We start from the raw sequence: 56608 nt of genomic DNA, 5'->3' as shown, positions 1-56608 counted from the left end.
TCTCCTGGTTGGAGCCCGTGCCGCGTACGACGCGCAGGGCGGCCACGACGGGAACGGCGTCCCCCGTGGGGCTCAGGACGAGGGATCCGGCCTCGCCGCGCGTCACGTCACCGAGGTCGACGGTGGTCGTCATCCCCGACTTGACGTGCAGGCTCTCGTGTCCGGCCGGGGTGATGCGGCCGTTCGCGGAGGCCAGCTGGAGCTTCAGGTCGGCGTCGTTGTCGCCGGGCGCGAAGACGACGAGGCGCACGCTCGTGGCGTCCTTGGGGATGCCGGGCAGGACGACGGTGCCCGCGGGGTCGGCGGAGGGGGACAGCCAGTCGCCGCCGAGCTTGTCGTCGGCGGCGAGGACGGCGGCCGCGACCCGGCCGCTGCGGGCGGTCACATGGAGGGTGAGGTTGGTCTGGGGCTTGTCGGTGAGGGTGGACAGCAGGACCGGCACGCTGGAGTGCGGTCCGACCTGGATGCCCTCGCCCACGTCGGACTTGATGGCGCCGTCGGGCCCGTAGAGCTGGACGTCGACGACGGCGGCCGAATCGTCGGGGTTGGTGAGGTGGATGTAGTCGCTGCGCTCCTTGGCGGTGCTGGCGCCCGGGAACCAGAAGTCGGTGTCGGGCGCCGAGCAGTTCACCCCGAGGAGGCCGCGGCCGGTGCCCGCGCTCACGGACGTCGTCTGCTGAACGGTCCAGCCGGGCGCGAGGTTCCCCTCGGCGGTCCCGACGAGGGCGGGCGAGTCGGCGCCGGACGCGTCCCCGGCGACCGGCTGCCCCGGCTTGCCCGGGGACAGCACGGGCTTCGCGGCCTTGCCCTTGCCGGTGCCGCCCGCGCTGCCGTCCGCCAGCTCGCGCGTGGCGGGCGACAGATCGGCCTTGCCGGAACTTCCCGACCCCGTCGTCACGGGTGTGTACGACGTGTACGAGGTCTCGGCGAGGTCGGACGCGCTGGGCGCGGGGCACAGCAGGCTGGAGCGCTCGACGGGCAGCCGGGCGGCGGCCTTCGCGGTGTCGTCCCCGCCGGTGCCGGGCGCGGTGGCCGCCGCGAATCCGGTGACGGCGGCGAGGGTCGTGGCCGCGGCGATCAGGGACAGGGTGGTGCGGTTCACTGCTGGCTCCCGTCGGGGCGCTCACTGTCGGTGCCGTGCGGCGGCTGCGGCTGCTGCGACGGGTCGTACGCGGTGTCAGCCGGGTCGTACGGGGTGCCGTACGTCTGCTGCTGCCCGTTCCCGTACTGCTGCCCGCCGTCGTACGTGCCGCCGTAGGCGTACGGGTCGTACTGGCCGGCCTGGTACGGGTCCGCCTGGTAGGGGTCCGCCTGCCCGGCCGGGTCGTACGTGGCCTGCGGGTAGGCCGCGCCCTGGTACGGCTGTTGCTGCTCGCCCGCGGCGTACTGGCCGTGGTCGGCGGCGGCGTACGAGGGGGTGTCCCATTCGCCGTAGGACTGCTGCTGCGGGACGCTCGCCCCGGCTTCCTCGGCGGGCGCGGCCTGTTCGGCTTCCGCTTCCGCCTGGGCGCGCAGGCGGCGGGCCCTGCGGCCCTCGCCCTCGACGGCCTGCGCGGGGACGACGGGCTCCTCCGGAAGGTCGTCGTCCACGTCCCGGCGGCGGCCCGGCAGGGCGAGCACCACGAGGACGAGGGCGAGCGCTCCCTGGGCCCACAGCCAGGCCGTGTGCGAGGCGGGTGCGTCGAAGGTGACGTCGAGACGGCCGCCGTTCGCGGGCAGTTGGAAGCCCTGGGCCCAGCCGTCGACGGTCGTCTTGGTCAGGGGCGTTCCGTCGAGGGTCGCCGTCCAGCCCGCGTCGGCCGTGTCGGCGATGCGCAGGACGCGGCCGGGCTTGCCCGCCGGGATCTTCGTGTGGAGTTCGACGGGTCCGGCGGCGACGGCCTGCGGTTCGTCGGAACCGGAAACGATCGACGCACGGGAGACCTGCCGGTCGACGCGCCACAGGGCGGTGCCGTCCTGCTGGCTGAGCCGGGACAGGCCGGGGGTGGCGTCGAGGACGCGGCTCATCTGGCGGGGCGCGCCGTCGCGTACGAGGACGTAGCGCACGGCGAATCCGCCGAGCTGGTCGGCCTGGTCGGCGCCGGAACCGGCGACGAGGTTGGCGACGACCTTGTCGAGCCGGGCGTTGCTGCCGCCCGCCTCGGTCAGTTCGGCGTCCCCGAGCCGGGCGCCGGCGCCGCGCACCAGGGTGTACGTCACCTTGGCCGTGGAGTCGCCGCCCATGACGAGGGTGCGGGCCTGGTCCTGGGTGTCGCTCTCCTCGGCGACGAAGGCGGGCACCTGGACCGGGTCGCGCCGCTCCAGGGGGCCGTCGGCGCCGCGGATCATCCAGCCGCCCGCGGCGAGCAGCGGTCCCGCCGCCGCGGCGAACGCGATGAGCGCGGCGACCGGCTGCTTCCAGCCGAAGCTCTGCTCGGCCACACGCGAGCGGGCCCCTTCGGCGCCGAGCACGGCGGCGCCGAGAAGGGCGATGCCGTAGACGAGGGTCGCGGGTCCGGCCCAGGCCGAGGCGTTCGACAGGGCCGCGAAGACCAGGGCCACGAGGGCGATGGCCCAGGCGGTGAGGATCGCGGGCCGGCGCTCGTCGCGCAGGAGCGCGGCGAGTCCGGCGAGGACGATGCCGATGAGGAGCAGGGAGCCGAGGGTGCCGGAGCCGCCGGGCGAGGCGCCGAGCAGGCCGAGCGCGGACGCCGACCCCTTGCCGTACGGGAGACCGGCCTCGTGGAAGAAGCCGAACGGGAGCAGCGTCAGCGACCAGGGCGCGAGCATCAGGAGCGGGGTCCCGAGCGCGGCCAGGAAGCGGAGGACGTACGCCGTGATGTCGCCGCGTCGGACGGCGAGGAGGGCGATGCCGAGGACGACGGCGATGGGCCACACGATCGGCGTGAAGGCCGTGGTGATCGTGAGCAGCAGGGCGTACGCCCAGGTGGCGCGCCAGCTGCCGCGCGCCCCCTCGTTCATCAGGCCGCCGGCGGAGAGCCCGGCGCGCGCGATGAGCGGCAGCAGGATCGCGAGGACCGCCGTGCCGATGCGGCCGCCGGCGAGGGCGCCGGTGGCGGCGGGCAGGAACGCGTACGCGACCGAGGCCCACGCGCGCAGGAGGCGCGAGGTGACCAGGGGGCGTGAGGCGAAGTAGGCGGTGAAGCCCGCGAGCGGTACCGAGCAGACGAGGAGCACGGTGACGGCGAGTCCGGTGGAGCCGAACAGGAGGGTGGCGAAGGCCGCGACGATCGCGAGGTACGGCGGCGCCGATTGGGTGCCGCCGGTGCCGGTCGGGTGCCAGCCGTCGAGATAGCGCGACCACAGGTCGGACGCGCCGCCGGGCGCGGGCAGGAGTGCGCCGCCCGCGAGCGCCCCGCCGCCGAGCAGTGCGCGGCAGGCGATGAGGGAGACGAAGAGGAGGACGACGAAGAGCATCGGTCCGGGCTTGCGGGCGATGCGCTTGAGCCGGGCGAACTGCTCGACCTGGAGGAAGTCCGCGTCGTCTCCGCCGGGTCCGGACTCGACGGCTCCGCCGTGTCGTCCGGCGGCGTTGATCTCGGGGTCGGAGGCGCCGAACATGTCGCCGGCGACCTGCTCGACCGTCAGTCGGACGGTGGCTCCGGGCGGCGGGAAGAGGGGCTTGAGTTCCTTGGGATCGACGACGCCCTTGCCGCGCCGCCTGCGGGCGGCGAGGATCCTCTCGGGCCGCAGGAGGACGCCGAGCAGGCCGGTGATCTCGTCGAACGCCTGGCCGGGCACCTTGCCGACGAGGTAGGCGACGGTCCGCAGGAGTGTGCCGAGGACGAGCCGGATCAGCACCCACGGCAGCACGGCCCCGCGGGTGTTGACGAGCAGCGTGTAGACGGCGCCGGCCTTGTCGACCTTGTGCGGGGACGTCGCGGTGCGGCCGACGCAGTCGACGGTGCGGCGCTCGCGCGAGGCGGCCTCGGCGTGCCGGACGACGGCGTCGGGCGCGATGACGACGCGGTGTCCGGCGGCGTGCGCGCGCCAGCACAGGTCGACGTCGTCTCGCATCAGGGGCAGCCTGCGGTCGAACCCGCCGAGCTGCTCGAAGACATCACGCCGGATCAGCATTCCGGCGGTGGACACGGAGAGGACGGGCTGGACCTGGTCGTGCTGGCCCTGGTCCTGTTCGCGGCGGTCGAGGCCGGTCCAGCGGCGCCCGGAGTGGGCGATGGAGACGCCGACCTCCAGGAGCTGCCTGCGGTCGTACCAGCCGCGCAGCTTGGGGCCGACGACGGCGACCTCGTTGCCCAGCTCGCGTTCGTTCTCGACGACGCGCAGGAGTTCGGCGAGGGCGTCGGGGTCGGGCGCGCAGTCGTCGTGCAGGAGCCACAGCCACTGCTCGGGCTCGCCGTACGGCAGGTCGGGGAGGTCGTACGCGTCGTCGCGCCAGGTGCGGCTGACGGGGTCCCAGCCGCTGGGGCGCTTGAGGTACGGGAGCTCCTCGGGCGTCAGGACGCCCGCGGAGCGCTCGGCCTCGTCGACGGCCTGGCCGAAGCCGGTGCGGCGGGCGAGGTGGAGGACGCGCTCGTCACCGATCGCGGCGGCGATCAGCGCGGCGGAGTCGTCGGCGCTGCCGGTGTCGGCGGCGACGGCGTTCTGTACGGGGCGTTCCTGGCCGAGCAGTCCTGACAGGACGTCGGGCAGCCAGCGCGCTCCGTCGTGGGAGACGAGCACGGCGGTGACGACATGCCGGGGGAACTCGGGTGGCGTGGCCGGGTCTTGCGCTGCGGCGTGCCCCGGATTGAACGCGGCTGCGGCAGTGTCGGATCGGCCTGCCGGATGGCTGTGCACGGACATCGAGGTACGGGCCCCGGTTCGTTGGACTGCGGTGGACGCCTGTGCCCCACGGGGGCGCCGGGGCGTCTCGGACGGGGCCCCACACTAACGGCTGGCAACAATCGCGGCCCGCCCCCTGTGGACAACTCAGGGCGACGGGCCGGAGGTCAAGCGGAATTGAGGCTTCGGACAGCGTTTCCTGACGCGTCCCTGATGTCGCGAATGCCGGTATGCCGCGAACACCGGTCGGACCGGTCAGACGGCTGCCTTCTTCAGGCGCCGGCGCTCCCGCTCGGAGAGCCCTCCCCAGATACCGAACCGCTCGTCGTTCGCGAGCGCGTATTCGAGGCACTCGGACCGGACCTCGCAGGCGAGGCAGACCTTCTTGGCCTCGCGGGTCGAGCCGCCCTTCTCCGGGAAGAAGGACTCGGGGTCGGTCTGGGCGCAGAGCGCGCGCTCCTGCCAGCCGAGTTCCTCTTCCGCGTCCTCGACCAGCAGATCCTGAAACGACTCGGTCATAGTGCGCCCCTCGTCCGTCTGTGCGTCCCCGTGATGCTGTCGTCACCGTTTTCGGCTGAACGACACGAGTGAAATTACAAGTGTGCCGATCCGGGCCAGTCAAGCCGAGATCTGCTATTGGGCCCCTTATTCACTCTGCGGAACCAAGGGTATACGGAAAGTGTTCAAATCGGCATAAACCTTGACACTTGCCAGTGGCCCATCCCGGGCCGTCACTCCCTGTCAGGCACCCCGCGAACCTTGCGCGGACCTGTACGAAGAAGGACGCCTCGGGTATTGACCCCGTTCCGGGAGCGCCGCCGGAGCGTTCCGGATCACAGTGCGGATCACGGGAGTGCGACGGCGTTTACGCGCCCGGTTGAAGCGCCATGTGTCCTGGCCCGAGAGTGAACAAACCTTTCGCCTGGCAGGACAACCGGATGAGGTGAAACATATCCCACAATCCGGACAACAAGTTGACACAGAAGGAATGAACCGGTGTCCTGTTGGGCATGTTCGCGAACTTGGCGCTTTCGATGACCCGCCCCGGGTCCCTCGGTGCTGCCCACGCGAGCTGTCGCTGTTGCTGTACCAGCTGTTGAGCCTTCCGCGCTCCGGCTGAATCTCCCCACGCTCCACACCGCCCGTCGGCCGTCTGCCGACGCGCGCGACGTCCGGCGTCACCCCAGCATCCGCACACCCCCACTCCGCCGAGGAACCACCACACCCATGAACAGCGACAGCGACCTCCAGATCGCCGGCGACCTGCTCGAAGTGACCCACCTCCTCCAGCCCCCGCGCGAGCACCCGGCCACCGTGGCCGAGTTCGCCGGCCTCGCCCGCTCCATCGCCGCCGACCGCTCCCAGTGGGAACACCTCGTCGAGTACGACGCGACCACCCGCTGGTACCACCGCCTGCGCACCGGCCCCGGCTACGAGGTGTGGCTGCTCTCGTGGGTGCCCGGTCAGGGCAGCGGGGCGCACGACCACGGCCCGTCCTCCGGGATACTGACCGTCCTCCAGGGCGAGTTGACGGAGCGTACGGAGCGCGCCGACCGCACCCTCACCGAGGGCGCCCAGCGCGTCTTCGCACCCGGTTACGTCCACGAGGTGGTCAACGACGCGCTGGAGCCGGCCGTCAGCCTGCACGTGTACTACCCCGGTCTGACCGAGATGCCGATGCACGCGCCGCGCTGCGTCAGCGGCGAGGCCCGGGACGCGCGGGATGCCGTGACCGCCTGACGCACCGTCGTACCCGCCTGCGATGCTGGGCACATGCGCATTGTGGTTCTTGCAGGCGGCATCGGTGGTGCCCGGTTCCTTCGCGGTCTCAAGCAGGCCGCCCCCGACGCGGACATCACCGTCATCGGCAACACCGGTGACGACATCCACCTCTTCGGTCTCAAGGTCTGTCCCGACCTCGACACGGTGATGTACACGCTCGGCGGCGGCATCAACGAGGAGCAGGGCTGGGGGCGTACGGACGAGACGTTCGCGGTCAAGGACGAGCTCGCGGCGTACGGGGTGGGGCCCGGGTGGTTCGGGCTCGGCGACCGTGACTTCGCGACCCACATCGTCCGTACGCAGATGCTGGGCGCCGGTTATCCGCTCAGCGCGGTGACCGAGGCGCTGTGCGAGCGCTGGCAGCCCGGCGTACGCCTCATCCCGATGTCCGACGACCGCGTCGAGACGCACGTCGCGGTGACCGTCGACGGGGAGCGCAAGGCCGTTCACTTCCAGGAGTACTGGGTGAAGATGCGGGCCTCCGTGGACGCCCACGCCGTGGTGCCCGTCGGTGCCGACCAGGCCAAGCCCGCGCCGGGTGTCCTCGAAGCGATCGCCGCGGCGGACGTCGTTCTCTTCCCGCCGTCCAACCCCGTCGTCAGTGTCGGCACGATCCTCGCCGTGCCCGGCATCCGTGAGGCCATCGCCGAGGCCGGTGTGCCGGTCGTCGGCCTCTCCCCCATCGTCGGCGACGCGCCCGTGCGCGGGATGGCGGACAAGGTGCTGGCCGCCGTGGGCGTCGAGTCGACGGCGGCCGCGGTCGCCGAGCACTACGGATCGGGGCTGCTCGACGGGTGGCTCGTCGACACCGTGGACGCGGGCACCGTGGAGCGGGTCGAGGCGGCGGGCATCCGCTGCCGGGCCGTGCCGCTGATGATGTCCGACCTCGACGCCACCGCGCAGATGGCGCGTGAGGCGCTCGCGCTCGCGGAGGAGGTCCGCGCGTGAGCGACGCCCCGTCCTTCCGCGCCTGGGCGCTCCCCGGGATCCCCGAGATCCGTGAGGGCGACGACCTGGCCAAGCTGATCGCCGCCGCCGAGCCGGGGCTCGCCGACGGGGACGTCCTGCTCGTCACGTCGAAGATCGTCAGCAAGGCCGAGGGCCGGATCGTCGAGGCCACCGACCGTGAGGCCGCGATCGACGCGGAGACGGTGCGCGTCGTGGCCCGGCGCGGGCCGCTGCGCATCGTCGAGAACAAGCTGGGCCTGGTCATGGCCGCCGCCGGCGTCGACGCGTCGAACACGCCGGCGGGCACGGTGCTGCTGCTGCCCGAGGACCCGGACGCGTCCGCCGCGGCGATCCGGGACGGGCTGCGGGACGCGCTCGGCGTGGACGTCGGCGTCGTCGTCACCGACACGTTCGGCCGCCCCTGGCGCAACGGCCTGACCGACGTCGCCATCGGCGCGGCGGGCGTACGCGTCCTGGACGACCTGCGCGGCGGCACGGACGCGTACGGGAATCCGCTCAGCGCGACCGTCGTCGCCACGGCGGACGAGCTGGCCGCCGCCGGTGACCTGGTCAAGGGCAAGGCGGACGGGCTGCCGGTCGCCGTCGTGCGCGGCCTGCCGCACGTGGTGGGCGAGAGCGCGGGGGCGCGGGAGCTTGTGCGCGTCGCGCGGGACGACATGTTCCGGCTCGGCACGTCGGAGGCGGTCCGGGAGGCGGTGACGCAGCGGCGTACGGTGCGGGCCTTCACGGACGAGCCCGTGGACCCGGGAGCGGTACGGCGTGCGGTCGCCGCGGCCGTGACGGCGCCCGCGCCGCACCACACGACACCGTGGCGCTTCGTGCTCCTGGAATCGCCGGAGTCGCGCACACGGCTCCTGGACGCGATGCGGGACGCGTGGATCGAGGACCTGCGGCGCGACGGCAAGAGCGAGGAGTCCATCGCCAAGCGGATCCGCCGCGGCGACGTGCTCCGCCAGGCGCCCTACCTGGTCGTGCCCTGCATGGTCATGGACGGCTCCCACACGTACGGCCACGCCCGCCGCGACGCCGCCGAACGCGAGATGTTCGTGGTCGCGGCCGGCGCGGGCGTCCAGAATTTCCTGGTAGCCCTCGCCGGCGAACGCCTCGGCTCGGCGTGGGTGTCGTCGACGATGTTCTGCCGCGACGTCGTACGCGACGTGCTGGACCTGCCGGAGAACTGGGACCCGATGGGCGCTGTGGCGGTGGGCCACGCGGCGACGGAGCCTGCGGCGCGGCCGGTGCGGGAGGCGGGGGAGTTCTTGGTGGTGCGGTAGTCGCGGGGCTGCCGCTTGGCGATGTGGGCGCGGGAGCGCTTGGGCTTTCGGCGGGGTGGGGCCCGACGCGGACCCTGACCGCGGGAGCGCTGGCTTCCAGCGCGGTGAAGCCCGGCGCGGGCTCTGACCGCCAGCCGCGCGGCGGTTCCCGCTGGTGTGGCTCGCCGGGCTGACGGCGGTGTGGGGGCCGTGGCCGTGGGGCACGCGGCAGCGGTCGCCCCCGTCACAACCGGCACTACCACTCCGCGATGTTCGTGCGGCGCATCTTTGGTTGTCTGCGTGGGGGTGTGTGGCCGGTCAGGAGGATGAGGCGGGCCGCTCGGTGGCGTTGGCCCTGGTCCTCGTACGGGGCCAGGAGGCGGAGCATCTCGGTGTCGTCCGCGTCGCGGTTGCCCGTGAGGGCGTAGCCGACGATGCCGGGCAGGTGGAGGTCGCCGGTCGTCACCGCGTCGGGGGCGCCGTTGCTGCGCTGGACCGTCTCGGCGGAGGTCCAGGGGCCGATGCCGGGGACGAGTTCCAGGCGGGCCCTCGCCTCGGACGGTTCCATGGCCGCGGCCTCTTCCAGGCGCCGGGCCACCTTCACCGCTCGCAGGATCGTCGACGCGCGCTTGTTGTCGACGCCCGCGCGGTGCCACTCCCAGGACGGGATGAGGGACCAGGTGCGGGGGTCCGGCATGACGTGCAGGCGCAGCGGACCCGTCGGGCCGGGGGCCGGGGTGCCGTACTTGTGGATCAGGAGGCGCCAGGCGCGGTACGCCTCGTCCGTCGTGACCTTCTGCTCCAGGATCGACGGGATCAGCGACTCCAGGACCAGCCCCGTACGCAGCAGGCGCAGCCCCGGCCGGTAGTGGTGGGCGTGGGCGAGGATCCGGTGGCGGGGTTCGAACGCGGACGGGTCGTCCAACTCACCCAGGAGCGCGGGGAGTTGGGCCAGGAGCCAGTCGGCGCCGGGCCCCCACGCGGCCGCCTCGACCTCGCCGCCGCGCAGGGCCATCCGGAGCGTTCCGGGGCCCTCGGGGGTGCGGGTGGCCCGCCACACCGAGCCGTCACGCAATACACGGAACGTGGGGTCGGCGGGCCCCCGCCTCAGCGGCCCGATGGTCAGGCCCAGGTCGAACGGACCCTTGGGCGTCCAGCGACGCGTACGTGCGGCGGTCGCCGGACCCGGGACGACGGCCCCGGGCGCACCGGCCTCGCCACCGCGCACCGTGGTGCGCGTGGGTCGGGGTGCGAATCGGCCGGCCACAGGTTCCTCGTCGGTTGGAGTGCTCCTCGCAGCGTAGAGGGTCGGGCTCCGCGAGCCCTACTGCTCGGAGGCGAAGCCCGTAACGGGGAGAAGCACGCAATGGCCGGGCCGGCAGAGACCGCCACCGACCATGGTCGGAGGCAAAGCCGGTGGTGGCCGGGCCGACCGAGACCGCGTCCACCAGCCCGGGTCGGGGGCGAAGCCCGTAACGGCCGGCCGAGGGCCCGTAACGGCCGGCCGGCCGAGACCCCCCGACCGGCCGCCCCAGAACCACAACCCCCTACTGATCCGAAGAGAACCGGATCGCCCCCGCCGGGATCCGCGCGTCGCACCACACCCGTACGCCCGACTGGAGCTCGTTGTCCGGGCCCACGTGTGCGCCGTCGCCGATCACCGCTCCCGTGAGGATCGTGCGGGCGCCGACGTGGGCGCCGTGGCCGACGAAGGAGTCGGTGACGATCGCGCCCGGCTCGATGGTCGCGCCGGAGAGGATCGTGCTGCCCGAGATGCGCGCGCCCTCGCCCACCGTCGCGTTCTCGCAGACGACCGTGCCGCCGGTGAGCTTCGCGCCGGACGCGACGGAGGCGGTCGGCAGCGTGAGGCTGTCGCCGCGGCGCCCGGGGACGGCCGGGGACGGGGCGCGGCCGAGGACGAGGTCGGCGGATCCGCGGACGAAGGCCTGCGGGGTGCCGAGGTCCAGCCAGTACGTGGAGTCGACCATCCCGTGGAGGTGGGCGCCGGCCGCGAGCAGTTCGGGGAACGTCTCGCGTTCCACGGAGACCGGCCGCCCGGTGGGGATCCTGTCGATGACCGAGCGCCGGAACACGTACGCGCCCGCGTTGATCTGGTCGGTGACGATCTCCTCGGGCGTCTGGGGCTTCTCCAGGAACGCCTGCACGCGGCCCGTGCCGTCCGTGGGGACGAGCCCGAACGCCCGCGGGTCCTCGACCCGGGAGAGGTGCAGGGAGACGTCCGCGCCGCTGCTCTCGTGCTCGCTCACGAGCGCGCGGATGTCGAGGCCGGTGAGGATATCGCCGTTGAAGATCAGGACCGGGTCGTCGGGCGCCGAGTGGAGCCGGGACGCGACGTTGCGGATCGCGCCGCCGGTGCCGAGCGGTTCCTCCTCGGTGACGTACTCGATGTGCAGTCCGAGGCGTGAACCGTCGCCGAAGTACGGCTCGAAGACCTCGGCGAGATACGACGTGGCGAGCACGATGTGCTCGACGCCGGCGGCTCTCGCCCGGGCCAGCTGGTGCGTGAGAAACGGGACGCCTGCCGCCGGGACCATCGGCTTGGGGGTGTTCACGGTGAGCGGTCGCAGTCGGGTGCCCTTGCCGCCGACCAGGAGGATCGCTTCTTTCACCTGTCGTCTCTGCTTCCTGCTGGGGCCGGTCGAACTGCCTTTCGGCCGGCCAGTTTATGCAGACTGGGGGGTCCGGCCGGGTCAGCGGCCCTGGAGGCGGGCCGATGTGGTCCGGGCGGTGCCGAGCTTGTCGTACAGGAGGCGTCCGGGGCATTCGGTCGCGAAGCCGTCCCGGTGGCCTGAGATCACGTTCAGTCGTACGTTCGTTCCCTTGCGGTACAGATTGCCACCGGCCGACGTGAGATATGTCTTACCGCTCGGATTCACGCCGTAGAGGCCGAGCTTCCAGGCCGTCAGATCGGCGATGCCCTTCACGGCGGCGGCCGGTGGGGCGGTGGAGGCGAACGTGCCGAGGACCGCGATTCCCATGCTGTTCGTGTTGAACCCGAGCGTGTGGGCGCCCATGACCGGCTTCGCGACTCCGCCCGCGCGGCCCTCGTAGATCGTGCCGCACTTGTCGACGAGGAAGTTGTAGCCGATGTCGCGCCAACCCATGCTCTTCACGTGGTAGCGGTAGATACCGCGAATGACCGAAGGGGCCTGCGCGCACGTGTAGTTGTTGCCGGTCGCGCTGTGGTGCACGAAGGCCGCCTTGACCTTCGACGTGTAGACGAAGTCGCGCTCGCGGATGCTCTCGTCGGCGCCCCAGCCCTTGCGGGTGACGATGCCCGGGCGCGCGCCGATGTACGGGCGGACCTTGGCGTCGGCCTCGCCGCCGCGGGCCACGAGGAGTTCGGCCTCGGTCTCCTTCTTGCTGAGGGCGGGGATGGTGGTGGCGCCCTGCGGGGCGAGGTCCGCGTTGACGGCGGAGGCGGCCGCGGACTCGGCGGCCTTCGCGGCGGCACCGCGTGAGGCGTCGGCCTGTGCGCCACCGGGCGGGGGCTCGACTCCGGGGTCTACGAGTTCCAGGCGCATCCCCTTGGGCAGCGGGGCCTGCGCCGACGCCTCTGAATTGCCGGCGCGCCGTACTCCCGTCGACTCCGGCCGCACCCGCACCTCGACCCCGTCGGACGCGCCGACCCACAGCGGAGCCGTCGCCCCGCGCAGCCGGCCCGAGTCGTGCTCGGCCGTGCCGAGGTCGGGCGCGTGTTCGTCGTTGTGGGTCTCGACGTCCTGCCAGTCGGACCAGCCGGCGCCGCGCGTAGCCCGCGTACGTACCTGGACCCTGCCCTCCAGCGCGGCCGACGGGTCGTCCCAGACGACGCCCACGAGCGAGAAGGGGCGGACCTCACGCCGCGTCAGACCCTGCTCGCCCGGGGCGCGCAGGGCACGGTCGTGCGGCAGGGCGGACAGGCGGAGCGACTGGGTGCTGCCGGGGACGGCCTCGGCGGCCCCCAGGCCTGGGACGGCCGCGGCGGCACGGGTTCCGGGGGCCGGGGACGCGGTGGCCGCGCCCGCTCCGGTGGGCAGGGCGAGCGGAAGGGCGAGGGCGGCCGCGCAGGTGACGCCGACCGAGGAAGCAAGAAGTCCACGCATGACCACGATCTTGGACATAGCCGTACATATATGTCCATCGGGAAGTGCCATTGGTGGGCACGGGAACTGACGGCCCGTCGGACGTTTACGGCGCCCACCTCACCCACCCGGCCGCACGCCACCCCCACCCGGCCGCACCCCGCTCACGCACGCCTCACCCACCCTCAACCGCACCCCGCCCACACCCGCCTCACCCCCACAGGCCGCACCCCACCCACACGCCCCTCCCCCGCCCAGCCGCGCCGCCGCACGCGCCCCGCGTACCCTTGCGCCCGTGAACGCCACCGACCGCACCCCCGCCGACCTGCTGCGATCCGCGCTCGCCGCCGATCCAGGACGCCCACTGGTGACTTTCTACGACGACGCCACCGGCGAACGCGTGGAACTGTCCGTGGCCACCTTCGCCAACTGGGTGGCCAAGACCGCCAACCTCCTCCAGGGCGACCTCGCCGCCCAGCCCGGTGACCGGCTCGCCCTGCTGCTGCCCGCTCACTGGCAGACCGCCGTCTGGCTGCTCGCGTGCTCGTCCGTCGGCGTGGTCGCCGACGTCGGCGGCGACCCGGCGGCGGCCGACCTCGTCGTCAGCGGCCCCGACTCGCTGGACGCGGCGCGCGCCTGCTCCGGCGAGCGGCTGGCGCTCGCGCTGCGCCCGCTCGGCGGCCGCTTCCCGCAGACCCCGGACGGCTTCGCCGACTACGCGGTCGAGGTGCCGGGCCAGGGCGACCGCTTCGCCCCGTTCGCGCCCGTGGACCCGGACGAGCCGGCGCTCGTCGTCGCGGGTGCCGAGTTCACCGGCGCCGAGGTCGTCGAGAAGGCGCGCGCGGACGCCTCCGACCTGGGCATCACGGGCCCCGGCTCGCGCCTGCTGTCCGGACTGCCGTACGACACGTGGCGCGGCCTGAGCGCGGGTCTGTACGCACCGCTGGCGACCGGCGGGTCCGTCGTCCTGTGCCGCCATCTGGCCGATCTCGGCGAGGAATCCCTGGCCAGGCGGGTGGAGGACGAGCGGGTCTCGGCGACCGCACGCTGAGACACCCGGGGGCCCTGTCCCCCGTATGGCCCAATCCACCCCCGTTCCCGCAGGCCAGGGGCCGCGTGGGGGTTCATGGTCGAAGGAGCGCAGCAGCGCACCGTCGTCACATGAGGGGTGGACGCGTACGTGAGCGATACCGCTGGCACGCCTGGGAACCCGCGGCGCCCGGACGAGGAGGACGCGCGGGAGCAGGTCACGTACGGACCGGCGGCGGGTTCGTCGCCCACCGGCGCGTGGCGGGCCAGGCGGCGCAGGCGCTGGCTGCGGTACACGGCGCTCGGCGCGGCCGTCGTCATACTCGGCGCGGCCGGCGCCGGCTTCGCCCTGTACGAGAAGCTTCAGGGCAACATCACCGCGGACACGGCGGCGGCCCGGGAGCTCGCCCGTTACGAGAAGGAGCGCCCGACCGCGCTCGTGCGGGGCGCGCAGAACATCCTGCTGATCGGCTCGGACTCACGCGCGGGCGCCGGCAACAGCGAGTACGGCCGTGACTCGGGCACCCAGCGCTCCGACACGACGATCCTGCTGCACATATCCGCCGACCACAGAAGCGCGACCGCCGTCTCGCTGCCCCGCGACCTGATGGTCGCCGTGCCCGGCTGCCGCAGGCCCGACGGCACCCGCACCGACCCGGCGTTCGCGATGTTCAACTCCGCCTTCGAGAGGGGCGGTTCGGCCTGCACGATAAGGACCGTCGAGAAGCTGACCGGCATAAGGGTCAGCCACCACATGGTCGTCGACTTCAGCGGGTTCAAGGAGATGGTCGACGCCGTCGACGGCGTACAGGTCTGCCTGAAGAAGCCCGTGGACGACCCCGACGCGCACCTGAAGCTGCCCGCGGGCAAGAAGACGCTCGACGGCGAGCAGGCCCTCGGCTTCGTACGCGCCCGCAAGAGCATCGGTGACGGCAGCGACACCGAGCGGATGGACCGCCAGCAGCGGTTCCTCGGCGCCCTCGTGCACAAGGTGCAGAGCAACCAGGTGCTGCTCAACCCGACGAAGCTGTACCCCGTGCTCGACGCGGCGACCTCGTCCCTGACCACGGACCCCGGCCTCGCCAGCCTGCGCGGCCTCTACAACCTGGTGCGCGGTGTACGCGACATTCCGACGGACCGCGTCCAGTTCCTGACGGTTCCGCGCCGCCCGTACGTGTACGACCCGAACCGCGACCAGCTCGTGCAGCCGGCGGCCGGTCAGCTCTTCGACCGGCTGCGGACGGACGGCCCCCTGGTGGTCGCCCGTCAGATGCCGGTGGGCACCACTCCGCAGAACATGCCGACCCCGGCCGTGGGCTCCGACGACTCGGCGTACGAGCACGACGGGTACGACGACGGCGCCGGAAACTCGGGGGACAACGGAAAACCCGGCGGACACGCGGCGTCCGAGGGCTCTCCCGAGCCGAGTCCGACCCCCACGTTCCGCGGCAACACGGCGGCTCAGGATGCCTGTGGGTAAAGCGATGCCCAAGGGGCGGGCGCTGCTTTCCAAGATATGAGGCGGATTGCCCGGTTGTAGGAACGTGGAATTTGTCACCGTCGTCGCCTGCCGCTGAACTGGGCGGATAGTGTGAGCGATCCGGTGCCCCCGGCCGACGCCGGCCGCGCACCGCTTACCGACTTATTGGGCGCCTTCTTGAGGGGGAAAGGCGCCGCGTGGCCCCGACGGAGGATGCAGACAACCGTGGACGCGCAAGGCCGTGGGCGGGCGGACGACATCGACCCCGCAGACCAGTGGGTACTCAACCCGCACACCGGGGATTACGAACTGCGACTGGGCCCTTCCGCTGCGCAGTCGCCCGTACCCGGCCCGCGAAGGACCGACCGGCGTGCTTCGGGCCGACGGGGACAGCCGGTACAGGACGGGCCGAGGAGCAGGTCCCGCGAATCCCGCGAGGAGCAGGACAGCCGTGAGGTCCCCGGGCAGCGCAGGCGCCGGGCCCCGCAGCCCGAGCCGCCCGGCAGGCGCCGTTCCCGCAGCGCCAAGCCCAAGAAGTCCAAGGCCAAGAAGGCGCTCCTGTGGACGGGCGGCGTCATGGCCTTCGTCCTGGTCGCCGGTGTCGGTGGCGCGTATCTGTATCTGCAGCACCTCGACAACAACATCAACAAGGACGACGTCGTCGGCGCGAAGAACGGCTTCAGCAAGGACGAGGCGTTCAACATCCTGCTGATCGGCACGGACAAGCGCACCGGCAAGGGCAACTCGGGGTACGGCGACAAGGGCAGCATCGGCCACGCGGACACCAACATCCTGCTGCACGTGGCCAAGGACCGGTCGAACGCGACGGCGCTGAGCATCCCGCGCGACCTCATCACCAACATCCCGGACTGCCAGGTGCGGGTGAACGGTGAGCTGAAGACGATCTCCGGAACGCCGAACACCCGCTTCAACACGAGCCTCGGCCAGGCGGACCGCGACGCGGGCTGCACGATGGCGACGGTCAAGGAGATCACGGGCATCCAGCCCGACCACTTCATGATGGCCGACTTCAACGCCATCAAGACGCTGACGACGGCGGTCGGCGGTGTGGAGATCTGTCTCGCCAAGGATGTCGACGACCCCGACTCGCATCTCAAGCTCTCCAAGGGCAAGCACAACGTGGAGGGCGAGCAGGCCCTCGCGTTCGTGCGCACCCGGCACAGCTTCGGCAACGAGGGCGACCTCGACCGCATCAAGCAGCAGCAGCAGTTCCTCGCCTCGCTGATGCGCAAGATGAGCTCCAGCGACACGCTGACCAGCCCGAGCAAGCTGACGGACCTGGCCGACGCGGCGACCAAGGCGCTGACCGTGGACACCGGCCTCGGGCACATCTCCACGCTCAAGGACGTGGCCATGGAGCTGAAGAAGGTGCCGCCGAAGAACATCACGTTCACGACGCTGCCGGTGGTCGACAACCCTGCCGAGAAGGTCCACGCGACAGTCGTCGTCAACCCGGCCCAGGCGGACCCGCTGTTCGCGATGATGCGCGACGACGTGTCCCTGACCGAGGTGGCGAAGGACAAGAAGGCGGCGAAGTCGAAGGAGGCGGCGAAGCAGGCGGCGCTGCTCAAGGGCACCCGCGCCGACGCGTCCCAGGTCCGGGTCGACATCTACAACGGCAGCCAGACCGTGGGCGCCGCGCAGACGACGCTGACGTGGCTGCAGAACACCGAGGGCGTCCTCAAGTCGAGCCAGCTGGGCAACGCGCCGAAGACGCAGGCGAAGACGACGCTCGAGTACGCGCCGGACCAGGCCGACCAGGCCCGCAAGCTCGCCGACATCATGGGGCTGCCCGCGTCCGCGATGAAGCCCGGCCACAGCGAGAAGAACGACCAGGGTCTGCCGGCGATGATCCTGACGCTCGGCGGCGACTTCAAGGCGGCGGGCACGCCCATCGCCGCGCCGGCGAAGGCGCCGGAGAACATCCAGAAGGCGACCGCCGACAAATCCGTGTGCGCCAAGTGACAACCCCGGCCGCCTCATGACTGTCTGACAGGCAGGACCGGGGCGGCCGCGGCGTATGCCGGGGCGGGAGGGTGGGGCATGAGGCAGGGCGATGTGCGTGACGGTCGGCGCACGGCCGGTGGGCCGGGGTCGATACCGGGCCAGCGGCAGGACGACGGTGACGGTGACGGCGGTTCACCGCGCGCGAGGAGGCGTGCCGGTAAGCCACCGCGCCGTCGGAGACACCGGATACTGCGCTGGTTCGCGATCCTCCTCGCCGTGGCGCTGATCGGCACCGCGGCGGCGGGCTATCTCTGGTACCAGCACCTGAACCACAACATCAGGACCGACAAGCTCAACATCGGCGAGCACCACGCGGCGCGGCCGACGCCGAACGCGGCGGGCCAGACACCGCTGAACATCCTGCTGATCGGCTCGGACGCGCGGGACAGCAAGGAGAACCAGGCACTCGGTGGCGCCAAGGACACCTTCGGCGGCACGCCTCTCGCGGATGTGCAGATGCTGGTCCACGTGTCGGCGGACCGCAGCAACATGTCGGTGGTGAGTATGCCGCGCGACACCCTCCTCAAGCTCCCCGCGTGCACCGACCCCAAGACGGGCAAGACGTATCCGGCCACGGTGGGGCGGCAGATGGCGAACCAGTCGCTGGGACGCGGCGGTCCCGGCTGCACGGTGGCCACGTGGGAGATGCTCACCGGCATCCACATCGACCACTTCATGATGGTCGACTTCTCGGGCGTCGTCTCCATGGCGGACGCCATCGGCGGTGTGCCGGTGTGCGTGGACGCCAACATCTACTCCAAGGACCGCCTGGGCCACGGTTCGGGCCTGAAGCTGGCGAGGGGCACGCACTCGGTCAAGGGCGAGCAGGCCCTGCAATGGCTGCGTACGCGCTACGGCTTCGAGGACGGCAGCGACATCGCCCGCACCAAGGCCCAGCACATGTACATGAACTCGATGGTGCGTCAGATGCGGGAGAACGCCACCATCACCAACCCGGGCAAGCTGCGGGCGCTCGCCGAGGAGGCCACGAAGGCGCTGAAGGTCGACGAGGGCCTCGACACCGTCAAGAAGCTCTACGACCTGAGCAACGAGCTGAAGAAGCCGGCTCCCGACCGCATCACGATGACGACGATGCCGTACGTGTACGAGGGCCCGCGCGTGGCCCCGAAGCCGGAGGACGCCGACAAGCTGTTCCGGCTCGTGCGCGAGGACATCGCCCTGGACGGCAAGGACAAGAAGAAGAAGCCGTCGGCCGATGAGTCCGTCGCCCCGGCCGCGCCCGACGCCGAGATCGCGGTGCAGGTCCAGAACGGCACGCGGACGGCGGAGCTGCCGGCGGTGCCGGGCCGGGCGAGCGCGGTGACGGCGGTCCTGACCGGCAAGGGCTTCACGAAGGCGGTGGCCGACCAGGGTCAGGCGCCGAGCCAGGAGAGGACGGCCGTCCTCTTCCCCAGTGTCGACCTGGCGGGCGACGCGCAGCGGATCGCCAAGTCCCTTGATATTCCGCTGAGTTCGGTCAAGAAGTCGACCGACGTGTCGGCGGTGACGCTCGTCGTGGGCGCCGACTGGCGGCAGGGCGACACGTACACCGCGCCCGCGAAGGCGGCGGACGAGAACACCACCCCGGACACGGCGAACGCGCTCAACGGCGCGGACGACAAGGCCTGCATGAAGGTGAACAAGGGCTTCACCTGGTGACGTGAAAGCGCGCGCCGGAGCAGTGCTCCAGCGCGCGCTGACGTTCCCTCAGGCCTCGAACCAGACCTCGGTTCAGGCCTCGGTTCAGGCCTCGACCGAGGTATCCGTCAGGACCGCCGGCCGACGCGACGCGATGACCTTCTTCGCGAGCGCGCGCGGGCTCGTCAGGAAGCCCCAGCCCCACGACATGTGCATCGTGGCGAGCGCGACGGGGATCTGCACGCGCGCCTTCAGCGGCAGCCCCTTGCCGGCCGGTACCGAACCAGCCGCGATCGCCGCCACGTACCCGCCCGGGATCACGAAGGCCCACGGCGTCACGAACGCGCCGACGACCAGACCCGCGGCTATCGCGCACACTGCGGTCGGCGGGGCGAGGTAGCGCAGGTTGATCGAGCCGGAGTGGTAGCGCGCGACGACGTGGCGCCAGCGTCCGTAGTCCTTGTACTGCTTGGCGAGCGCCTTCACGCTCGGCCGCGGCCGGTACGAGACCTTCAGCTCGGGCGAGAACCAGATGAGGCCGCCGGCCTCACGGATGCGGAAGTTCAGCTCCCAGTCCTGGGCGCGGATGAACTCCACGTTGTAGCCGCCCTGTTGCTCCAGCGCCTCGCGCCGGAACACGCCCAGGTAGACCGTCTCGGCCTGCTGCGCCTCGCCGCCGGTGTGGAACGCCGCGTTGCCCACGCCGATCTTCGACGTCATCGCGGCGGCGACGGCCTGCTCCCAGGCGTTGGTGCCCTGGGCGTGCATGATGCCGCCCACGTTCATCGCGCCGGTCTCCTCCAGGAGGCGGACGGCGGTGGTGATGTAGCCCGGGGAGAGCGCGGCGTGGCCGTCGACGCGGACCACGACGGGGTGCCGGGACGCCTTGATGGCCGCGTTCAGCGCGGCGGGCGTGCGGCCCGTCGGGTTGGGGACGGTGACCACGCGGGGGTGTTCGGCGACGAGCTGCGCGGCGATCTCGTCCGTACGGTCGGTGGACGGGCCGAGCGCGACCACGACCTCCATCTCGCCGTCGTACTCCTGCGCAAGGATCGCCTCGACAGCTTCCCGCAGATGCCGCTCCTCGTTGAGGACGGGCATGATCACGGATACGGGCGGAAGCTGCTTGTCGGAATTCGCGTTCATCGGGCGCCACGTTACCGCTAACGGGGGACACGGGCGCGCGCCGCCGGGGTCGCTACCGCGGTCAGCAGATCGTATGGGCCTACGTTGCTCGCGATCCCACGCCCACCTTCTCGGAGGTGTCCCCCGGTGCCCACACCGCCGACTCATCCCCGCTCCCCCGTACGCCCGCCCCGCCCCCCACGGCCCGATCGCGGACGTCCCGCCGCACCGGCCGTACGGAGGAAAAAACCACGCTGGGCCATGCGGGCCGCGACGACGTTCTCGGTGACGGTCCTCGCGGCCGCCGGCATCGGGCACGCGGTCGTGTCCGGCATCGACACGGAGATCAATCGCGTCGACGCCTTCAAGGACATGAAGAACCGTCCCTCCGCCGGTCACGGCATGAACGTGCTGCTCGTCGGCACCGACGGCCGCGACAAGATCACTCCGGAGGAGAAGGAGAAGTACCGGCTCGGCGGGGCGCCCTGTCACTGCACGGACACCGTCATGATCGTGCACATCTCGGCGGACCAGCGCCGCGCCAGCATCGTCAGCCTGCCGCGCGACAGCTACGCGGAGATCCCCCCGCACATCGACCAGACGACCGGCAAGCAGCACCACCAGCACCCGGTGAAGCTCAACGCGGCGTACGCGGAGGGTGGCCCCAACCTGACCGTCAGTACCGTCGAGCACATGACCGGCGTGAAGATCGACCACTATCTGGAGGTCGACTTCACCAGCTTCATGAAGACGGTGGACGTGCTCGGCGGCGTCGACATCTGTACGGCGAAGCCGCTCAAGGACTCGTACACCGGGCTCGACCTGGCGGTCGGCAACCACAGGCTGAACGGCGGGCAGGCGCTCCAGTACGTGCGCTCCCGGCACACCGACGGGGCGAGTGACCTGGGCCGGATGCAGCGTCAGCAGCGCTTCCTCGCGGCGCTCATCGAGAAGGCCACGTCGTCCGGGGTGCTGCTGAACCCGGTGAAGTTCCGTGACGTGGCGCAGACGCTGCTCAGCGCGGTCCGCGCGGACAAGGGGTTCGGGCCGGACCAGATGGTCGGGCTCGCGCAGGCGATGAAGGGGTTCTCGCCGTCGTCGTCGGAGTTCACGACGGTGCCGATCGGCGACATGGGCTTCCCGGTCAAGGGGATCGGGTCGACGGTGAAGTGGGACCCGGTGAAGTCGAAGCAGCTGTTCGACGCTCTGCGCGACGACAAGCCGCTCGCGGTGCACCACGCGCAGAAGCAGACGCAGACGCAGACGCAGAAGGCGACGGTCGTCGGCGTCGCCCCGGACCAGATCAGCGTCCAGGTGGAGAACGGCACGATGACCCCGGGCCTGGGCAAGAAGCTGGACGCGGCGCTACGGGGTACGGGGTTCCGCACGAGCGGGGCACCGGCGAACGCGGTCCAGCGCACCGCGACGCACACGCTCGTCCAGTACGACCCCCGCTGGGACCGCTCGGCAAAGGCCCTGGCGGCAGCCCTGCCGGGCGCCCAACTCCAACCGACGCCGGGCCGGGGCCCGGTGATGAAGGTAGTAGCGGGCCCGGACTTCAAGGAGGTCCAGCCGGTACGAGCGGAAGACGCCCACCAGGGCCAATTCGGAGCGGTAACAGGCGACCAGGTGGTGTGTGGCTGAGGTCACGGGGCTCCGCCCCGGACCCCGGTCCTCAAACGCCGGACGGGCTTAAAGCAGCCCGTCCGCAGCCCTACGCTCCCGCAACTCCCGAATCGCCCGCCGCCGCGCCAGCCGATGCTGGCGCCGGATCTGAGCCTCCTGATACCGCCGCTCATCCCGCTCGGTCTCAGGAACCACCGGAGGCACCACCCGAGGCTTCCCGTCCGCATCAACAGCGGCAAAAACCAAATAGGCGGAGCCAACCTGCTGCGCCGGAGTCGACTCGTTCCACCGCTCGGCGAGCACCCGCACACCGACCTCCATAGAGGTCCGCCCAGTCCAATTCACCTGAGCCTTCACATGAACTAGGTCACCGACCCGCACCGGCTCCAGGAACACCATCTCGTCCATGGACGCGGTCACGGCGGGCCCGCCGGAGTGCCGCCCGGCCACGGCACCGGCCGCGTCGTCGACCAGTTTCATGATCACGCCACCGTGCACGGTCCCCAGAAGGTTCGTGTCGTTGTGGGTCATGATGTGCGACAACGTCGTGCGGGAAGCGGAGGTCGGCTTACCCGGAATGCCGGATTCCATGCCGCGAGCCTGGTCTGTCATGGCCTCCACCTTATGCCGGACGCGGTTTGTGTCCGTTCTGCAACAGCCCTGGTGCGATTCCCCACCCACCCTTGTCGGGCACACAGGGGCCCCCTGCACACTGGGGCACATGAACGATTGGCCTGAGGGTTGGGACGAGAGACAGGGCGGCGGCGACCGCGGATACGGTCGCGGCAGTGCCGGCGCACGTCCCGAGGGCGCCCGCGCGATGCCGCACGTACAGCGCCGCCAGGGTGGCCCGGGCCGGTCGGCGCCGCCCAGGCCGGGCGTGCCGCCGCAGCCGTCGTACGGCGGTGACGGTTACGACGACGGCCGCGGGGACCAGTACGACAGCGGCTACAACACCGGACAGGTCTACGGCGGTGGCGGCGGACGCCGCGGCGGCGGCGGTCACATACCGAACGACGACGACTACGCACCGATGCGACAGCGCCCGAACTGGGGCCGCCGCATCAAGCGCATCACGCTCACGCTCGTCGTCCTCTTCGTGGCCGTGAGTGTCGGCACGTACTTCTGGGCCGACTCCAAGCTCCACCGTGACGTGGATCTCGCCAAGGTCATCGACCGCCCCGCGGCGGGCCAGGGCACGAACTACCTGATCGTCGGCACGGACAGCCGCCAGGGCATGACGGCCGCCGACAAGCAGAGGCTCCACACCGGGTCCGCCGAGGGCAAGCGCACGGACACGATGATGATCCTGCACACGGGCAGCAACGGCAGCACGATGATCTCGCTGCCGCGTGACTCGAACGTCACGATCCCGTCGTACAAGGGCTCGACCTCCGGCAAGCTCTACCCGAACCAGGGCCGCCAGACGAAGCTCAACGCCGCGTACGCCGAGGACGGCCCCGAACTCCTCGTCCGCACGGTCGAGTTCAACACCGGACTGCACATCGACCACTACGCGGAGATCGGCTTCGGCGGCTTCGCCAAGATCGTGGACGCGGTCGGCGGCGTGGACATGGACCTGAAGCAGGGCTTCAAGGACAAGTGGTCCGGCGCCGACTTCAAGGCCGGCAAGCAGACGCTGAACGGCCAGCAGGCCCTCGCCTTCGTCCGTACGCGCCACGCGTTCGCGGCGAGCGACCTCCAGCGCACCAAGAACCAGCAGGCGTTCCTGTCGGCCCTGGCCCACCAGGTGGCCACCCCGTCGACGGTCCTGAACCCCTTCAAGCTCTACCCGACGATGGGCGCGGGCCTCGACTCCCTCGTCGTCGACAAGGACATGAGCATCTGGGACCTGGGCTCGATGTTCTGGGCCATGAAGGGCGTCACGAGCGGCGACGGCAAGTCGATGAACATGCCGATCTCCGGCTCTGTCGGCGGCAACCTCCTCTGGGACAAGGCCAAGGTCAAGACCCTGGTCGACGAACTGAAGAACGACCAGAAGGTGACGGTGTCGGGCAACTAGCCACGACGCACCCCACCGCGCACGCGAGAAGGGCCCGGACGGAATCGGATTCCGTCCGGGCCCTTCTCACATCCCGCAGTACTTACGAGTGCTTACGAGTACTTACGGCAGGTTGCGCGCCATCACGATCCGCTGAACTTGGTTCGTGCCCTCATAAATCTGGGTGATCTTCGCGTCGCGCATCATGCGCTCGACCGGGTAGTCACGGGTGTAGCCGTAGCCGCCGAGGAGCTGGACGGCGTCCGTGGTGACCTCCATGGCGACGTCCGAGGCGAAGCACTTCGCTGCGGCGCCCTGGAAGGTGAGGTTCGCGTCGCCGCGCTCGGAGGCGGCCGCGGCCTGGTAGGTCAGGGCGCGGGCGGCCTCGATCTTCATGGCCATGTCGGCGAGCATGAACTGGATGCCCTGGAAGTCGGCGATCGGCTTGCCGAACTGCTTGCGCTCCTTGACGTAGCCCTTGGCGTAGTCGAGGGCGCCCTGGGCGATGCCGAGGGCCTGGGCCGCGATGGTGATGCGGGTGTGGTCCAGGGTCTTCATCGCCGTGGCGAAGCCCGTGCCCTCCTCGCCGATCATGCGGTCGGCCGGGATGCGGACGTTGTCGAGGTAGACCTCGCGCGTCGGGGAGCCCTTGATGCCGAGCTTCTTCTCGGGGGCGCCGAAGGAGACGCCCTCGTCCGACTTCTCGACGACGAACGCCGAGATGCCCTTCGAGCGCTTCTCCGGGTCGGTCACGGCCATCACCGTGTAGTACTCGGAGACGCCCGCGTTGGTGATCCAGCGCTTCACGCCGTTGAGCACCCAGAAGTCGCCGTCGCGGACCGCGCGGGTCTTCATGCCCGCCGCGTCCGAACCGGCGTCCGGCTCGGAGAGGCAGTACGAGAACATGCCCTCCCCCTTGGCCAGGGGCGTCATGTACTTCTTCTTCAGCTCCTCGGAGCCGGAGAGTATGACGGGCAGCGAGCCCAGCTTGTTCACCGCCGGGATGAGGGAGGAGCTGGCGCAGACGCGGGCCACCTCCTCGATCACGATGACGGTCGCGAGGGCGTCGGCCCCGGCGCCGCCGTAGCTCTCGGGGACGTGCACGGCCTGGAGGTCGTTGGCGACGAGCGCGTCGAGGGCCTCCTGCGGGAACCGCGCCTCCTCGTCGACCGCCGCGGCGAACGGCGCGATCTTGGCCTCGCACAGAGCCCGGACGGACTCGCGGAGCATGTCGTGCTCTTCAGCCGGCCGGTACAGGTCGAATTCGGGCGATCCTGCCAAGGTGTCTCACGCTCCAAGGACGCTAATTACCGTTAAGTAACCAGAATTTTAGGCGCCTGCTCACGAGACGGATACGTGAGCTACACGACAAGTGGAAACCTGCCCTGTGAGGGGCCCCTCCACGCCCGCGTATGCTCAGGCACCGCACTGCCGCCGTACACCTCTGGAGACCTCCCCATGGCCCTGAAGATCACCGTGATCGGCACCGGCTACCTCGGCGCCACGCACGCCGCCGCCATGGCCGAACTCGGCTTCGAGGTCCTCGGGCTCGACGTCGTCCCCGAGAAGATCGAGATGCTCACGCGGGGCGAGGTCCCCATGTACGAGCCCGGTCTCTCGGACCTGCTGCGCAAGCACGTCGCCGGGATCGAGGGCTCCACGGGGCGGCTCCGCTTCACGATGGACTGGGCCGAGATCGCCGAGTTCGGCGACGTCCACTTCGTCTGCGTGAACACCCCGCAGAAGCACGGCGAGTACGCGTGCGACATGAGTTACGTCGACGCCGCCGTCGAGTCCCTCGCCAAGCACCTGACCAAGCCCGCGCTCGTCGTCGGCAAGTCGACCGTGCCCGTCGGCAGCGCGGAGCGCCTCGCGGCCCGCATCGTCGAGCTGGCCCCCGCCGGCGGCGAGGTCGAGCTGGCCTGGAACCCCGAGTTCCTGCGTGAGGGCTTCGCCGTGCAGGACACGCTGCACCCGGACCGGATCGTGGTCGGCGTGCGCAGCGAGCGCGCCGAGAAGATCCTGCGGGACGTGTACGCGACGCCGGTCGGCCAGGGCTCGCCGTTCGTGGTGACCGACTTCCCGACGGCCGAGCTGGTCAAGACGGCCGCCAACTCCTTCCTCGCGACGAAGATCTCCTTCATCAACGCGATGGCCGAGGTGTGCGAGGCCGCGGGCGGCGACGTCGCGAAGCTCGCGGAGGCGATCGGTTACGACGAGCGGATCGGTTCCAAGTTCCTGCGGGCCGGCATCGGCTTCGGCGGTGGCTGCCTGCCCAAGGACATCCGGGCGTTCATGGCCCGCGCCGGTGAGCTGGGCGCGGACCAGGCGCTGACGTTCCTGCGCGAGATCGACTCGATCAACATGCGCCGTCGCGGCGCGATGGTCGAGATGACGCGTGAGGCGCTGGGCGGCGGCTCGTTCCTGGGCAAGCGGGTCGCGGTGCTCGGCGCCACGTTCAAGCCCGACTCGGACGACGTGCGCGACTCTCCGGCGATGAACGTGGCGGGTCAGATCCACCTCCAGGGCGGTCAGGTCACGGTCTACGACCCCAAGGGCAACGACAACGCGCGCCGCCTCTTCCCGACGCTGGGCTTCGCCGACTCGGTCCTGGACGCGGTGCGGGGTGCGGACGTGGTCCTGCACCTGACGGAGTGGCAGGAGTTCCGCGAGCTCGACGCCGCACAGCTCGGCGAGGTCGTGGCGTCCCGGGTGATCCTGGACGGCCGCAACGCGCTGAACCCCGTGGTGTGGCGCGAGGCCGGCTGGACGTACCGCGCGATGGGCCGTCCGACGGCCTGAGCCCGAACTCCGCGGGGTAAGCGCGCTCGGCCGGGGTAGCCCCCACAGGTAACCCACCCGAGCCTCGCCCTCAAGGAGAAGTCATGGCTCTCGCCACGTTCGGCGTCGTCGTCCTGGACTGTCCCGACCCGCGCGCCCTCGCCGAGTTCTACGCGGAGGTGCTCGGCGGGACCGTGACGGGCGACGAGGGGCGGTGGGTCGACCTGGAGGTGCCGGGCGGTCACGCCCTCGCGTTCCAGGAGGCGCCCGACTTCGTGGCACCGGCCTGGCCCTCGGCCGACCGGCCCCAGCAGTTCCATCTGGACCTGAACGTCGAGGACCTGGACGCGGCCGAGAAGGAAGTGCTGGCGCTCGGCGCGACGGTCCTCGACGCGGAGGACCGCTCGCGCACGTGGCGGGTCTACGCGGACCCGGCAGGGCACCCGTTCTGCCTGTGCGCGAGCTGACTCCGCCGGCCCGCCGCCCGCGTCAGGCGTCCAACGGCTCGATACGGGCCGTGGACGGCGGGCGGCGCAGGGACGCGGCCCGCGCCGCGAACTCCGTCCCCTGCAGTACCCGCTGCACGTTCCCCCACGTGAGCAGCCCCAACTCCCGTTCCGTCCAGCCGCGTTGGATGAGTTCGGCGATCAGGTACGGGTAGCGGGACACGTCGGCGAGCCCGTCGGGGTGGACCCCACCCGTGTCGTACGTGCCCGCGAGGCCGACCGCCCCCGGGCCCGCCACCTTCCGCACATGCTCCAGATGGTCGGCAACATCGCCGATGTCAGGACCCGTGCGCTCCGCCGAGCACGGCACGAGGCACACACCCTTGGCGGCGCCCACCTCCGCGAGCAGGTCGTCGGTGACGTTGTCCGGGTGGTCGTTGAGCGCGTGCGCGCCCGAGTGCGTGAGGATCACCGGCGCCTTGGTGATGGCGAGGACCCTGCGCGCGGTGCGGGCGGAGGCGCCGGTGAGGTCGGCGAGCACGCCGAGCCGGTTCATCTCCCGTACGACCTCCTCGCCGAACCGCGTGAGTCCCGCCTCACCGGCCCATGAGGCGCCGGAGAGGGTGAGCACGCGCAGGCCGAGCGCGAAGAGGGCGCGCAGGGTGGCGAGGGAGTTCCCGGCGGCGGAGGCGGGCGCGGGGCCCATGAAGACGGCGACCCGACCGTAGGCGCGGGCGTCGCACGCCTCGGAGGCGCTGCGGGCGAGCCGTAGTCCCTCGGGGTACGCGGCGACGACGTGCCTGGCGAGGTCGAGCTGTTCGAGGACGGCGGTCACCGGGTGTTCGGGCGGGGCCGAGCCGGGCTGGCGCAGGGTCCACAGGAGGGCTCCGACGCCTCCGTCCCGCAGCCGGGGTATGTCCGTGTCGACCGACGTGTCGCCGAGTTCGAGGTCGTACCAGGGCAGGGTGCGCAGCGTCGCGGGCAGTCCGCAGTAGCCGTCGGCGACGGGGTGGGTGCTGAGGAGGGCTCGGGCGCGGGTGAGCGCGTCGTCCTCGGGTGGCTCGTGGGCCTCCTCGTTGGGTGAGGAGAGCTCGTCGAGCTCGCCTGTCTCGGCGGCGGTGATCAGTTCTTGCTGCAGTTCTGCCATGGCAAAGCTCCGGGCATCGATGGTGTCGGCAGTTCGTTCACCGTCACACGCCTGGCCGACGCCCACCTGGCGGGTGCGGCGTTCGGGCGACACCGGCCCGCTCAAACCTCCGGAGCTCAATGGAAAACCTCCGGAGCGCGGGCGCTCCGGAGGTCATCAGAGGGAAAACCGGCTGTCAGCCGTCCAGCTGTTCCAGCGTCACATTCGACGGCCCACGCCGGGTCTGCTGATCCCGCGCCACATCCTCAGCCGCGCCCAGCACTCGCACCGCGTTCCGCCACGTCAGCTTCGCGAGATCGGCGTCGGACCAGCCGCGCTCGATCAGCTCGGCGATGAGGTTCGGGTAGCCCGACACGTCGTCCAGGCCCTGCGGCACGAACGCCGTTCCGTCGTAGTCGCCGCCGATGCCGATGTGGTCGACGCCCGCGACCTCGCGCATGTGGTCGAGGTGGTCGGCGACCGTGGCCGCCGTGGCGACCGGCCGCGGGTGCGCCTCCTCGAAGGCGCGGTGCAGCTTCATCGCCTCGGGGGACGTGTCCAGGTGGTGCAGCCCGTGCGCGCGCAGGTTCTCGTCCGCGGCGGCCGTCCAGTCGACGGCGGCCTGGAGGACGAACTTCGGCACGAACGTGGCCATCGCGACGCCGCCGTTCGCGGGCAGCCGCTCCAGGACGTCGTCCGGGATGTTGCGCGGGTGGTCGCACACGGCCCGCGAGGACGAGTGGGAGAAGATCACCGGCGCGACCGACGTGTCGAGCGCGGCCCGCATCGTGGTCGCCGCCACGTGCGACAGGTCGACCAGCATCCCGGTCCGGTTCATCTCCCGTACGACCTCGTGGCCGAAGGGCGAGAGGCCGCCGACGCCCGGCTCGTCCGTCGCCGAGTCCGCCCACGCGATGTTGTCGTTGTGCGTGAGCGTCATGTAGCGCACCCCGAGCGCGTGCAGCGCCCGCAGTGTGGCCAGGGAGTTGTTGATGGAGTGGCCGCCCTCGGCGCCCATGAGCGACGCGATACGGCCCTCGGCGCGCGCCGCCTCCATGTCCGCGGCCGTCAGCGCGCGGCGCAGGTCGGCCGGGTAGCGCTCGACGAGCTGCGCGACGCAGTCGATCTGTTCCAGGGTCGCGGTGACGGCCACGTCGCCGGCCATGTCCGAGCGGACGTACACGGACCAGAACTGCGCGCCGACCCCGCCGGCCCGCAGCCGGGCCAGGTCGGTGTGCAGATGGGCGCTCTGGTCGGCGGCGATGTCCCGCGCGCCGAGGTCGTACGCGACCTGCTCACGCAGCGCCCACGGCAGGTCGTTGTGCCCGTCGGCGACGGGGAACTCGTCGAGGAGTGCGCGGGCCCGCTCCAGGGCGGACAGGGACGACGGCGTGGCCATCCGCGTCACTTCCCGAAGCCGAAGCCGTTGCTGCCCTCGACCTTGGCGCGCAGGCGCTTGCCCTTCTCGGTGGCCTGGTCGTTCAGCTCCTGCTGGAACTCCCGCATCCGGCCGAGCAGTTCCTCGTCGTGGGCGGCGAGGATGCGGGCGGCCAGCAGACCGGCGTTGCGCGCGCCGCCGACCGAGACGGTGGCGACGGGGACTCCGGCCGGCATCTGCACGATGGAGAGCAGGCTGTCCATGCCGTCGAGGTACTTCAGCGGGACAGGGACGCCGATGACGGGCAGCGGGGTCACGGAGGCGAGCATTCCCGGCAGGTGGGCCGCGCCCCCGGCGCCCGCGATGATCGCCTTGAGTCCGCGCTCGGCGGCCTGCTCGCCGTACGAGATCATCTCGTGCGGCATCCGGTGCGCGGAGACGACGTCGACCTCGTAGGGGATCTCGAACTCGTCGAGTGCCTGGGCGGCGGCTTCCATGACGGGCCAGTCGGAGTCGGATCCCATGACGATGCCGACGACGGGGGACGTGCTCATTCGGTGATCGTTCCTCTGAGGTAGCCGGCTGCGTGACGGGCGCGCTCCAGCACGTCGTCCAGGTCGTCGCCGTAGGTGTTGACGTGGCCCACCTTGCGGCCGGGCTTCACGTCCTTGCCGTACATGTGGATCTTGAGCTTGGGGTCCCGGGCCATGCAGTGCAGGTACGCGGAGTACATGTCGGGGAAGTCGCCGCCGAGGACGTTGCACATGACCGTCCAGGTGGCGCGCGGGCGCGGGTCGCCGAGCGGGAGGTCGAGCACGGCGCGCACGTGGTTCGCGAACTGCGAGGTCACGGCGCCGTCCTGGCTCCAGTGCCCGGAGTTGTGCGGGCGCATGGCCAGTTCATTGACGAGGATGCGGCCGTCGCGGGTCTCGAAGAGTTCGACCGCGAGGTGCCCGACGACACCGAGCTCCTTCGCGATCCGCAGGGCGAGCTGCTCGGCGCTGAGCGCGAGGGCCTCGTCGAGGTTCGGGGCGGGCGCGATGACCGTGTCGCACACGCCGTCGACCTGCTGGGACTCGACAACGGGGTAGGCCACGGCCTGGCCGTGCGGGGAGCGCACGACGTTCGCCGCGAGCTCGCGCACGAAGTCGACCTTCTCCTCGGCGAGGACGGGGACACCGGCCTTGAAGGGCTCTTCGGCGTCGTCGAGGGAGCGTACGAACCACACCCCCTTCCCGTCGTAGCCGCCGCGCACCGTCTTGAGGATGACGGGGAAGCCGTCGCCCTCCTCGGCGAAGGCCGCGACATCGGCGGGGTCCTTCACGAGGCGGTGGCGCGGGCAGGGAGCGCCGATCTCCGTGAGCTTCGCGCGCATCACGCCCTTGTCCTGGGCGTGCACGAGCGCCGCCGGGCCGGGGCGTACGGGGATGCCGTCCGCCTCCAGGGCCTTCAGGTGCTCGGTGGGGACGTGCTCGTGATCGAAGGTGATCACGTCACAGCCCCGCGCGAATTCACGCAGCGTGTCCAGGTCGCGGTAGTCGCCTATGACGACGTCGCTGACCACCTGGGCCGCAGAATCCTGAGGAGTGTCACTGAGGAGCTTGAACTTGATGCCGAGCGGGATGCCTGCCTCGTGTGTCATACGAGCGAGCTGTCCGCCGCCGACCATGCCAACTACCGGGAACGTCACACCCCCAGGGTATCGGCCGTCCCGGGATGCCCGGTTTACCGGCGTCCCGGACGCCGCACGGGCGGCCTCGTTAGCATGGCCGGGACCGCAGGACGAGAACGACGGGGGCTGGGACCAACACGATGAACGGACAGCGATGAACGGGCCGGGACCATGGCGGGCGCGCCTCGACCGGCTGGCCCGCGAGGTCGCCAAGTTCGGTGCCGTGGGCGCGATCGGCACGCTCGTGAACTTCGCCGTCTCGAACCTGCTGTGGCACACGACGAGCCTGGAGGCGGTGCGGGCGAACGTCATCGCGACGGTCGTCGCCATCGCCTTCAACTACGTCGGGTTCCGCTACTTCACCTACCGTGACCGCGACAAGAGCGGCCGCACGAAGGAGCTGGCGCTGTTCCTGGCGTTCAGCGCGGTCGGCCTGGTGATCGAGAACGGCGCCCTGTTCGTCACGATCAACGGCTTCGGCTGGGACAGCTCGCTCCAGCGGAACGTCGTCAAGTTCCTCGGCATGGGCATCGCGACCCTGTTCCGCTTCTGGTCGTACCGCACGTGGGTCTTCAAGGCGCTGCCGGCGCGGGAGACGGTCGCGAGCGCGGAATCGTTCCTCGAAGAAGCCGGCCAAGCCGAGCAAGCGGAAGAAGCCCCCGAGCGCCCCCAGCCGGCAAAAGCTCAGCGCACGCGCTAACGCACCGTCTCCGGCCCGTCCCCCGGCAGCGGCTTCCTGGGTGTCGTACGCGACAGGAACAGGCCGAAGACGGGCGGGTTGGTCTGGAGCATTTCGAGGCGGCCGCCGTCCGCTTCCGCGAGGTCACGCGCGACGGCGAGGCCGATGCCGGTGGAGTTCCGGCCGCTGATGGTCCGCTCGAAGATCCGCGCGCCCAGGTCCCCCGGCACGCCCGGCCCCTCGTCGGTGACCTCGATGACGGCCTGGTTGCCGGTGACGCGGGTGCGCAGGGCGACGGTGCCGCCGCCGTGCATGAGGGAGTTCTCGATCAGCGCGGCGAGGACCTGGGCGACGGCGCCGGGCGTGCCGACGGCCGACAGGTGCCGCTTGCCGGAGGAGACGATGGCGCGGCCCGCGCTGCGGTAGGCGGGGCGCCACTCCTCCAGCTGCTGCTTGATGACCTCGTCGAGGTCGAAGGCGACGGCGGACCCGGTGCGCGGGTCGCGCGAGTTCGTGAGCAGCCGCTCGACGACGTCCGTGAGCCGCTCGACCTGCGCGAGCGCGATGGTCGCCTCTTCCTTCACCGTGTCCAGGTCCTCGGTGACGGTGATCTCCTCCAGGCGCATGGAGAGCGCCGTGAGGGGCGTACGGAGCTGATGGGACGCGTCGGCCGCGAGGCGCCGCTCGGCGGTGAGCATCCGGGCGATGCGCTCGGCGCTGGAGTCGAGGACGTCGGCGACCCGGTCCAGCTCGGGCACCCCGTACCGCCGGTGCCGCGGGCGCGGGTCGCCGGACCCGAGGCGTTCGGCGGTGGAGGCGAGGTCGGTGAGCGGGGACGTGAGCCGGTTGGCCTGGCGTACGGCGAGCAGGACCGCCGCGATGACGGCGAGGAGCGCGACGCCCGCGATGATCAGCAGCGTGCGGCCGACCTCGCGGGTGACGGAGGAGCGGGGCTCCTCGACGGTGACGGTCTCGCCCTTCTCGCCCTTGGCGGTGGCGCGGATGACGTCACCCTTGGGCTGCGCGCCGATCTCGATGGGCGCCCGCCCCGGCAGCTCGATCCTGGCGTGCCGGTCGGGCCCGACCTGGTCGTTCAGGATGGCGCCGCTGACCTTCTCGTCCCCGAGGAGCCGGCTGTCGACGATGCTGACGAGCCGGACCGCCTCGGAGTCCACGCGCTCCTGGGCGCTGTTGGTGATCGTGCGGGTCTCGACCAGAACGAGCGAGACCCCGAAAACAGCGATCACGACGAGCACGACGGCGAGCGTGGAATTGATCAGACGGCGACGCATGTCACCCAGTGTCCCGGATCAGGCGCCCCGTAAGGAGCGCCCCGTAAGGGGCGCGGGGAACTGCGCGACCAGCCACAACAAACCCGCACCCGAAAACGAAAGCCTCAGCTCTTCTCGAACCGGAACCCAACCCCACGCACCGTGGCGATATACCGAGGATTAGCCGCATCATCCCCAAGCTTCTTCCGCAGCCAAGAGATATGCATGTCCAGAGTCTTGGTGGACGACCACCAGGTCGTGTCCCACACCTCACGCATGAGCTGGTCCCGGGTCACAACGCGGCCGGCGTCCCGCACAAGAACCCGCAGCAGATCGAATTCCTTCGCGGTGAGCTGAAGCTCCTCGTCCCCCATCCACGCCCGATGCGACTCGACGTCGATACGCACGCCGTGCGTGGCAGGCGGCTGTGCCGGCTCCGCGGCACCACGCCGCAACAGCGCCCGCACACGTGCGAGCAGTTCGGCGAGCCGGAACGGCTTGGTGACATAGTCGTCGGCGCCCGCGTCGAGACCGACGACGGTGTCCACCTCGTCGGCGCGCGCGGTCAGGATGAGGATGGGCACCGTGTGCCCCTCGGCGCGCATCCGCCGGGCCACTTCCAGGCCGTCCATGCCGGGCAGTCCGAGGTCGAGTACGACGAGGTCGATGCTGCCCTGGAGTCCCGCGTCGAGCGCGGTCGGGCCGTCCTCACGCACTTCGACCTCGTAACCCTCCCTGCGCAGTGCGCGGGCCAGCGGCTCCGAGATGGACGCGTCGTCCTCGGCGAGCAGTACACGGGTCATGAGGTGATGGTAGTCCGCGTGGCCGCGCGCCCGAAGGGTGATCCACCAGGGCCGTACCCTTACGTGGGCCGCCTGCGGCTGTGGGATGGGATACCGGAAGATGCCTTCGAATGTTGGTGAATGGTTCCTTCAGACCATGTGATCCATGTCTCAAGTCCTTCCATATGCACCAGTGTCCTGCCGTATGGTGAATGAACGCCTGATGCACTAAAGAGCAACCTTTGGACCGCACTGCGCGAGCGCGCTGCGCGACAAAGGTTCTTTTTATGTGAGAGCTGGTTACAGCCAGCGTTGAAGGACCGATTCCCCACACTGGCCGCGAGGTCCATCCCGACCCGCGTCCCGTACCCAGCAAGGAACCTCCATGGCGAACAGCCTGACGAAGGAATCCACCGGGGCACCCTCCGGCGGCAAGACCTTCTTCGGCCACCCTCGTGGTCTGGCCACTCTGTTCATGACCGAGATGTGGGAGCGCTTCTCCTACTACGGAATGCGCGCCCTGCTCCCGCTGTACCTCGTGGCCCCCGGCGGCCTCGGGCTCGACGCGGGCACGGCCATCGCAATCTACTCCGTCTACGTCTCGACGGTGTACCTGCTCGCCATGCCCGGCGGCTGGTTCGGCGACCGAGTGTGGGGCCCCCGCAAGACGACGGCCATAGCCGGCGCGATCATCATGGTCGGCCACCTGCTGCTGGCCGTCCCGCTCAGCGGCATCTTCTACGTCGGCCTGCTCTTCGTGGCTGTCGGTTCGGGTCTGCTGAAGTCCAACATCTCGACGATGGTCGGCCACCTCTACAACGGCCCGGACGACCCGCGCCGTGACGGCGGCTTCACCGTGTTCTACATGGGCATCAACCTCGGTGCCTTCGCCGCCCCGCTGATCATCGGCACGGTCGGCCAGAACGTGAACTGGCACTTCGGCTTCGGCCTCGCCGCCGTCGGCATGGCGATCGGCCTGGCCCAGTTCCTGCTCGGCACGCGCCACCTGTCGGAGAAGTCCTCGGTCGTCCCGAAGCCCCTGGACACCGCCGAGCGCACCGCCATGCTGAAGAAGTCGATGATCTGGCTGCTCGTCGCGGTCGTCTTCTACGCCATCGTGGTCGGCACCGGCACCTACACCCTGAACTGGGTGATGGTCCCGCTCATGCTGATCGGCCTGGTCGTCCCGATCATGGTCCTCGCCCGCATCAAGCGCGACAAGGACCTGACGTCCACCGAGCAGTCGAAGGTCTCCGGCTACATCTGGTTCTTCGTCGCCGCCGCCGTCTTCTGGATGATCTACGACCAGGGCGGATCGACGATGTCGATCTTCGCCGACAAGCACGCCAACACGAGCGTCTTCGGCTGGAACTTCCCGGTCTCCTGGTTCCAGTCGGTGAACCCGGTCCTCATCATGGCGCTGGCCCCGATCGCCGCCATGGTCTGGCTGGCCCTGGCCCGCAAGGGCAAGGAGCCGAGCACGGTCACCAAGTTCTCGCTCGGTCTCGCGCTCGTCGGTATCTCCTTCTTCGTCTTCCTGCTGCCGCTGACGGCCGCGGGCGGCGGCAAGGTCAGCCCCTGGTGGCTCGTCCTGATCTACTTCGTCCAGACGGTCGGCGAGCTGACCCTCTCCCCGGTCGGCCTCTCGGTCACGACCAAGATGGCCCCGGCGAAGTACGGCTCCCAGATGATGGGTGTCTGGTTCCTCGCGGTGACGGCGGGCGACGCGGTGACGGGTCTGCTCTCCACCGCCGGCCTCGACCTGAACGGTACGGGCATGGTGGGCCTGGAGGCCGTGCTCGCGGTGATCGCGGGTGCCGCGGTCTTCATGTACCGCAAGAAGGTCAAGGAACTGATGGGCGACGTCCACTGACGCGCTCCGCTCGGTCCGCATGACATACGTGGGGCCCCGCACCGGATTCGGTGCGGGGCCCCACGGCTTTTCGTCTACGGGCTTCAGCCCAGGCCGAGCGAACCGCTGCGAACGGCGCCGACGAACGCGTTCCACGCGGGCGCGGCGAAGGCGACGGCGGGCCCGGTGGGGTTTTTGCTGTCGCGGACGGGGAGGTGGGCGGGGCAGGAGGAGTCGTTGACCTCCAGGCATTCGCCGCTCTCGCCACCGCTGTACGACGACTTGCGCCAGGCCGTCAGCACGGACGCGTCCGGGATGGTGTGCTCAGTGCGCTTCATGCTCGTAATCCTCTGCGACGGACCTGATCAGAGCCAGGGACTTACGGTGCGACAGCGCGTCGCCCAACGCGTGATCGTAGGCCACCTGACATTCGCGCACTACTGACGGCAACTCCCAGACCCGCCCCGTTTTGAAGCCTTCTACATAGGCGACGGGCGGGAGTTCCTGGAACCACATGAGCGAGACAACGCCCTCCAACAACGCGTGCACACCCACTGTGTACGGGAGAACGTGGACGCGGATCCGGCGGCTCTCGCCCAACGCGACAATGTGCCGAAGTTGTTCGCACATCACGGCGGGGCCTCCGATGGGCCTCCGCAGCACGGCTTCGTCGAGCATCGTCCACACCACTGGCGAGTGGAAGTTGTTCAGAATGCGGGCGCGGTCGAGGCGTGTGGCAAGGAGCTTGTCACGTTGCTCGTCGGTCTTGGGCGGGTGCCCTGAACCCAGTACCGCCCGTGCGTACGCCTCCGTCTGAAGCAAGCCCGGAACAAGCTTCGGGCCGTACACCCGGATCGCCGTCGCCTGCCCTTCGAACTCCAGCGCCTCCTCGAAGTGCTCAGCTACGACCCTCCCGTCCAACGCTGGAAGGAAGCGCTCAAAGAACCCGCCCGCGTTCAGCGCCTTGTCGAGGCGGCGCGCGTCGTCGACGTCCGGCCGCCGCCTCCCCGCCTCGATGTGGGCGATCTGGGAGCGGGAGATGATCGACAGCTCGCTCAGTTCTTCCTGGGTGAGTCCCAGGGTCTCGCGCCTGCGGCGCAACTCCTCGCCGTACTTGGCGCGGGAAACAGGGTTGTCCTCGATGGCCATCGCCAACTCCCTTTTGTGCGTTCCGTGTTGTCACACGCAAACCCCTACCGAAGATACACAGCGTGACCTGACGCTTACGGCATGAACAGCGAAATGACTTCGGAAGAGCACGCGCCGGGCACGTTCGTCGCCCACTCGACGACGGATGTGTACGGGCCCGGCAAAGTCCTCAGCGCGGTGGGCGAGTTGAGGCGGGTGAGGTTCGTGCACTTCGTGGCGACGGTTCGGGCGCGGGACCTGCGGGAGGCGTCGGAACGGGAGGCGGAGGAGATCCGCACGTGGCTGAAGGCGAAGGCGGCGCGGTACGGCGGGGTGTGGTGACGGCGGGTGACCAACAATCCGAACACATGAAGTAACGCTTTGTAACGACAGTTGCTGTACGGTGAGCACAAAGCGGCCCTCGCCACCGGTTGCACCCGGCAAACGAGGGCCTACACCTCGAGTGTCACTAGGAGACACCCGATATGCAGCGTCATGCTATCTCGCCTGCCCATTTCTACTCGCAGGTGCCGAACGAGATCCTCCGCCACCCCCGCCTGTCATCCGAGGCCGTACGCCTCCTGATCTGGCAGCTCTCGCTCCCGGCGGACGACGAAGAATCCCTCTCCGCGACGGCGCGCCGGGCCGGTATCGGCAAGTGCGCATTCCTGCGCGCGAAAAGGGAGTTGAAGGACGAGGGCTACGTCCACGAATGGCGGGAGCAGGCGGCGAGGGGGCGCTGGGCGACCCATCAGCTGGTCTCAAATGTGCCACTCACGCCGGAGGAAGCGGCGGCGGTCCGGGGAAAGTCGCCGGTGGGACCGCCTCCCCCTCCTCCCCCGCCTCCGACGGACGGGACACCGACAGCCGGTGACCCGAAGCCCCGGTCCGTCGGCGCTCTTCCAGAAACACCCCCTGCGGGAAACACCCTCCAACCTTCCCCGGAGGCCCGCAGGGTGGTCGAGGCCCTGGCGGATCTGGACCCGCGCCTGGCGCGGATCCCGCGCCCGATACTGCCGGAGCTGACGGACCTGGCAGAGGCCTGGCTGACGGCAGGACACCCGCCTACGGCGCTACTCGCCGAGGTCCACCGCAACCTCCCCGCCCCCGACGTACGGGTACACCGCCCGGGAGGCCTGATCCGCTACTTGTGGCGAGAGATCCCACCCGTAGCCGCCCCCACGCCGCCTGCCCCGACGCCCACGCCTCCCCGCGTATCCGAGATGCGCGAATGCGAAAGCCGAACCCACACCCAGCCGCGCCTGTTCCGCCCGGTCGCGGACGAGGAGTACTGCGGAGCCTGCCGCCAAGCCCGAGCGGGAGCACCGGACCCGACCCAGACCTGGGCAACGGCGGCGCAGCGAGGAGCGGCCGCAGCGCGGGCGGCAATGCGAGGCCTGACGGAAGTGACACCGTGAGCGAGGCGCTGCCCTGGTCGGTCTTCCTGCCGGAGGAGGACATCGAGACCATGCTCACCGAGCTCGCGGACACCGCCCGTGGAGCCGCCGCCCTGAAGAATCTCGCTCCGGTCGCGCTACTGCTCACGCAATGGCGGCACAGCGCCGAGGTCTACGCCGACCCGGCCCTCCACGCCCAGCTCACCCGCGAACCCGAAGGCGACCTCGGCCCCGTCCCCTCCCCGGAGGCCGCCGAGTGAGTCCCTGACAGCGCGAGGCCTACCCTTCCTGATCCGCCGCCTCGCCCCGGCCCACCGTCATCGACCAGTGCACCGTCGACGGGGCGGTGACGGAGGCCGTGCCCGGCTTCTCCGTTCCGGTGACGGCGAACTGGTTGTAGGTCGTGCTGACGCCGCCTTCCACGCAGGGCATCGCGAAAGAGGCCCGCACGGGCTTCAGGGAGACCTTGATGTTCCCCTTGCCCTCACAGCTCACGGCCACGATCAGGGCCTCCGCCTTGTTGCCCTGGGCGTAGGCGAACGTGCCGTCTCCGTGGGTCTCCGCCTGGCGGCCGGCGAGCGTCTCGGTCTCGTCCAGATCCGGCGCGGGGACCGGCATCCGGGCGTGCGTGACGTACTGGGCCGGGGGCTGACTGGGCGTCGGCTTCGCGGGCGCAGCCGACTGCGCACCGGAATTGCACGCGGTGGCAAGCGGCAGCACGACCGCCGCCGACACAAGACCGAAGCCCACGAGGCGCCGTCGGAACATCGCTGGTCCTCCCTCTCTCACCCGATCGAGTGAGCGTGATCACGTCACTTCCGACCTGCGTCTTACGCATTTCGGCCAGGAGCCAGCAAACCACTCCGGAGTGGGCGATGTGCGGGAAACGATCAGCGGCGGCGCCGAAGCGGGCGCCATCATTCCGCATCCCTCTTGAGAGGACCCCCCCCCCACATGGCCAAGGCCTACGACATCCAGCTGCCTTACGGTTCCGGACGGGTACTGCCCGCGAAGGACTACATCAGCAAGCCGGTCATCCTCGTGGCCGACGGAGGACCGGGCGCCACAGACCTCGGCGGTCTGGAGAAGAGCCTTTCCTCCTTCCTCACCCAGGCGGAAGCGCAGGGCCTCGATGTCTGCCTGGTCGGCTTCGACAACGGGGAGCGCTCGCTCAGGGACCTCGCCGATGCGGTGCAGGGAGCCGTGAACAGGATCAACTCCGAGCGTATCGGCAGCGAGCGGTTGGTCGTCGGCGGCGTCGGCCGCGGTGCCGTCGTCGCCCGGTACGCCCTGACCAAGCTGGAGTACGACTCGTACGACCACGAGACCAAGGTCTACTACGCCTTCAACGCCGCCGAGCCGTCCGCGCAGGAGGCGAAGTCCCTCGACCAGGTCGGCGGCTGGCCGCAGAGGCCGATGAAGCTCCAGCTGACGAGCGACTCCACCGGCAGCGCTCCCGAGCCTGGTTCGGCCGAGGACAACTACGACGACTACTTCTTCACCGCCTCCTCCTCCAGCAGCAAGACGGGCACCCTGCTGCCGGAGGACGCCACCCAGTGGCTGCTGGACCGCGTCAGCTACTAGCCCAGCCCACCCGACCCCCGTCCGTGATCACGGGTGGACCAGGATCTTGACGTGCGCGTCCCGGCCCTCGCCGAGCAGCGCCTCGTACCCGTCCTGGACCGCCCGCTCCAGCGGAATCCGCGCGCTGATGAACGACTCCGCGTCGATCGTGCCCCGGCGGATCGCCGCGATCACGGACGGGAAGTCGGACCCGGCGTAGCCGATCGTCGACGTCAGTGACGTCTCCGTGCGCATCAGCTGGATCGTCTCGACCTGCGCCGGCTTGGACCACATCGCCAGGTTCACGGCCGTGCCGCGCTTGCGGAGCGAGGTCAGGGCCGTGTCCAGGGTGACCTGGAGGCCCGACGCGTCGAAGGCCGCCGCGACGCCCAGACCGTCCGTCAACTCCCTTACGCGCGCGGCCACATCGTCCGCCGTCGGGTCGAGCACGGCATCCGCGCCGAGGCGTTCGGCCAGCTTCTTGCGGGCCGAACTGACCTCGCTGACGGCCACCATCCGCGCACCCGTCGCGTTCAGCGCGGAGAGCACACCGAGGCCGATCGGACCGGCGCCGACCACGAGCGCGGAGGACCCCGGCGGCAGCGCGGCCACGCGCACCGCGTGCCACGCCACCGCGAGCGGTTCGACCAGCGCACCCAGGTCCGTACCGACGCCCTCCGGCAGCTTGTGCACCATCTGCGGCGGCAGCACCACGTACTCCGACATGCCGCCGCCCCAGCCGTTGATCCCGACGAAGCCGGACTGCACGCACAGGTTGTAATCGCCCTGGCGGCAGTACGCACACGTGTCGTCGTAGATCTCCGGCTCGACGGCCACGCGGTCGCCGACGGCGAGAGACGTGACACCCTCGGCGACCTCGGTGATGACGCCGGAGAACTCGTGGCCCATCACCGGAGGTGCCTGCTCGCCGGTCAGCGGGTGCGGCTGGTCCAGGCCGAACGCCGACGGGCCCGCCTGGTAAAGGTGCAGGTCAGAGCCGCAGATCCCGCACCACTCGACCTTGATCTTGACGGTTCCGGCCCGGAGTTCCGGCTCCGGGATGTCCTCAAGACGCAGGTCCTTGGGTCCGTGCAGCCGCAGTGCGCGCATGGTCGATCGATCCTCTCCGGGCCGTGGAACGGCCGCCTCTCGTCAGGATGGCCCGCTGCGGCAGCCGCCGCACGGCAGCCGATCAGGGAGTTCGGGAATCCAGGGACTTCAGGGAATGGTGATCTCGCGTATCGGGTCGCTGCCGTCCCAGCCGGCCGCGGCCTCCCGGATCGAGTCGAAGAAGCCGCCCCACTGCGCGGTCTCGATGACCTCGACGACGGTGCCGCCGTGCTCCTCGGTGGGCAGGTAGGCGAAGCGGCTGCCCGGACCGGAGTCGCCGTAGTGGTACGGCTCGACGTCGGACTCGGCGAAGCGCGCGAGGAACGCGTCGAAATCGGCCTCGTCCTTGGCGAAGTGCCCCACGTGGTGCAGCCCCTCGCCGCGCTCCTTCAGGAAGTCGCGGTAGGCGCTCGGAGCATCCGGGTTGAGCTGCTGGATCAACTCGATCTGCACGTCGCCGGCCTGCGCGATACCGACGGCGATGCGGGCGTCCGTAGGCTCGCCCAGGTAATAAGTGCTGGCGATGGCGGCCTGCGGGAAGTAGAAGAACGGTCCGACGCCGAGGTTCGCCGACCAGTGGCGCATCGCGGCCTCGACGTCCTTCACCACATAGCCGAGCTGGTCGACCGATCCGATCGAAGGGGGCATCTGTCCTCCAGAGACGGGTGGGCAAGCGGAGGGAAGAGCGGAAGCGGAGGAAGCACCGGACCGGGTGCTGTCTCCAACGACAGGGCCACTTCCGGCACTTCGTGTTCCGGAAGCCACGTCAGGGTGCCTATATATATGGAAGATATATAGGGGAGGCAAGCCCTTGGACACGACCGATCTGACCGCGACTGCCTGGACGGCCCTCGGTTTCATCGCCCTGCGCCCGCGGTCCGGCTACGAGATCAAACAGGCCTGCGCGGAGACCGTCGACGCCTACTGGGGCGTCAGCTTCGCGCAGCTGTATCCGCAGCTCAAGCGCCTGAACGAGGCCGGTTTCATCACCGGGGAGGAGGGCGGCGGCGGGCGCCGTCAGGTCATCTGGCACCTGACGGAACGGGGGCGCGAGGCCCTGGACGCATGGCTCGTCCAGCCGCCCGCGCCGCCCCAGCTGCGCGACGAGGCCCTGCTGAAACTGCTCTTCGTGCAGTCCCTCAGCCCGGACCAGGCCCGGCTGCTCATCGACGCGAAGCGCAGAGAGTTCGAGGCGTGGATCGACCGGTACGAGCCCGGCGACGAACCTGACCTGCTGCGTTCCTACGCCCTGACCATGGCGCAGGCGGGCCTGACCTGGTGCGACGCGGCCGAGAAAACGCTGGCCGACTGAACCGCTCGCCCGGCGAGCCCCGGGCGCCCCACGCACCGGACCTCCCACTGAGTGGGAACCAGAGCTTGTCCGCCGGAGCCGTCAGGTAGAGCGTGCAGTCACTCCCGCAGGGCCCGGGAGAGGGCGAAGTACCGGCATATGTCGGCACCGAACGGACCGGACCGGGTCCACGCCCAGCCGCCCGAGCGCACGCCTGAAGACCCCTTCCGGCGTGCGCCTTCCGTCGGGCGGTATCGGCTTCCGCTTCGGCGAAGGGAACGGTCACAGTGGACTGGGATCACGAGTACGACGTGGTGGTGGTCGGCTCCGGTGGAGGCGGCATGACCGCCGCGATCACCGCGCAGCTGCACGGCATGTCCGCCCTGGTGGTGGAGAAGACCGACCGTTACGGCGGCTCCACCGCGCTGTCCGGCGGCGGTGTGTGGATACCCGACAACATCTACCTGCGGCAGGCCGGGCAGGTCGACACGTACGACAACGCCATGGACTACCTGGACGCCACCGTCGGCGACCAGGTCAGCCGGGAGCGCAAGCACGCGTACCTCACGCGCGGCCAGGAGATGCTCAAGTTCCTGTTCGACCGCACCGACGTCAGCTTCAAGTACGTCCCGAACTACGCGGACTACTATCCCGAGCGCAAGGGCGGCAAGCCCGCCGGCCGCACCATCGAGCCGGACACCTTCGACCTGCGCCGGCTCGGCCCGGAGGCCGCGAACCTGCGCACCAACGAGCTGCCCACGTACGGCCTCACCATCACCCAGTACGACTTCCGCTTCCTGAACATGGCGGCCCGTACGTGGAAGGGCCGGCGGACCGCGGCGAAGCTCGCGGCGGGCGCCGTCAAGACGCTGGTCACCCGCTCGAAGCCGGTCGCGCTCGGCGCCGCGCTCGTCGGACGGCTGCGTCTCGCGCTCGCCAAGTCGGGCGGCGCCATGTGGCTCAACTCCCCTTTCCATGAGCTGGTGTCGGAAGACGGCAAGGTCGTCGGCGTACGCATCGAGAAGGACGGCAAGGCGGTGACCGTCCGGGCAAGGAAGGGCGTCGTGTTCGCCGCCGGCGGCTTCTCGCACAGCCAGGAACTGCGCGAGAAGTACCTGCCCAAGCCCACCTCCGCGGACTGGACGCACTCGTCGCCCGGTCAGATCGGCGAGGTGCTGACGGCCGGTGTCGACGCGGGCGCCGCGCTCGCCCTGATGGACAAGGTGTGGGGCGCTCCGTCCACTCCGGTCCCGGGCGGCGGCCTGTTCTTCCTCGTCGCGGACCGCGCCGTGCCCGGCATGGTCATCGTGAACGGTGAGGGCAAGCGCTTCGTCAACGAGGCTGCTCCGTACCACGAGTTCGTGGACGAGATGTATGCCAGCCCGAGCGCGCCCGAGAACTCCTGGATCATCATCGACTCGGTCGCGCGCAAGCGTTACCCGTTCGTCGGCCTGGTGCCGGGCCAGAAGTTCCCGAAGGCGTTCGAGGACGAGGGCATCCTCAAGACCGCCGGCTCGATCCGCGAACTCGCCGCGAAGATCGACGTCCCGGCGGAAGCTCTTGAGCAGACGATCAAGCGCTTCAACTCCCTTGCCGAGCAGGGCCGCGACGCCGACTTCGGCCGCGGCGACAGCACGTACGACCGCTACTACGGCGACCCGACGCTGCCGAACCCCAACCTGCACCCGCTGACCGAGGGCCCGTACTACGCGCTGCCGGTCAAGCCCGGTGACCTCGGCACCAAGGGCGGACTCCTCACCGACGAGCACGCGCGCGTGCTGCGCGAGGACGGCACCCCCATCGACGGCCTGTACGCCACCGGCAACTGCTCGGCGGCCGTCATGGGCGACACGTACCCCGGCCCCGGCTCCACCATCGGCCCCTCGATGACCTTCGGCTATGTCGCCGCGACCCACATGAAGGACGCCTCGTGAGCTACCACGCGATCAAGACCGACCCCATGCCGAACCGCTTCGCCCGTGGCTGGCACTGCATCGGCCTCGCGGAGAACTTCAAGGACGGCAAGCCGCACCAGATCGAGGCGTTCGGCACCAAGCTCGTGGTGTTCCAGGGCGAGAGCGGCGAGCTCCACGTCCTCAACGCCTACTGCCCGCACATGGGCGGCGACCTGAGCCAGGGCACCATCAAGGGCGACGCGGTCGCGTGCCCGTTCCACGACTGGCGCTGGTCCGGCGACGGCACCTGCTCCGGCATCCCGTACGCGCGCCGCGTCCCCCGCGCCGCCAAGACGCGGGCCTGGACGGCGCTGGAGGAGAACAAGCAGCTCTTCGTCTGGCACGACCCGCAGGGCAACCCGCCGATCCCGGAGCAGGCGATCCCGAAGATCGAGGGCGCGTTCAGCGACGAGTGGAGCCAGTGGACCTGGAACCAGATCCTCATCGAGGGCTCGCACCCGCGCGAGATTGTCGACAACAACTCCGACATGGCGCACTTCTTCTACGTGCACTACTCGTTCCCGAAGTACTTCCAGAACGTCCTGGAGGGCCACATCGCGGCCCAGAGCATGAACTACGAGTTCCGCCAGGACTACGACCTCGGCATGGTCCCGGCCGGCACCGAGCCCGCGGTCAACCGCTCGGAGGCCGCGTACTACGGCCCCTCCTACATGATCGACTACCTGTGGAGCCCGGTCGGCGGCGGCCAGGAGATGGAAGCCGTACTGATCAACAGCCACTACCCCGTCCGCGAGAACGCGTTCATGCTGCAGTTCGGCGTGATCGTCAAGAAGCTGCCGGGCATGGACGACGAGGCGGCCAACGCCGCCGCCCAGCAGTTCGGCGCGGGTGTCGAGATCGGCTTCCGGCAGGACGCGGAGATCTGGCAGAACAAGGCCCGCGTCGACAACCCGCTCCTCACCGAGGAGGACGGCCCGATCTACCAGCTCCGGCGCTGGTACCAGCAGTTCTACGTGGACGTGGAGGACATCACCCCGGACATGACCAACCGCTTCGAGTTCGAGCTGGACACCAGCCGGGCCGACAAGGTGTGGCGCGAGGAGGTCGCGGAGAACCTCGCGGCGGGCCGCGTGGTCTCGTCCACCAGCACCGTCTCCTCGATTTACTGAACGCATAGGGGGCCGGGGCGAGTTGATCACCCCGGCCCCCCTGTGTGCTTACCGGGTCAGCCCGCCCGGCGCCGGCTCGGCAGGAACGTGAAGACCGCTCCGCCCAGCAGGATCACCGTGCCCGCGACCAGGCCGAGGGCCCGCAGGCTGCCGTCGTTCTCGGCACCCGTCTGCGCGAGACCACCGGACGTACCGGCACCGCCCGCCGCCGAACCGGAACCGCCCGCCGAGCCCGAGCCGCCGGCCGCGCCGCCCGGCTGGGCCGCCGTGTCGATCTCGAGCGAGACCTCGGTCTTCGACGGCGTGCAGGTCGTCGTCGTACCGAGGGCCATCACCGTGAGGACGCCCGGCGACAGGGTCGACTTGCCGGACCCGCCCGGCTTGTAAGTGCCGGTCAGGTCAGGGATGTTGATGGGCTGGCCTGACTTGATGGGCTCGGCGTTCGCCGGGCCCGCCACGTGGACCGTGCCCTTGTCGGCACCGCCGAGCTTGACCTCCATCGACGGCGTGACCGACCCCTTCGGGATGTCGGCCGGGCTGTCCATGACGGACTGCTTGAACTTCACCGTGAGCCCGTAGTCCCCGCCGTTCTTCTTGGCGTTGATCTGCACGGGCGAGGTGGCGTTCTTGTCACCGATGGGCGTCTTGCACTGGTACGGGATCTGGACTTCCTTGCCGGTGAAGTCGCTCTGCCCGCCACCGCCGCCGCCGGTACTGGACCCGCCACCGGTGCTGGAGCCACCGCCCGTGCTGGAGCCTCCGCCACTGGAGCCGCCGGTCGGCGCACCCGTCGGAACCCCGGTGGGCAGACCCGTCGGCAGCCCGGTCGGCACGCCCGTCGGCAGCCCTGTGGGAAGTCCGGTCGGCACACCCGTGGGCAGACCGCCGCCACCGGGCGCGCCAGTCACCTTGATGGTCGCCCCCGGATTCACCGTCTCCTTGGGCGAGCACTTGGTGTCCGTCGAGATCGGCTTGCTGACGTTGATGTTGTACTTGTCCGGGGTCAGCGTCACCTCGCCCGGCGCCGTCAGCTTGATGGTGCCCTTCATGTCGGACAGCACCATCGGGCTGTTCTTCGGGATGGGCGGGTTGGAGCGCGGTCCCTGCATCGAGATGTCCGCGGTCTGCGCGCCGCTCGCCTTGAGCGTGCCGGTCGGCTGGACGGTGTCCTTGCCGAGGTCGATGACGCCCGGGTTCTGGGACGCGGCCTGCGTCGTCTTCCAGACGACCTCGACCGTGTCACCGACCTTCGCCTCGGCGGGCGCCGTGATCTCGACCTTGGTCGTCCCCTCCACGGGGCCCATGCCGGAGATCGCGGGCGGGATGCACTCGGTCTTGTACGCGACCTCGGTGGCCGCCTGTGCCGGTGCGGCGACGAGCAGGAGGCCCGCACCGCTCAGCATCAGGGCGACGCCGGCCGCGCTCACTCTCCGTTGGGTGCTCACGTGTGTCCCTTCGTTGTCGGGGTGTTGTCTGACGGTGCGGAGAGCTGACCGGCCGGTGCGCCGGGGTCTGTGTCGGGGGTGAACCAGGGCAGGGCCGTAGTCGTGGTGGTCGCGCTCGGTGGCCCGGAGGGCTCGTGGCGGCTCAACTTGGGGAGCCGGGCGGTCAGTTCGGGGCGTCGCCTCGCGCTCCGGTGCCGGCTCGCGCCGCCGCCACCGCCACCGGACCGCCGGGGCCGCACGCGGTCGACGACGGCCATCCCGATCCGGAAGATCGCGGCCGGTACGACGACACAGAGCAGGATCCAGAAGAGCGTGACGCCCCACGGCCTGCCGACGCCCCACGGCTGCTCGGCGAGCACCTTGCCGCCGAACTTGAGCGAGATCAGGTAGTTGCCGTGCGCCCCCGAGGACAGCTCGACGGGCAGTTTGATCTGCGCCTTCTTGCCCGGCGCGATCGTGCCGCGCCACTGCTGGTCCTCCCACTGCGGGGCGAACACGCCGTGCGAGGTGCCGACCTGGAAGACCGGGTCCTTGAGGGGCGCCGAGCCGACGTTCCCGACGGTGAAGACGAAGGTGCGCGAGGGCGGGGCGCCGAACCAGGTCAGGATGCCGCTCGACCCGTCGAGCCGGGTGTCGGTGAGGACGGACAGCTTGCCGCCGGTCGCCTGCTCGGGGATCGCCTTGACGGCGTGCCCGGCGACCTTGAGCACGGCGTCGGCCTGCGCCGTCTCGCCGGTGACGGTCGCCACGTGGACGACGCACGGGCAGGGCACGGGCGGCTCGGCGACCGGCAGGTCCTTGCTGAAAGAGCCGTCGGAGCCGGTGGTGACGGCACGCCCGTCGGCGTTGGCGCAGGAGTTGGTGCCGCCGACGACTCCCTTGCCGGGTGCGGACTGGCCGCAGATCAGCATCATGAGGAGCGCGTCGGGCCGCCAGCCCGACCCCTTGACGGTGACGGAACCGCCCGCCCCCGCCTCGGACTTGGAGAGGGTGACGGCCGGCCCTTCGGCGGCGGACGCGGCCTGCTGCGGCACGGCGAAGCCGAACGCGGCGACGAGGGCGAGGGCTGACGCCCACAGCCGGGGACCGCGGCGATGGCGGCGGTTCATGACCAACTCCCTTGGCTCCCATGGTTCTGGAGGGTCTCGACGACTTCTGGGGGCTCGATGTGCGCAGGGTTCTCGGTGTTCTCGTGGTCCTCAGGAGGCAGGACGGTCCCGGTGAGGCCGTCGTCCGCCTCGTCACCGTGGCGTCGTCTTCGGACGAACCAGACGGCCCCTCCCCCGCCGGCCACGACCACCACACCGACGGCGGCGAGCGCGCCCCACGGCACGAACCGCTTCGTCGCCGTCGCCTCGCCGTGCGCGCCGCCCCCGGCCGTGACCGTGAGCCGCACCCGCACCGAGTCGAGGGCGGGCGCGTCCTTCCACGGCTCGGTGAGCGTGACGCGGCTGCCGGGCAGCAGCTCCACGGGCAACGTGCGCGGACGCCGGTCGAGCGCCCGCCCGAACACCCCGTCCGCCCGCACCGCGAGGCGGGGCGTCAGGGTGGTGTTGCCGCGGTTGACGAGGTCGTACGAGATCCGGCCGCCGTCAGTGACGCGCACCTTCTCGACGGTGAGCGCCGACAGGGTGGGCCCGCTGACCCGCAGGTGGACCCGCACGCCCACCTCGCGTCCGTTCGCGCTCGCCACGACGGCGCCCGGGTGGTCGCCGGGTGCGGCGTCGGCCGGGACGGTGACGCTGAAGGGCACCTCGGCGCGGGTGCGCGCCGGGACCTTCACCGTGCGCCGGGCGAACGTGATCCAGGCGCCGGTGTCCTTGGAGGTCTTGCGAAGGGAGAGGGCGCCGGTGCCGGTGTTGTCGGCGTCCGCGCCCCTCAGCCGCACGGTGAGGGGGCGGTCGCCGGGGTTGGTGACGGCCACGTCGTCCTGGAGCACCGTGCCGGGCACCCCTTCCGCGTAGAAGTAGGGGCGCCCGTCCTCGGCGGGTCTGGTGCCGCCGCCGGCCGACGGCGCGACGGACCATTCGGGCGCCGTCGCCGTGCCGGCCGCGGCCGCCGGACCCCCGGCGCCCACGGCCAGCAGGACAACGGCCCCGCACAGCGCGCGCAGGCGGGCGAGGGCCCGGGGACGGGTCGGCATCGGCGGCTCCAGGTGATCGCGGTCGGACGTCGGACGGGCCGACCGGGTCAGCGCGCCGCCTGGTGGCGCCGCGTCAGCCACAGCACGCCCGCCGCGCCCGCGAGCAGCACGGTGCCGCCGAGGGTGCCGAAGGCGAGTGCCGAGTCCTCGGGACCGGTCTTCGGCAGCGTGCCGCCGGACGGCGTGCTCTGCGAGCCGCCCGTGGAACCGCCCGAAGTGCCGCCGCCCGCAGCCGCCTTGACGTCCAGCGTCAGGGACGGCTTCGGGCTGTTGGCGGGCGTGCACGTGGTCGTCGTGCCGAGCGCCTTGATGGTGAGGACACCCGCGGTGAAGGTGACGCTGCCACTGTTCTTCGGTGTGTAGGTGCCCGACAGGTCACTGATCTTGATGGGGGTGTTGGCGGGGATCGCCTCCGCGTTCGGCGGTCCGGTCACCGGCAGGTCGCCGGTCTCCGCGCCGCCCAGCTTGATGACGGCACTGGGGCTCATGGCCCCCTTGCCGAGCTCCACCGGGCTGGACGAGACGCCCTTCTGGAAGGACATGGTGATCTTGTAGCTACTGCCGCTCTGCACGCTCTTGATGTCGATCGGGGAGACTGCTCCCTTGTTCCCGATCGGCGTCTTGCACTGGTAGTTGACGTCCTGTACGGCGGCCTGGGCCGCGGGGGCGGCCAGCAGCACCGTGGACGCCGCGCCACAGCCCAGAGCCGCGGCGAGCGCGAGTGCTCCCGTTCGCTTCTGGTACGTCCGGTACGACACCTCGAGTTCCCCTCACGCCGGGAAGATCCTGAGTTGCACGCGCCAAGTTACTGACGGCACATCAGATTGGGCGCTCAAGGTACGCCCGGTAACCCTGGGAGGGAAGACATAAACGTGCGCCGGATCCGACGGGATCCGGCGCGTGCGAAGAGATGTACGAACCCTGGGTAACCCCAAGTGCCGTAAGGGCTCTGGTCAGGCGGGTGCCCCGACCTCCGCCCACACTGTTTTGCCGGGTACGCCAGGGGCCCTGACGACACCCCAGTCCATGCACAGCCGTTGCACGATGAACATCCCGTGCCCGCCGGGACGGCCGGCGCGGTGCGGGGTCCGGGGCGCGGGTTGACCGGCCCCCCGGTCGGAGACCTCGATACGAAACACCTTGCTGTCGCACGAGATACGGAGTTCCTCGGGGCCCTCGGCGTGCAGGCAGGCGTTGGTGACCAGTTCGGAGACGACGAGCAGGACGTCCTCGGCCGCGGCGCGCCGGTCGGCGGTGTCCGCCGGCATCCAGCCCCAGGCGTACAGGGCCTCGCGGGCGAAGTCGCGGGCCAGGGGGACGATGCCGGCCGCCCCGACCAGGTTCAGGGTGCGGCTCTGCTGCCCGGCCGGCCGCCCGACGTCGGCGGGGGACTGGCTGGGCGTGCCGCCGGCGTCGCCGGCGGCCTCCGGCTCCGGGCCGCGGTCGCCCGGCGAGTAAGGCCGGGTGGTGCTCATCAGCACTTCACCTCACCGAGACTCTTGACGTGTGATTCGTGGAAACTAACCGCCGTGACGGCGTGGCCCCGGCTGGGACCCAGCATGTCTCCTGCCCGGCCGAACGGCGTGAACACCCACCGTTTCGGCGTGGCCGGTGTGACACTGGTAACGCCTCGATCACGCAGAGACAACTGACGCGTAACTTCCGCGTTTCGACCTGCGCACGGGCCCCGTCAGTCGCTGAGAGCCGCGCTCAGCGACTCGTGAACGGTGAAGACGGCGTCCGCGCCCGTGATCTCGAAGACCCGGGCCACCGCGGGCAGCATCCCGGCCAGATGGACTCCGCCACCGGCCGCTTCCGCCTTGAGGCGGGCACCGAGCAGGACGTTGAGCCCGGTGGAATCGCAGAACTCCAGCCGTGAGCAGTCGATCACCAGCCGTGAGAAACCGGCGGTGAGAAAGCTTTCCAGGGGTTCTCTCAATAGATCGGCGGTGTGGTGATCCAGCTCACCCACCGGAGTCACGACGGCGCTGGGGCCCTCTTCCCGCACCTCGACCAGAAGCCGGCCCCGATGTGCGCTGCCGACTGTCCCGCGGTCCATGACGTCTCTCTCTTCCGAGTCTGCTCGACCGTCGTGGCTGTTGATTGACGCCCTCGAACCCTACGCCCTCGTCACGCCTGCCGGTACCTGAACAACCCCCAGGAAGCGGACATTTCGCAACAGAACAGACTTGCGAGTGGAGCGTAAAAACGGGTAGGCCTAGTAAGGACAACTATCGACCACGGCCGGCTTCGGAGGCGCCGCACACCGCAACAGTGCACGTATTGGCTTCGGCAGCCATATGCCGAGAACGATGGAGGACATCATGTCACCCCGGCTCGACGGATCGCGTACTGACCAGGCGTCGACGTCGACTCCCCCGGAACACGAGACCTTCGACATCCTGGCCGACCTGCCGGAGATCCCGCCTTTCGACGAGGTGGCTCCCCAGGACGCCCGGGCCCTGTCCAAAACGCTCTTCGAGCGCATGGAGTCCCTCGAAGAGGGCACCCACGAGTACGCGTACGTCCGCAACACCCTCGTCGAACTCAACCTCGCACTGGTGAAGTTCGCGGCGTCCCGGTTCCGCTCCCGCAGCGAACCGATGGAAGACATCATCCAGGTCGGCACCATCGGCCTCATCAAGGCCATCGACCGCTTCGAGCTGAGCCGTGGGGTGGAGTTCCCCACGTTCGCGATGCCGACCATAGTCGGCGAGATAAAGCGCTTCTTCCGCGACACTTCCTGGTCGGTCCGCGTCCCGCGGCGCCTCCAGGAGCTCCGTCTCGACCTCGCCAAGGCGGGCGACGAACTCGCCCAGCAGTACGACCGCGCACCCACGGTCGGTGAACTCGCAGAGCGTCTGAGCATCACGAACGACGAAGTCGTCGAGGGCATGGCGGCGTCCAACGCCTACACGGCGTCATCTCTGGACGCGCAGCCCGAGGAGGACGACTCCGAAGGCGCGCTCGCGGACCGCATCGGATACGAGGACCACGGCCTGGAGGGCATCGAGTACGTCGAGTCCCTCAAGCCCCTGATCGCCGAACTCCCGTCCCGCGACCGCAAGATTCTTTCTCTCCGCTTCGTCGCCAACATGACGCAGTCGGAGATCGGCGACGAGCTCGGCATCTCCCAGATGCACGTGTCCCGTCTGCTCACGCGCACCCTCGTACGGCTGCGCAAGGGCCTCACGCTGGAGGAATAGCCTTCCCGGCCGGCCTCCCGCGTGAGGCGATGCCCTGAGTGTCGGTCAGGCGGCGCGGACCCCGCGCCGCCAGACCGCCGACACCAGCGGCACACCCGGCCGGTACGCCAGGTGCACGTGGCTCGGGGCGTCCAGGAGCGCCAGGTCCGCGTACGCGCCCGGCACGAGAGCGCCCACGTCCTCACGGCGCAGCGCCTGCGCGCCGCCCGCCGTCGCCGCCCACATGGCCTCGTCCGGGGTCATCCCCATGTCACGGACGGCCAGGGCGATGCAGAACGGCACCGAGGACGTGAAGGACGAGCCCGGGTTGCAGTCCGTCGAGAGAGCCACCGTGACGCCCGCGTCGAGCATCCGGCGCGCGTCCGGCCACTGAGCGCGCGTCGAGAACTCCGCGCCCGGCAGCAGCGTCGCCACGGTCGAGCTGTTCGCCAGCGCGTCGACGTCCTCGTCCGTCAGGTGCGTGCAGTGGTCGGCGCTCGCCGCACCGATCTCCACCGCGAGCTGGACACCCGGGCCGTAGCCGAGCTGGTTGGCGTGCACGCGCGGGAGCAGGCCCTTGGCCTTGCCGGCGTTGAGGATCGCGCGGGCCTGGTCGCCGTCGAAGGCGCCCTTCTCGCAGAAGACGTCCACCCAGCGGGCGTGCGGGGCGCAGGCCTCCAGCATCTCGCCGGTGACCAGGGAGACGTAGCCCTCCGGGTCGTCCGCGAAGTCCGGGGACACGATGTGGGCGCCGAGGTAGGTGACCTCGTCGGTGTGCTTCGACGCGATGCGCAGCGCGCGCGCCTCGTCCTCGACGGTCAGGCCGTAGCCCGACTTCGTCTCGAAGGTCGTCGTGCCCTGGCGCAGCGCCTCGTCGAGGTGGTGGACGAGGTTCGCCTCCAGCTCCTCGTCGGTGGCGGCGCGGGTGGCGGCGACGGTCGTGCGGATGCCGCCGGCGGTGTAACTGCGGCCCGACATACGGGCGTTGAACTCCTGGGTGCGGTCGCCCGCGAAGACCAGGTGCGAGTGCGAGTCGACGAAGCCGGGGATGACGGCGCGGCCCTGCGCGTCGTGGGAGGCGTCGGCGGCGGGCGCCTCGGCGGCCGGCCCCACCCAGGCGATCCGCTCGCCGTCGACGACGACGGCGGCGTTCTCGATCAGGCCGAGGGGGGAGTCGCCGTGGGCCGGGTCGTTGGTGACCAGGGAGCCGATGTTGGTGATGACGGTGGTGGTCATGATTCCTCTCCTTGGTGGGGATACCCCGAAACGCCGGAGGGGCTGAAAGTCAGCCCCTCCGGCGTTTCGAGGAGTGGGGTCCAGGCGGACCCCGGTGGTGTGGGGAAGGGGCGGACCGGTTGAGGCGGCCTCAGTCCCGCAGTGCGGCGATCGACGAGGCGAGCGCCCCGGCGACGTCCCCGACCAGCTCGTGCCGGCCGTCACGGACGACGTGCTTGCCGCCCACGACCGTGTGCTTCACATCGGCGCCGCTCGCGGCGAACACCGCGATCTCCGCACCGAGGCTCGCGGCCGGTCCGGCCGTACGCACCGAGTCGAGCGTCACCGTCACGAGGTCGGCGAACGAGCCGGCCTCGATGCGTCCGGCGTCGTTCCAGCCGAGCGCCGCGTGGCCGTCGACCGTGGCGGCGCGCAGCAGCTGAGCCGCCGTCCAGTGACCGCGCGTCTGCGTGCGCAGCCGCTCGTTCAGCTCCATGGCCCGAGCCTCTTCGAAGAGGTCGATGACCGCGTGGCTGTCCGAGCCCAGCGAGAGCGGGGAGCCCGCCTTCTGCAGGGCCACGGCCGGGCCGATGCCGTCGGCCAGGTCGCGCTCCGTGGTGGGGCACATGCACGTACCGGTACGGGAGTTGCCCAGGAGGGCGATGTCCTCGTCGGTCATGTGCGTGTTGTGCACACCCACGGTGCGCTCGCTGAGCACGCCGTGCTCGGCGAGGAGCTGCGTCGGCGTGCAGCCGTGCGCGGCCAGGCAGGCCTCGTTCTCCTTGACCTGCTCGGAGAGGTGGACGTGCAGCGCCGCGTTACGGCCCTTCGCCCACTCGGCGACCGTGGAGAGCTGGTCGGCGGGCACGGCACGCACGGAGTGCACCGCAGCGCCGATCCGCGCGTGGTCCCGGTCCTTGAGGAGCGAGGCACGCTCGGCCCACGCCTCGGTGGTGCCGTCCGAGAACCGCTGCTGGTGCTCGTCGGGCGCCTGGCCGAAGCCGGACGAGACGTACGCCGTGTCGAGCAGCGTGATGCGGATGCCGGCCTCGGCCGCTGCCGAGATCAGCGCCTCACCCATCGCGTTCGGGTCGGCGTACGGGGTGCCGCCCGGCGCGTGGTGCAGGTAGTGGAACTCGCCGACAGTGGTGATGCCGGTGAGCGCCATCTCCGCGTACACGGCCTTGGCGAGGTCGTGGTACGTGTCCGGGGTGAGCCGGTCCGCGTACGAGTACATGGTGTCGCGCCACGTCCAGAACGTGCCCGAGCCCACCTGGACGTGCGAGCGCAGCGCCCGGTGGAAGGCGTGGCTGTGCGCGTTGGCGAGGCCGGGGACGGTGAGGCCGCGCAGGGCCGTCGCGCCGGGCGGCGGGGCCTCGACCCCGGTCCGCACGGCGGAGATACGGCCGTCGGCCGCGACCTCCACGACGACACCCGACTCGACCGACGGGTCGATCCAGGCGTGTTCCAGCCAGTACGTCACCTGCACGCCAAGCCCTCCAGTACGTCCGCGAGTGCGCTGACCCCGGCGAGGCAGTCGTCTTCGCCGGCGTGTTCGGCCGGCGAGTGCGAGACGCCCGTGGGGTTGCGTACGAACAGCATGGCGGTCGGGATCTGGTCCGCGAGGATTCCCGCGTCGTGTCCCGCGCCCGTGCCGAGCACGGGGACGGTGATCTCGCCGTCGGTGCCGAGGATGCGGCCCAGTTCGTTGCGCAGCGCGTGGTCGAACTCGACGATGGGCGTGAAGGACTCACGGACCGTCGTCAGGTCGAGACCGTGCTTGTCGGCGTACTCACGGGCCGCCTTCTCGACGCCGGTGACGACCGTGTCGAGCGTCGCCTGGTCGGCGGCGCGCGAGTCGAGCCAGCCGCGGACGAGGGACGGGATCGCGTTGACGCCGTTCGGCTCGACCGAGATCTTGCCGAAGGTGGCGACCGCGCCGGCCAGCTCCGCCTCACGGCGGGCGGCGAGGACGGTCTCCGCGTACGACAGCATCGGGTCGCGCCGGTCCACGAGGCGGGTGGTGCCCGCGTGGTTGGCCTCGCCGCGGAAGTCGAAGCGCCAGCGGCCGTGCGGCCAGATGGCACTCGCGATACCGACGGCGTCGCCGGACAGGTCCAGGGCGCGGCCCTGTTCCACGTGCAGCTCGATGAACGCGCCGATGCGGGAGAGCCGCTCCGGGTCCGCGCCGATGGCCTCGGGGTCGTAACCCGCGGCCTCCATGGCCTTGGGCAGGCTCACGCCGTCCATGTCGCGCAGCTCGGCGGCCTGGGCCGGGGTGAGCTTGCCCGAGGTGAGGCGGGAACCGACGCAGGCCAGGCCGAACCGGGCGCCCTCTTCGTCACCGAAGTTGGTGAGCGCGAGGGGCCGGGTGAACTCCACGCCACGGGCGCGGAGTTCGTCGAGCGCGGCGAAGGACGACACGACGCCGAGGGGGCCGTCGAAGGCGCCGCCGTCGGGGACGGAGTCCAGGTGGGAGCCGGTGACGACGGCGTCGCCGGCCTCGGGGTCGCCGAGCCAGGCCCACTGGTTGCCGTTGCGGTCCAGCTCGTAGGTCAGGCCACGGGCCTCGGCCTGCGCCTTGAACCACTCACGGCAGTCGGCGTCGGCCCCGGTCCACGCGAAGCGGCGGTAGCCACCGCTGTCGTCGTTACGGCCGATGGGCGCGAGGTCGCGCCACATCTCGCCGAAGGAGGGGTTGCTCACGCGTCGTCACCCTCGCGCATGGGGATGCGGACGCCGCGCTCGGCAGCGACCTCGGCCGCGTACTCGTAGCCGGCATCGACGTGACGGATGACGCCCATGCCGGGGTCGTTGGTGAGCACGCGCTCGATCTTCTGCGCGGCCAGCTCGGTGCCGTCCGCGACGCAGACCTGACCGGCGTGGATGGAGCGGCCCATGCCCACGCCACCACCGTGGTGGATGGAGACCCAGGAGGCACCGGAAGCGGTGTTGACCAGGGCGTTCAGCAGCGGCCAGTCGGCGATCGCGTCCGAGCCGTCCTTCATGGCCTCGGTCTCGCGGTACGGGGAGGCGACGGAGCCGGAGTCGAGGTGGTCGCGGCCGATGGCGATCGGGGCGGACAGCTCGCCGCTGGCGACCATCTCGTTGAACTTCAGACCGGCCAGGTGACGCTCGCCGTAGCCGAGCCAGCAGATGCGGGCCGGGAGACCCTCGAACGCGATGCGCTCGCCGGCCATGTCGATCCAGCGGTGCAGGTGCTTGTTCTCCGGGAACAGCTCCTTGATCGCCTTGTC

The 56608-nt window shown here is 70.6% G+C and carries 49 protein-coding genes and 1 pseudogene (1 of these 50 cut by a window edge); 20 read left to right on the top strand and 30 right to left on the bottom strand.

Annotated features, from left to right (window positions below; all coding sequences use genetic code 11):
- The 3 genes from ABZ893_RS34570 to ABZ893_RS34560 form a co-directional block, all read right to left on the bottom strand.
- Positions 1-1102 carry the 5' portion of a DUF5719 family protein gene (locus ABZ893_RS34570; RefSeq protein ID WP_361412013.1) on the bottom strand. It extends 404 nt beyond the left edge of the window, so 1102 of the gene's 1506 nt are visible here — the first part of the coding sequence; the start codon lies at positions 1100-1102; the stop codon falls past the left edge of the window.
- Positions 1099-4806 carry a glycosyltransferase gene (locus tag ABZ893_RS34565; protein ID WP_361412011.1) on the bottom strand — a complete coding sequence of 1236 codons (3708 nt, stop codon included), beginning with the start codon at positions 4804-4806 and terminating at the stop codon, positions 1099-1101. Before ABZ893_RS34565 ends, ABZ893_RS34570 begins: the two co-directional genes overlap by 4 nt.
- Before the next feature lie 234 nt (positions 4807-5040).
- Complete coding sequence (locus ABZ893_RS34560; RefSeq protein WP_127831770.1) at positions 5041-5304, bottom strand: WhiB family transcriptional regulator; 264 nt, start codon at positions 5302-5304, stop codon at positions 5041-5043.
- 708 nt (positions 5305-6012) lie between these two features.
- On the opposite strand from ABZ893_RS34560, the gene ABZ893_RS34555 reads away from it, so the two are divergent.
- From ABZ893_RS34555 to ABZ893_RS34545, 3 genes are read left to right on the top strand one after another with little or no spacing between them, the layout of a single operon-like run.
- Positions 6013-6525, top strand: coding sequence for a cysteine dioxygenase family protein (locus ABZ893_RS34555; protein ID WP_361412009.1), 513 nt, complete (start codon positions 6013-6015; stop codon positions 6523-6525).
- A 33-nt stretch (positions 6526-6558) separates the two neighbouring features.
- Positions 6559-7515 carry a 2-phospho-L-lactate transferase gene (cofD, locus tag ABZ893_RS34550; RefSeq protein ID WP_361412007.1) on the top strand — a complete coding sequence of 319 codons (957 nt, stop codon included), beginning with the start codon at positions 6559-6561 and terminating at the stop codon, positions 7513-7515.
- Positions 7512-8810 carry a coenzyme F420-0:L-glutamate ligase gene (locus ABZ893_RS34545; protein ID WP_361412005.1) on the top strand — a complete coding sequence of 433 codons (1299 nt, stop codon included), beginning with the start codon at positions 7512-7514 and terminating at the stop codon, positions 8808-8810. Before cofD ends, ABZ893_RS34545 begins: the two co-directional genes overlap by 4 nt.
- Before the next feature lie 235 nt (positions 8811-9045).
- Here ABZ893_RS34545 and ABZ893_RS34540 read toward each other — a convergent pair whose 3' ends face one another.
- From ABZ893_RS34540 to ABZ893_RS34530, 3 genes are all read right to left on the bottom strand, one after another.
- Positions 9046-10056 carry a DNA-3-methyladenine glycosylase 2 family protein gene (locus ABZ893_RS34540; RefSeq protein WP_361412003.1) on the bottom strand — a complete coding sequence of 337 codons (1011 nt, stop codon included), beginning with the start codon at positions 10054-10056 and terminating at the stop codon, positions 9046-9048.
- 280 nt (positions 10057-10336) lie between these two features.
- A complete protein-coding gene (locus ABZ893_RS34535; RefSeq protein WP_361412001.1) occupies positions 10337-11419 on the bottom strand; it encodes an NDP-sugar synthase in 1083 nt (360 codons plus the stop codon).
- Between the two features lie 81 nt (positions 11420-11500).
- Positions 11501-12895, bottom strand: a complete 1395-nt coding sequence (locus tag ABZ893_RS34530) for a peptidoglycan recognition protein (protein ID WP_361411999.1) — start codon at positions 12893-12895, stop codon at positions 11501-11503.
- Between the two features lie 274 nt (positions 12896-13169).
- Here ABZ893_RS34530 and ABZ893_RS34525 point away from each other — a divergent pair, with 274 nt between their 5' ends.
- The 4 genes from ABZ893_RS34525 (at position 13170) to ABZ893_RS34510 (ending at position 19070) form a co-directional block, all read left to right on the top strand.
- Positions 13170-13925, top strand: coding sequence for a TIGR03089 family protein (locus ABZ893_RS34525; protein ID WP_361411997.1), 756 nt, complete (start codon positions 13170-13172; stop codon positions 13923-13925).
- 264 nt (positions 13926-14189) lie between these two features.
- The gene (locus tag ABZ893_RS34520; RefSeq protein ID WP_361412039.1) at positions 14190-15383 is read left to right on the top strand and encodes an LCP family protein; all 1194 of its coding nucleotides are present in this window, start codon (positions 14190-14192) and stop codon (positions 15381-15383) included.
- A 225-nt stretch (positions 15384-15608) separates the two neighbouring features.
- On the top strand, positions 15609-17369 hold the full coding sequence (locus ABZ893_RS34515; protein WP_361411995.1) for an LCP family protein: 1761 nt from the start codon (positions 15609-15611) through the stop codon (positions 17367-17369).
- Between the two features lie 78 nt (positions 17370-17447).
- Entirely contained in the window at positions 17448-19070 is a 1623-nt protein-coding gene (locus ABZ893_RS34510) for an LCP family protein (RefSeq protein WP_361411993.1), read from the top strand.
- A gap of 84 nt (positions 19071-19154) precedes the next feature.
- Here ABZ893_RS34510 and ABZ893_RS34505 read toward each other — a convergent pair whose 3' ends face one another.
- Complete coding sequence (locus ABZ893_RS34505) at positions 19155-20195, bottom strand: glycosyltransferase family 2 protein (RefSeq protein ID WP_361411991.1); 1041 nt, start codon at positions 20193-20195, stop codon at positions 19155-19157.
- A 240-nt stretch (positions 20196-20435) separates the two neighbouring features.
- Here ABZ893_RS34505 and ABZ893_RS34500 point away from each other — a divergent pair, with 240 nt between their 5' ends.
- The gene (locus ABZ893_RS34500; RefSeq protein WP_361411989.1) at positions 20436-21818 is read left to right on the top strand and encodes an LCP family protein; all 1383 of its coding nucleotides are present in this window, start codon (positions 20436-20438) and stop codon (positions 21816-21818) included.
- A 48-nt stretch (positions 21819-21866) separates the two neighbouring features.
- Here the strand turns inward: ABZ893_RS34500 and ABZ893_RS34495 are convergent, their stop codons facing one another.
- Positions 21867-22412, bottom strand: a complete 546-nt coding sequence (locus ABZ893_RS34495; protein WP_361411987.1) for an acyl-CoA thioesterase — start codon at positions 22410-22412, stop codon at positions 21867-21869.
- A gap of 109 nt (positions 22413-22521) precedes the next feature.
- Here ABZ893_RS34495 and ABZ893_RS34490 point away from each other — a divergent pair, with 109 nt between their 5' ends.
- On the top strand, positions 22522-23823 hold the full coding sequence (locus tag ABZ893_RS34490) for an LCP family protein (protein WP_361411985.1): 1302 nt from the start codon (positions 22522-22524) through the stop codon (positions 23821-23823).
- Positions 23824-23925: 102 nt separating this feature from the next.
- Here the strand turns inward: ABZ893_RS34490 and ABZ893_RS34485 are convergent, their stop codons facing one another.
- Complete coding sequence (locus tag ABZ893_RS34485; RefSeq protein ID WP_361411983.1) at positions 23926-25083, bottom strand: acyl-CoA dehydrogenase; 1158 nt, start codon at positions 25081-25083, stop codon at positions 23926-23928.
- A 177-nt stretch (positions 25084-25260) separates the two neighbouring features.
- Between ABZ893_RS34485 and ABZ893_RS34480 the strand changes: the two genes are divergently transcribed.
- Positions 25261-26604: a UDP-glucose/GDP-mannose dehydrogenase family protein gene (locus tag ABZ893_RS34480; RefSeq protein ID WP_361411981.1), complete on the top strand. Its 1344-nt coding sequence runs from the start codon at positions 25261-25263 to the stop codon at positions 26602-26604.
- Positions 26605-26687: 83 nt separating this feature from the next.
- The gene (locus ABZ893_RS34475) at positions 26688-27050 is read left to right on the top strand and encodes a VOC family protein (protein ID WP_361411979.1); all 363 of its coding nucleotides are present in this window, start codon (positions 26688-26690) and stop codon (positions 27048-27050) included.
- A 22-nt stretch (positions 27051-27072) separates the two neighbouring features.
- Here ABZ893_RS34475 and ABZ893_RS34470 read toward each other — a convergent pair whose 3' ends face one another.
- From ABZ893_RS34470 to ABZ893_RS34455, 4 genes are all read right to left on the bottom strand, one after another.
- A complete protein-coding gene (locus ABZ893_RS34470; RefSeq protein ID WP_361411977.1) occupies positions 27073-28176 on the bottom strand; it encodes a dipeptidase in 1104 nt (367 codons plus the stop codon).
- Positions 28177-28351: 175 nt separating this feature from the next.
- Entirely contained in the window at positions 28352-29554 is a 1203-nt protein-coding gene (locus tag ABZ893_RS34465; protein ID WP_361411975.1) for a dipeptidase, read from the bottom strand.
- Between the two features lie 5 nt (positions 29555-29559).
- Positions 29560-30087, bottom strand: coding sequence for a 5-(carboxyamino)imidazole ribonucleotide mutase (gene purE, locus ABZ893_RS34460; protein WP_361411973.1), 528 nt, complete (start codon positions 30085-30087; stop codon positions 29560-29562).
- On the bottom strand, positions 30084-31223 hold the full coding sequence (locus ABZ893_RS34455; protein WP_361411971.1) for a 5-(carboxyamino)imidazole ribonucleotide synthase: 1140 nt from the start codon (positions 31221-31223) through the stop codon (positions 30084-30086). Before ABZ893_RS34455 ends, purE begins: the two co-directional genes overlap by 4 nt.
- A 136-nt stretch (positions 31224-31359) precedes the next feature.
- Between ABZ893_RS34455 and ABZ893_RS34450 the strand changes: the two genes are divergently transcribed.
- Complete coding sequence (locus ABZ893_RS34450; protein WP_361411969.1) at positions 31360-31905, top strand: GtrA family protein; 546 nt, start codon at positions 31360-31362, stop codon at positions 31903-31905.
- Here the strand turns inward: ABZ893_RS34450 and ABZ893_RS34445 are convergent.
- Complete coding sequence (locus ABZ893_RS34445; RefSeq protein WP_361411967.1) at positions 31902-33176, bottom strand: ATP-binding protein; 1275 nt, start codon at positions 33174-33176, stop codon at positions 31902-31904. The two genes, ABZ893_RS34450 and ABZ893_RS34445, sit on opposite strands and share 4 nt — an antisense overlap.
- Before the next feature lie 104 nt (positions 33177-33280).
- Positions 33281-33958 carry a response regulator transcription factor gene (locus ABZ893_RS34440; protein ID WP_361411965.1) on the bottom strand — a complete coding sequence of 226 codons (678 nt, stop codon included), beginning with the start codon at positions 33956-33958 and terminating at the stop codon, positions 33281-33283.
- Positions 33959-34322: 364 nt separating this feature from the next.
- On the opposite strand from ABZ893_RS34440, the gene ABZ893_RS34435 reads away from it, so the two are divergent.
- Entirely contained in the window at positions 34323-35810 is a 1488-nt protein-coding gene (locus ABZ893_RS34435; RefSeq protein ID WP_361411963.1) for an oligopeptide:H+ symporter, read from the top strand.
- Between the two features lie 83 nt (positions 35811-35893).
- Here the strand turns inward: ABZ893_RS34435 and ABZ893_RS34430 are convergent, their stop codons facing one another.
- Together ABZ893_RS34430 and ABZ893_RS34425 are read right to left on the bottom strand one after the other, a co-directional pair.
- Positions 35894-36127 (bottom strand): DUF397 domain-containing protein, encoded by a 234-nt coding sequence (locus ABZ893_RS34430; protein WP_361411961.1) that lies wholly within the window; start codon positions 36125-36127, stop codon positions 35894-35896.
- On the bottom strand, positions 36114-36938 hold the full coding sequence (locus tag ABZ893_RS34425; protein WP_361411959.1) for a helix-turn-helix transcriptional regulator: 825 nt from the start codon (positions 36936-36938) through the stop codon (positions 36114-36116). The genes ABZ893_RS34430 and ABZ893_RS34425 overlap by 14 nt, the downstream gene beginning before the upstream one ends.
- 81 nt (positions 36939-37019) lie before the next feature.
- Here ABZ893_RS34425 and ABZ893_RS34420 point away from each other — a divergent pair, with 81 nt between their 5' ends.
- Both ABZ893_RS34420 and ABZ893_RS34415 read left to right on the top strand, forming a co-directional pair.
- Positions 37020-37259 (top strand): hypothetical protein, encoded by a 240-nt coding sequence (locus ABZ893_RS34420; protein ID WP_361411957.1) that lies wholly within the window; start codon positions 37020-37022, stop codon positions 37257-37259.
- A gap of 1072 nt (positions 37260-38331) precedes the next feature.
- The gene (locus tag ABZ893_RS34415; RefSeq protein ID WP_361411955.1) at positions 38332-38574 is read left to right on the top strand and encodes a hypothetical protein; all 243 of its coding nucleotides are present in this window, start codon (positions 38332-38334) and stop codon (positions 38572-38574) included.
- A 19-nt stretch (positions 38575-38593) separates the two neighbouring features.
- Here ABZ893_RS34415 and ABZ893_RS34410 read toward each other — a convergent pair whose 3' ends face one another.
- Positions 38594-39082: a hypothetical protein gene (locus tag ABZ893_RS34410; RefSeq protein ID WP_361411953.1), complete on the bottom strand. Its 489-nt coding sequence runs from the start codon at positions 39080-39082 to the stop codon at positions 38594-38596.
- 186 nt (positions 39083-39268) lie between these two features.
- Between ABZ893_RS34410 and ABZ893_RS34405 the strand changes: the two genes are divergently transcribed.
- Positions 39269-39898 carry a hypothetical protein gene (locus ABZ893_RS34405; RefSeq protein WP_361411951.1) on the top strand — a complete coding sequence of 210 codons (630 nt, stop codon included), beginning with the start codon at positions 39269-39271 and terminating at the stop codon, positions 39896-39898.
- Positions 39899-39925: 27 nt separating this feature from the next.
- On the opposite strand, the gene ABZ893_RS34400 is transcribed toward ABZ893_RS34405, so the two are convergent.
- Together ABZ893_RS34400 and ABZ893_RS34395 are read right to left on the bottom strand one after the other, a co-directional pair.
- Positions 39926-40987 (bottom strand): 2,3-butanediol dehydrogenase, encoded by a 1062-nt coding sequence (locus ABZ893_RS34400; RefSeq protein WP_361411949.1) that lies wholly within the window; start codon positions 40985-40987, stop codon positions 39926-39928.
- A gap of 108 nt (positions 40988-41095) precedes the next feature.
- Positions 41096-41635, bottom strand: coding sequence for a VOC family protein (locus ABZ893_RS34395; protein ID WP_361411947.1), 540 nt, complete (start codon positions 41633-41635; stop codon positions 41096-41098).
- 163 nt (positions 41636-41798) lie between these two features.
- Here ABZ893_RS34395 and ABZ893_RS34390 point away from each other — a divergent pair, with 163 nt between their 5' ends.
- From ABZ893_RS34390 to ABZ893_RS34380, 3 genes are all read left to right on the top strand, one after another.
- Positions 41799-42299, top strand: a complete 501-nt coding sequence (locus tag ABZ893_RS34390) for a PadR family transcriptional regulator (RefSeq protein ID WP_361411945.1) — start codon at positions 41799-41801, stop codon at positions 42297-42299.
- Positions 42300-42565: 266 nt separating this feature from the next.
- Positions 42566-44212, top strand: coding sequence for an FAD-dependent oxidoreductase (locus ABZ893_RS34385; protein WP_361411943.1), 1647 nt, complete (start codon positions 42566-42568; stop codon positions 44210-44212).
- A gap of 26 nt (positions 44213-44238) precedes the next feature.
- Positions 44239-45363 carry a Rieske 2Fe-2S domain-containing protein gene (locus ABZ893_RS34380; protein ID WP_361412037.1) on the top strand — a complete coding sequence of 375 codons (1125 nt, stop codon included), beginning with the start codon at positions 44239-44241 and terminating at the stop codon, positions 45361-45363.
- 56 nt (positions 45364-45419) lie between these two features.
- Here ABZ893_RS34380 and ABZ893_RS34375 read toward each other — a convergent pair whose 3' ends face one another.
- The 6 genes from ABZ893_RS34375 to ABZ893_RS34350 form a co-directional block, all read right to left on the bottom strand.
- Positions 45420-46766 carry a hypothetical protein gene (locus ABZ893_RS34375; RefSeq protein ID WP_361412035.1) on the bottom strand — a complete coding sequence of 449 codons (1347 nt, stop codon included), beginning with the start codon at positions 46764-46766 and terminating at the stop codon, positions 45420-45422.
- Between the two features lie 38 nt (positions 46767-46804).
- Positions 46805-47917, bottom strand: a complete 1113-nt coding sequence (locus ABZ893_RS34370; RefSeq protein ID WP_361411941.1) for a hypothetical protein — start codon at positions 47915-47917, stop codon at positions 46805-46807.
- On the bottom strand, positions 47914-48951 hold the full coding sequence (locus tag ABZ893_RS34365) for a hypothetical protein (protein ID WP_361411939.1): 1038 nt from the start codon (positions 48949-48951) through the stop codon (positions 47914-47916). Before ABZ893_RS34365 ends, ABZ893_RS34370 begins: the two co-directional genes overlap by 4 nt.
- A gap of 47 nt (positions 48952-48998) precedes the next feature.
- Positions 48999-49709, bottom strand: coding sequence for an LPXTG cell wall anchor domain-containing protein (locus tag ABZ893_RS34360; protein WP_361411937.1), 711 nt, complete (start codon positions 49707-49709; stop codon positions 48999-49001).
- A gap of 195 nt (positions 49710-49904) precedes the next feature.
- Positions 49905-50426, bottom strand: coding sequence for an ATP-binding protein (locus tag ABZ893_RS34355; protein ID WP_361411935.1), 522 nt, complete (start codon positions 50424-50426; stop codon positions 49905-49907).
- A gap of 215 nt (positions 50427-50641) precedes the next feature.
- Complete coding sequence (locus ABZ893_RS34350; RefSeq protein ID WP_361411933.1) at positions 50642-51010, bottom strand: STAS domain-containing protein; 369 nt, start codon at positions 51008-51010, stop codon at positions 50642-50644.
- A gap of 253 nt (positions 51011-51263) precedes the next feature.
- Here ABZ893_RS34350 and ABZ893_RS34345 point away from each other — a divergent pair, with 253 nt between their 5' ends.
- Entirely contained in the window at positions 51264-52157 is an 894-nt protein-coding gene (locus ABZ893_RS34345; RefSeq protein WP_361411931.1) for an RNA polymerase sigma factor SigF, read from the top strand.
- Between the two features lie 45 nt (positions 52158-52202).
- On the opposite strand, the gene hutI is transcribed toward ABZ893_RS34345, so the two are convergent.
- The 4 genes and pseudogenes from hutI to ABZ893_RS34325 all read right to left on the bottom strand — a co-directional run.
- Positions 52203-53372: an imidazolonepropionase gene (gene hutI / locus ABZ893_RS34340; protein WP_361411929.1), complete on the bottom strand. Its 1170-nt coding sequence runs from the start codon at positions 53370-53372 to the stop codon at positions 52203-52205.
- A gap of 130 nt (positions 53373-53502) precedes the next feature.
- Positions 53503-54840, bottom strand: coding sequence for a formimidoylglutamate deiminase (locus ABZ893_RS34335; RefSeq protein WP_361411927.1), 1338 nt, complete (start codon positions 54838-54840; stop codon positions 53503-53505).
- The gene (locus ABZ893_RS34330; protein WP_361412033.1) at positions 54831-56033 is read right to left on the bottom strand and encodes an allantoate amidohydrolase; all 1203 of its coding nucleotides are present in this window, start codon (positions 56031-56033) and stop codon (positions 54831-54833) included. The genes ABZ893_RS34335 and ABZ893_RS34330 overlap by 10 nt, the downstream gene beginning before the upstream one ends.
- Before the next feature lie 20 nt (positions 56034-56053).
- Positions 56054-56608, bottom strand: a pseudogene (locus tag ABZ893_RS34325) (urocanate hydratase); the annotation flags it as partial.

It is taken from the genome of Streptomyces sp. NPDC046821, assembly GCF_040645335.1.
In the GTDB taxonomy this organism is placed as follows: domain Bacteria; phylum Actinomycetota; class Actinomycetes; order Streptomycetales; family Streptomycetaceae; genus Streptomyces.
Note: the sequence above shows the minus strand (reverse complement) of the source record. Positions and strands in the feature narration are given on the sequence as shown.

Excerpts from the sequence above, each read along its gene's own strand:
- ABZ893_RS34565 (WP_361412011.1), bottom strand. The coding sequence starts at position 4,806 with ATGTCCGTGCACAGCCATCCGGCAGGCCGATCCGACACTGCCGCAGCC.
- ABZ893_RS34560 (WP_127831770.1), bottom strand. The coding sequence starts at position 5,304 with ATGACCGAGTCGTTTCAGGATCTGCTGGTCGAGGACGCGGAAGAGGAA.
- ABZ893_RS34555 (WP_361412009.1), top strand. The coding sequence starts at position 6,013 with ATGAACAGCGACAGCGACCTCCAGATCGCCGGCGACCTGCTCGAAGTG.
- cofD (WP_361412007.1), top strand. The coding sequence starts at position 6,559 with ATGCGCATTGTGGTTCTTGCAGGCGGCATCGGTGGTGCCCGGTTCCTT.
- ABZ893_RS34530 (WP_361411999.1), bottom strand. The coding sequence starts at position 12,895 with ATGCGTGGACTTCTTGCTTCCTCGGTCGGCGTCACCTGCGCGGCCGCC.
- ABZ893_RS34510 (WP_361411993.1), top strand. The coding sequence starts at position 17,448 with ATGAGGCAGGGCGATGTGCGTGACGGTCGGCGCACGGCCGGTGGGCCG.
- ABZ893_RS34505 (WP_361411991.1), bottom strand. The coding sequence starts at position 20,195 with ATGAACGCGAATTCCGACAAGCAGCTTCCGCCCGTATCCGTGATCATG.
- ABZ893_RS34500 (WP_361411989.1), top strand. The coding sequence starts at position 20,436 with ATGCGGGCCGCGACGACGTTCTCGGTGACGGTCCTCGCGGCCGCCGGC.
- ABZ893_RS34495 (WP_361411987.1), bottom strand. The coding sequence starts at position 22,412 with ATGACAGACCAGGCTCGCGGCATGGAATCCGGCATTCCGGGTAAGCCG.
- ABZ893_RS34490 (WP_361411985.1), top strand. The coding sequence starts at position 22,522 with ATGAACGATTGGCCTGAGGGTTGGGACGAGAGACAGGGCGGCGGCGAC.
- ABZ893_RS34480 (WP_361411981.1), top strand. The coding sequence starts at position 25,261 with ATGGCCCTGAAGATCACCGTGATCGGCACCGGCTACCTCGGCGCCACG.
- ABZ893_RS34475 (WP_361411979.1), top strand. The coding sequence starts at position 26,688 with ATGGCTCTCGCCACGTTCGGCGTCGTCGTCCTGGACTGTCCCGACCCG.
- ABZ893_RS34470 (WP_361411977.1), bottom strand. The coding sequence starts at position 28,176 with ATGGCAGAACTGCAGCAAGAACTGATCACCGCCGCCGAGACAGGCGAG.
- ABZ893_RS34465 (WP_361411975.1), bottom strand. The coding sequence starts at position 29,554 with ATGGCCACGCCGTCGTCCCTGTCCGCCCTGGAGCGGGCCCGCGCACTC.
- purE (WP_361411973.1), bottom strand. The coding sequence starts at position 30,087 with ATGAGCACGTCCCCCGTCGTCGGCATCGTCATGGGATCCGACTCCGAC.
- ABZ893_RS34450 (WP_361411969.1), top strand. The coding sequence starts at position 31,360 with ATGAACGGGCCGGGACCATGGCGGGCGCGCCTCGACCGGCTGGCCCGC.
- ABZ893_RS34445 (WP_361411967.1), bottom strand. The coding sequence starts at position 33,176 with ATGCGTCGCCGTCTGATCAATTCCACGCTCGCCGTCGTGCTCGTCGTG.
- ABZ893_RS34440 (WP_361411965.1), bottom strand. The coding sequence starts at position 33,958 with ATGACCCGTGTACTGCTCGCCGAGGACGACGCGTCCATCTCGGAGCCG.
- ABZ893_RS34435 (WP_361411963.1), top strand. The coding sequence starts at position 34,323 with ATGGCGAACAGCCTGACGAAGGAATCCACCGGGGCACCCTCCGGCGGC.
- ABZ893_RS34430 (WP_361411961.1), bottom strand. The coding sequence starts at position 36,127 with ATGAAGCGCACTGAGCACACCATCCCGGACGCGTCCGTGCTGACGGCC.
- ABZ893_RS34425 (WP_361411959.1), bottom strand. The coding sequence starts at position 36,938 with ATGGCCATCGAGGACAACCCTGTTTCCCGCGCCAAGTACGGCGAGGAG.
- ABZ893_RS34420 (WP_361411957.1), top strand. The coding sequence starts at position 37,020 with ATGAACAGCGAAATGACTTCGGAAGAGCACGCGCCGGGCACGTTCGTC.
- ABZ893_RS34410 (WP_361411953.1), bottom strand. The coding sequence starts at position 39,082 with ATGTTCCGACGGCGCCTCGTGGGCTTCGGTCTTGTGTCGGCGGCGGTC.
- ABZ893_RS34405 (WP_361411951.1), top strand. The coding sequence starts at position 39,269 with ATGGCCAAGGCCTACGACATCCAGCTGCCTTACGGTTCCGGACGGGTA.
- ABZ893_RS34400 (WP_361411949.1), bottom strand. The coding sequence starts at position 40,987 with ATGCGCGCACTGCGGCTGCACGGACCCAAGGACCTGCGTCTTGAGGAC.
- ABZ893_RS34395 (WP_361411947.1), bottom strand. The coding sequence starts at position 41,635 with ATGCCCCCTTCGATCGGATCGGTCGACCAGCTCGGCTATGTGGTGAAG.
- ABZ893_RS34380 (WP_361412037.1), top strand. The coding sequence starts at position 44,239 with ATGCCGAACCGCTTCGCCCGTGGCTGGCACTGCATCGGCCTCGCGGAG.
- ABZ893_RS34375 (WP_361412035.1), bottom strand. The coding sequence starts at position 46,766 with ATGCTGAGCGGTGCGGGCCTCCTGCTCGTCGCCGCACCGGCACAGGCG.
- ABZ893_RS34370 (WP_361411941.1), bottom strand. The coding sequence starts at position 47,917 with ATGAACCGCCGCCATCGCCGCGGTCCCCGGCTGTGGGCGTCAGCCCTC.
- ABZ893_RS34365 (WP_361411939.1), bottom strand. The coding sequence starts at position 48,951 with ATGCCGACCCGTCCCCGGGCCCTCGCCCGCCTGCGCGCGCTGTGCGGG.
- ABZ893_RS34355 (WP_361411935.1), bottom strand. The coding sequence starts at position 50,426 with ATGAGCACCACCCGGCCTTACTCGCCGGGCGACCGCGGCCCGGAGCCG.
- ABZ893_RS34350 (WP_361411933.1), bottom strand. The coding sequence starts at position 51,010 with ATGGACCGCGGGACAGTCGGCAGCGCACATCGGGGCCGGCTTCTGGTC.
- ABZ893_RS34345 (WP_361411931.1), top strand. The coding sequence starts at position 51,264 with ATGGAGGACATCATGTCACCCCGGCTCGACGGATCGCGTACTGACCAG.
- hutI (WP_361411929.1), bottom strand. The coding sequence starts at position 53,372 with ATGACCACCACCGTCATCACCAACATCGGCTCCCTGGTCACCAACGAC.
- ABZ893_RS34330 (WP_361412033.1), bottom strand. The coding sequence starts at position 56,033 with ATGTGGCGCGACCTCGCGCCCATCGGCCGTAACGACGACAGCGGTGGC.